General features: G+C 46.2%; 48 protein-coding genes, 1 other RNA gene and 1 pseudogene (2 of these 50 cut by a window edge). 14 read left to right on the top strand and 36 right to left on the bottom strand.

What is annotated here, in order from left to right; translation table 11 throughout:
* Both C7R93_RS11780 and C7R93_RS11775 read right to left on the bottom strand, forming a co-directional pair.
* On the bottom strand, positions 1–2,701 hold part of the coding region annotated (locus tag C7R93_RS11780; RefSeq protein WP_425266731.1) for an amino acid adenylation domain-containing protein (this coding region is incomplete at its 3' end). The annotated region extends 6,706 nt beyond the left edge of the window; 2,701 of 9,407 annotated nt are visible.
* 70 nt (positions 2,702–2,771) lie between these two features.
* The gene (locus tag C7R93_RS11775) at positions 2,772–9,599 is read right to left on the bottom strand and encodes a non-ribosomal peptide synthetase (protein WP_106838982.1); all 6,828 of its coding nucleotides are present in this window, start codon (positions 9,597–9,599) and stop codon (positions 2,772–2,774) included.
* Between the two features lie 534 nt (positions 9,600–10,133).
* On the opposite strand from C7R93_RS11775, the gene C7R93_RS11770 reads away from it, so the two are divergent.
* Together C7R93_RS11770 and C7R93_RS11765 are read left to right on the top strand one after the other, a co-directional pair.
* Entirely contained in the window at positions 10,134–11,069 is a 936-nt protein-coding gene (locus C7R93_RS11770; RefSeq protein ID WP_106838973.1) for an ABC transporter ATP-binding protein, read from the top strand.
* Position 11,070: 1 nt separating this feature from the next.
* Positions 11,071–11,835: an ABC transporter permease gene (locus C7R93_RS11765; protein ID WP_106838972.1), complete on the top strand. Its 765-nt coding sequence runs from the start codon at positions 11,071–11,073 to the stop codon at positions 11,833–11,835.
* Positions 11,836–11,919: 84 nt separating this feature from the next.
* Here C7R93_RS11765 and C7R93_RS11760 read toward each other — a convergent pair whose 3' ends face one another.
* From C7R93_RS11760 to rnpB, 12 genes are all read right to left on the bottom strand, one after another.
* A complete protein-coding gene (locus C7R93_RS11760; RefSeq protein ID WP_106838971.1) occupies positions 11,920–13,464 on the bottom strand; it encodes an aldo/keto reductase in 1,545 nt (514 codons plus the stop codon).
* Positions 13,461–14,243: a linear gramicidin aldoreductase LgrE gene (lgrE, locus tag C7R93_RS11755; protein WP_106838970.1), complete on the bottom strand. Its 783-nt coding sequence runs from the start codon at positions 14,241–14,243 to the stop codon at positions 13,461–13,463. The genes C7R93_RS11760 and lgrE overlap by 4 nt, the downstream gene beginning before the upstream one ends.
* Before the next feature lie 21 nt (positions 14,244–14,264).
* Positions 14,265–15,599, bottom strand: a complete 1,335-nt coding sequence (locus tag C7R93_RS11750) for an efflux RND transporter periplasmic adaptor subunit (protein WP_106838969.1) — start codon at positions 15,597–15,599, stop codon at positions 14,265–14,267.
* Positions 15,600–15,624: 25 nt separating this feature from the next.
* A complete protein-coding gene (locus C7R93_RS11745) occupies positions 15,625–18,744 on the bottom strand; it encodes an efflux RND transporter permease subunit (RefSeq protein WP_106838968.1) in 3,120 nt (1,039 codons plus the stop codon).
* 237 nt (positions 18,745–18,981) lie between these two features.
* Positions 18,982–19,737, bottom strand: a complete 756-nt coding sequence (locus tag C7R93_RS11740; RefSeq protein WP_106838967.1) for a CPBP family intramembrane glutamic endopeptidase — start codon at positions 19,735–19,737, stop codon at positions 18,982–18,984.
* 1 nt (position 19,738) lies between these two features.
* The gene (locus C7R93_RS11735) at positions 19,739–20,362 is read right to left on the bottom strand and encodes an SdpI family protein (protein WP_106838966.1); all 624 of its coding nucleotides are present in this window, start codon (positions 20,360–20,362) and stop codon (positions 19,739–19,741) included.
* Positions 20,363–20,378: 16 nt separating this feature from the next.
* Positions 20,379–20,636 (bottom strand): autorepressor SdpR family transcription factor, encoded by a 258-nt coding sequence (locus C7R93_RS11730; protein ID WP_146142423.1) that lies wholly within the window; start codon positions 20,634–20,636, stop codon positions 20,379–20,381.
* Between the two features lie 373 nt (positions 20,637–21,009).
* On the bottom strand, positions 21,010–23,055 hold the full coding sequence (locus tag C7R93_RS11725) for a molybdopterin-containing oxidoreductase family protein (protein ID WP_106838965.1): 2,046 nt from the start codon (positions 23,053–23,055) through the stop codon (positions 21,010–21,012).
* 298 nt (positions 23,056–23,353) lie between these two features.
* Entirely contained in the window at positions 23,354–23,839 is a 486-nt protein-coding gene (locus tag C7R93_RS11720; protein WP_106838964.1) for a MarR family transcriptional regulator, read from the bottom strand.
* A 92-nt stretch (positions 23,840–23,931) separates the two neighbouring features.
* Positions 23,932–25,443, bottom strand: coding sequence for a monooxygenase (locus tag C7R93_RS11715; protein WP_106838963.1), 1,512 nt, complete (start codon positions 25,441–25,443; stop codon positions 23,932–23,934).
* 146 nt (positions 25,444–25,589) lie between these two features.
* The gene (locus C7R93_RS11710) at positions 25,590–27,926 is read right to left on the bottom strand and encodes an S-layer homology domain-containing protein (RefSeq protein WP_106838962.1); all 2,337 of its coding nucleotides are present in this window, start codon (positions 27,924–27,926) and stop codon (positions 25,590–25,592) included.
* A gap of 278 nt (positions 27,927–28,204) precedes the next feature.
* An RNA gene (rnpB, locus tag C7R93_RS11705) (RNase P RNA component class B) lies at positions 28,205–28,593 on the bottom strand.
* A gap of 116 nt (positions 28,594–28,709) precedes the next feature.
* Here rnpB and C7R93_RS11700 point away from each other — a divergent pair.
* Both C7R93_RS11700 and C7R93_RS11695 read left to right on the top strand, forming a co-directional pair.
* A complete protein-coding gene (locus tag C7R93_RS11700; protein ID WP_106838961.1) occupies positions 28,710–29,018 on the top strand; it encodes a HesB/IscA family protein in 309 nt (102 codons plus the stop codon).
* Between the two features lie 13 nt (positions 29,019–29,031).
* Positions 29,032–29,565 (top strand): gamma carbonic anhydrase, encoded by a 534-nt coding sequence (locus C7R93_RS11695; protein ID WP_106838960.1) that lies wholly within the window; start codon positions 29,032–29,034, stop codon positions 29,563–29,565.
* An 87-nt stretch (positions 29,566–29,652) separates the two neighbouring features.
* On the opposite strand, the gene C7R93_RS11690 is transcribed toward C7R93_RS11695, so the two are convergent.
* On the bottom strand, positions 29,653–30,336 hold the full coding sequence (locus C7R93_RS11690) for a DUF1385 domain-containing protein (RefSeq protein WP_106838959.1): 684 nt from the start codon (positions 30,334–30,336) through the stop codon (positions 29,653–29,655).
* 78 nt (positions 30,337–30,414) lie between these two features.
* On the opposite strand from C7R93_RS11690, the gene yfkAB reads away from it, so the two are divergent.
* On the top strand, positions 30,415–31,530 hold the full coding sequence (yfkAB, locus tag C7R93_RS11685; protein ID WP_106838958.1) for a radical SAM/CxCxxxxC motif protein YfkAB: 1,116 nt from the start codon (positions 30,415–30,417) through the stop codon (positions 31,528–31,530).
* Between the two features lie 31 nt (positions 31,531–31,561).
* Positions 31,562–31,816, top strand: coding sequence for an alpha/beta-type small acid-soluble spore protein (locus tag C7R93_RS11680; RefSeq protein ID WP_007724320.1), 255 nt, complete (start codon positions 31,562–31,564; stop codon positions 31,814–31,816).
* A gap of 2 nt (positions 31,817–31,818) precedes the next feature.
* On the opposite strand, the gene C7R93_RS11675 is transcribed toward C7R93_RS11680, so the two are convergent.
* From C7R93_RS11675 to C7R93_RS11655, 5 genes are all read right to left on the bottom strand, one after another.
* A complete protein-coding gene (locus C7R93_RS11675; RefSeq protein ID WP_106838980.1) occupies positions 31,819–33,228 on the bottom strand; it encodes an MDR family MFS transporter in 1,410 nt (469 codons plus the stop codon).
* A gap of 189 nt (positions 33,229–33,417) precedes the next feature.
* A complete protein-coding gene (locus C7R93_RS11670; protein WP_007724315.1) occupies positions 33,418–33,606 on the bottom strand; it encodes a hypothetical protein in 189 nt (62 codons plus the stop codon).
* A 100-nt stretch (positions 33,607–33,706) separates the two neighbouring features.
* A complete protein-coding gene (locus C7R93_RS11665) occupies positions 33,707–34,048 on the bottom strand; it encodes a LysM peptidoglycan-binding domain-containing protein (protein WP_106838957.1) in 342 nt (113 codons plus the stop codon).
* A 150-nt stretch (positions 34,049–34,198) separates the two neighbouring features.
* Positions 34,199–35,419, bottom strand: coding sequence for a metal-dependent hydrolase family protein (locus C7R93_RS11660; RefSeq protein WP_106838956.1), 1,221 nt, complete (start codon positions 35,417–35,419; stop codon positions 34,199–34,201).
* A 166-nt stretch (positions 35,420–35,585) separates the two neighbouring features.
* Complete coding sequence (locus tag C7R93_RS11655) at positions 35,586–37,121, bottom strand: fumarate hydratase (RefSeq protein ID WP_106838955.1); 1,536 nt, start codon at positions 37,119–37,121, stop codon at positions 35,586–35,588.
* A 182-nt stretch (positions 37,122–37,303) separates the two neighbouring features.
* Here C7R93_RS11655 and C7R93_RS11650 point away from each other — a divergent pair, with 182 nt between their 5' ends.
* From C7R93_RS11650 to C7R93_RS11640, 3 genes are all read left to right on the top strand, one after another.
* A complete protein-coding gene (locus C7R93_RS11650; RefSeq protein WP_106838954.1) occupies positions 37,304–39,262 on the top strand; it encodes a beta-propeller domain-containing protein in 1,959 nt (652 codons plus the stop codon).
* Positions 39,263–39,342: 80 nt separating this feature from the next.
* Entirely contained in the window at positions 39,343–40,029 is a 687-nt protein-coding gene (locus C7R93_RS11645) for a tetratricopeptide repeat protein (protein ID WP_106838953.1), read from the top strand.
* A gap of 109 nt (positions 40,030–40,138) precedes the next feature.
* Positions 40,139–40,786 carry a SurA N-terminal domain-containing protein gene (locus tag C7R93_RS11640; protein ID WP_106838952.1) on the top strand — a complete coding sequence of 216 codons (648 nt, stop codon included), beginning with the start codon at positions 40,139–40,141 and terminating at the stop codon, positions 40,784–40,786.
* Between the two features lie 54 nt (positions 40,787–40,840).
* Here the strand turns inward: C7R93_RS11640 and C7R93_RS11635 are convergent, their stop codons facing one another.
* The 8 genes and pseudogenes from C7R93_RS11635 to C7R93_RS11600 form a co-directional block, all read right to left on the bottom strand.
* Positions 40,841–41,530 carry an MBL fold metallo-hydrolase gene (locus C7R93_RS11635; RefSeq protein ID WP_106838951.1) on the bottom strand — a complete coding sequence of 230 codons (690 nt, stop codon included), beginning with the start codon at positions 41,528–41,530 and terminating at the stop codon, positions 40,841–40,843.
* 99 nt (positions 41,531–41,629) lie between these two features.
* A complete protein-coding gene (locus C7R93_RS11630) occupies positions 41,630–42,418 on the bottom strand; it encodes an ABC transporter ATP-binding protein (RefSeq protein ID WP_106838950.1) in 789 nt (262 codons plus the stop codon).
* 93 nt (positions 42,419–42,511) lie between these two features.
* Entirely contained in the window at positions 42,512–42,949 is a 438-nt protein-coding gene (locus tag C7R93_RS11625) for a hypothetical protein (protein ID WP_106838949.1), read from the bottom strand.
* A complete protein-coding gene (locus C7R93_RS11620; protein ID WP_106838948.1) occupies positions 42,946–43,776 on the bottom strand; it encodes a DUF3100 domain-containing protein in 831 nt (276 codons plus the stop codon). The genes C7R93_RS11625 and C7R93_RS11620 overlap by 4 nt, the downstream gene beginning before the upstream one ends.
* Positions 43,777–43,803: 27 nt before the next feature.
* Positions 43,804–44,979: an amidohydrolase gene (locus C7R93_RS11615; protein WP_106838947.1), complete on the bottom strand. Its 1,176-nt coding sequence runs from the start codon at positions 44,977–44,979 to the stop codon at positions 43,804–43,806.
* Positions 44,980–45,255: 276 nt separating this feature from the next.
* Positions 45,256–45,717 (bottom strand): hypothetical protein, encoded by a 462-nt coding sequence (locus C7R93_RS11610; RefSeq protein ID WP_106838946.1) that lies wholly within the window; start codon positions 45,715–45,717, stop codon positions 45,256–45,258.
* Positions 45,718–45,876: 159 nt separating this feature from the next.
* Positions 45,877–46,287: pseudogene (locus C7R93_RS11605) on the bottom strand (amino acid permease); the annotation flags it as partial.
* 234 nt (positions 46,288–46,521) lie between these two features.
* Entirely contained in the window at positions 46,522–48,939 is a 2,418-nt protein-coding gene (locus C7R93_RS11600) for an EAL domain-containing protein (protein ID WP_106838945.1), read from the bottom strand.
* Positions 48,940–49,129: 190 nt separating this feature from the next.
* Here C7R93_RS11600 and uvsE point away from each other — a divergent pair, with 190 nt between their 5' ends.
* A complete protein-coding gene (uvsE, locus tag C7R93_RS11595; RefSeq protein WP_106838944.1) occupies positions 49,130–50,056 on the top strand; it encodes a UV DNA damage repair endonuclease UvsE in 927 nt (308 codons plus the stop codon).
* Here the strand turns inward: uvsE and C7R93_RS11590 are convergent.
* A complete protein-coding gene (locus tag C7R93_RS11590; protein WP_244191514.1) occupies positions 50,015–50,425 on the bottom strand; it encodes a hypothetical protein in 411 nt (136 codons plus the stop codon). The genes uvsE and C7R93_RS11590 overlap by 42 nt on opposite strands.
* Before the next feature lie 80 nt (positions 50,426–50,505).
* Here C7R93_RS11590 and C7R93_RS11585 point away from each other — a divergent pair, with 80 nt between their 5' ends.
* From C7R93_RS11585 to C7R93_RS11570, 4 genes are all read left to right on the top strand, one after another.
* The gene (locus C7R93_RS11585) at positions 50,506–50,964 is read left to right on the top strand and encodes a hypothetical protein (RefSeq protein WP_244191513.1); all 459 of its coding nucleotides are present in this window, start codon (positions 50,506–50,508) and stop codon (positions 50,962–50,964) included.
* Between the two features lie 6 nt (positions 50,965–50,970).
* Positions 50,971–51,156, top strand: coding sequence for a hypothetical protein (locus C7R93_RS11580; RefSeq protein WP_106838942.1), 186 nt, complete (start codon positions 50,971–50,973; stop codon positions 51,154–51,156).
* 334 nt (positions 51,157–51,490) lie between these two features.
* On the top strand, positions 51,491–53,005 hold the full coding sequence (hutH, locus tag C7R93_RS11575) for a histidine ammonia-lyase (protein ID WP_106838941.1): 1,515 nt from the start codon (positions 51,491–51,493) through the stop codon (positions 53,003–53,005).
* Positions 53,006–53,084: 79 nt separating this feature from the next.
* Positions 53,085–53,528: a thiol-disulfide oxidoreductase DCC family protein gene (locus tag C7R93_RS11570; protein WP_106838940.1), complete on the top strand. Its 444-nt coding sequence runs from the start codon at positions 53,085–53,087 to the stop codon at positions 53,526–53,528.
* 55 nt (positions 53,529–53,583) lie between these two features.
* Here C7R93_RS11570 and C7R93_RS11565 read toward each other — a convergent pair whose 3' ends face one another.
* The 7 genes from C7R93_RS11565 to C7R93_RS11535 all read right to left on the bottom strand — a co-directional run.
* A complete protein-coding gene (locus C7R93_RS11565) occupies positions 53,584–53,880 on the bottom strand; it encodes an RNA polymerase alpha subunit C-terminal domain-containing protein (RefSeq protein WP_106838939.1) in 297 nt (98 codons plus the stop codon).
* A gap of 14 nt (positions 53,881–53,894) precedes the next feature.
* Positions 53,895–54,815 (bottom strand): aldo/keto reductase, encoded by a 921-nt coding sequence (locus tag C7R93_RS11560; protein WP_106838938.1) that lies wholly within the window; start codon positions 54,813–54,815, stop codon positions 53,895–53,897.
* A 77-nt stretch (positions 54,816–54,892) separates the two neighbouring features.
* Positions 54,893–55,402: an acyl-CoA thioesterase gene (locus C7R93_RS11555; RefSeq protein WP_106838937.1), complete on the bottom strand. Its 510-nt coding sequence runs from the start codon at positions 55,400–55,402 to the stop codon at positions 54,893–54,895.
* A gap of 56 nt (positions 55,403–55,458) precedes the next feature.
* On the bottom strand, positions 55,459–56,223 hold the full coding sequence (locus C7R93_RS11550) for a DUF3109 family protein (RefSeq protein ID WP_106838936.1): 765 nt from the start codon (positions 56,221–56,223) through the stop codon (positions 55,459–55,461).
* Positions 56,220–56,540 carry a hypothetical protein gene (locus C7R93_RS11545; RefSeq protein WP_106838935.1) on the bottom strand — a complete coding sequence of 107 codons (321 nt, stop codon included), beginning with the start codon at positions 56,538–56,540 and terminating at the stop codon, positions 56,220–56,222. The genes C7R93_RS11550 and C7R93_RS11545 overlap by 4 nt, the downstream gene beginning before the upstream one ends.
* A 112-nt stretch (positions 56,541–56,652) precedes the next feature.
* Complete coding sequence (locus C7R93_RS11540; protein WP_007724250.1) at positions 56,653–56,937, bottom strand: 4a-hydroxytetrahydrobiopterin dehydratase; 285 nt, start codon at positions 56,935–56,937, stop codon at positions 56,653–56,655.
* Positions 56,938–57,012: 75 nt separating this feature from the next.
* Positions 57,013–57,671: the 3' portion of a class I SAM-dependent methyltransferase gene (locus tag C7R93_RS11535; RefSeq protein ID WP_106838934.1), read on the bottom strand. The gene runs 79 nt beyond the window's last position; only the last 659 of its 738 coding nucleotides appear in the window; its start codon lies beyond the right edge, outside the window; the stop codon is at positions 57,013–57,015.

Below are 57,671 nucleotides of genomic sequence, written 5' to 3'. Positions count from 1 at the left end.
GTGTACGTAATGAGGCAACAGTCCACATCTGATCGGCGATGATATAGGCGCATAGATACGCTTGATCGTTATGATTTGTGTGTGCCACTACCACTGCATCGCGAATCGATTCTTCTTCGATCAACCGGCTACGAATTTCGTTCAACTCAATCCGAAAGCCACGAATTTTCACTTGATGGTCGATGCGTCCGAGGTATTCGATGTTTCCATCCTTGCGATAACGAGCCAGGTCGCCTGTACGGTACATACGTTTGCCTGCTTCAAACGGATGGGGAACAAACTTTTCGTTCGTCAATTCTTCATTATTTAGATATCCTCTCGCCAATCCAGCTCCGGCAATGCATAATTCACCAGGAACACCGGTTGGCTGTAATTGTCCATATTGATTGACGATGTGCATTTGATAGTTGGCCAATGGCTTTCCAATGGGCACAGGATTTACTATCAAATCTACCGTGAGTGAGTAGCAGGAAGCATAAATGGTAGCTTCTGTCGGACCATAGATGTTCTCCACTTTCACTTCTGGCAATACTTTATATACTTTTGGCGCAAGATCATTCGGCATTGCTTCCCCGGCAGCCATGATGTATCGCAATCGGTTTCCCTCTTCTCGCCCCTCGAGATACTCGACAAAAGGAATGAGCATAGATGGAACAAAATTGACATGCGTTACGTCATAATTAACAATCGTATCCCAAATTTGGGAAGGCTCTTTCTCCGCGCCAGGTTCGAGAATCACCAGTCTGCCGTTGCCTGAAATCCAACCGAAGATTTCTGCGACAGATACGTCGAAGGTATAGGTCGTTTTTAACAAATACGCATCTTTTTCTTGTAGCGGATATTTCTCTTGCAGTGCGAAGATTTGATTCAATAGACTCGCATGTTCGATCATGACGCCTTTCGGTTTGCCTGTCGAACCCGATGTGTAGATGACGTATGCAAGATTACTAGTTTGGGCTACATTTGCAAGATTACCCGGTACTCCCTGATAAAGCTCATCCGCCTCTAGATCAAAGATCCGATCAGCAAAATCAATTGTCTTTACATATCGTTTTTGGGTAAGAAGTAGCACACTGCCGCTATCCTGTAAAATGTATTCGATGCGTTCCTTCGGATGAGCCGGGTCGATTGGTAAATAGGCTCCGCCTGCTTTAAAAATCGCAAGAATGGCAATGATCATCTCCGCTGAGCGTTCTGTGAGCAAGCTGACAATACTTTCAGGTCCGACCCCTTTTGCACGTAAAAATGTAGCAAGTTGATTTGCCTTTTCGTTTAGCTCATGATAAGTAAGCTTTTGCTCTCCCATGACCAGCGCAATGAGATGTGGTTGTTTCTCTGCACGCTCTTCAAAAATCTGGTGAATCAGATAATCAACAGGATAATTGCGAGATGTATCATTAAAAGTATGGAGCTGAAGGTGCTTCTCTTCGGAATTTACCACTTCTAGATTTTTCAGAAGGATATCCGGTGTGTTTGTCACTTGCGTCATGATAGTTGTGAGTTGTTGATTGAGGTGTTGGAGTTGATCTTCCGTAAATACGGATGCATTGTATAAATACGTAACAGTGAGGGTATCGTCTGAGGTGACCATTATGTTCAGGTCGTAGTTGGTTTGTTCAAAAGCATGTAGATTTATGAGAGTGAATTCTTGGTTATATTGGTTCAGACGGGTCAAAAGCTCTGCGCCCATCGGATAGTTTTGGAACAGAATAATATGATCGATCAGTTGTTGATTTTTCTGAATGTCTGCGAGGGAAAGATACTGATATTTTTCCAGCGAGATCGACTCTTCTTGTACTTGTTTCACCAGATCAGAAAACGTTTGATTGTCTCTCATCTGAACACGGACTGGTACGGTATTGATGAAAAGTCCAACCATCTGCTCGACGTTCGGGATATCGCTTGGACGGCCAGAGACAACCGATCCGAATACAACGTCATCAATATTGCTTTGGCGCTGCAACATGAGACCCCAGATTGTACGAAAGAGATTGTTTACCGTTACTTGCGATTGTCTTGCGATTTTATTCAAGTGGCTCGTCATTGTCTGACCAATCGTGAAGACCAGCTCTGCTTGATTGTATTTGATTCCGGTACCCTGCTTTTGAATAAATGTGCTCGGCTCATAGCCACTTAAATATCGTGACCAGTTGACTTTTGCCTCTTCTGCATCCTGTTCCTCTAACCAGCTTATATAGTTGCTGTACGGATAAACTTGGCCGAGATTTACTGATCGCTCGTCTTTTACTTGCTGATAGATTTGGAAAAAGTCATGTAACACAATCGGAATGCACCAGCCGTCGAGCAAAATGTGATGGTGACTCCAGATCAGTGTATATGCATCAGAAGAGGTTTGGACAAGAGTGAGGCGAATGAGCACATCTTTTGCCAAATCAAAGTTTTTCTGACGTTCTCTTTTAGCAAAGTCCTCCAAAAAGGCGGCTTGCTCGTCTTCAGAGAGGTGTGTGATATTTATCACCTGAACGTTTGTCTTTCTTTCCCTGAGTACAATTTGTCGCGGCTTTTGAACCTTCTCAAGGATAAAGACAGTTCGGAGAATATCGTGTCGCTCGATCAGCGCGTTTAAGCTTCGTTCGAGAATAGCTGGATCGATGAGTCCTCTAATGGTAAAGCGCAATTGTTCAAAATAGGACTCTGTTCCTTCGTCCAGGAGGGAATGAAATAACATTCCCTCTTGCATTGGAGATAACGGATATATATTGGCGATCTTTTTACTTGACACGTCTACTCTCCTCCTGAGCTACATTTACTTACAAGTCGCCTATCAAGTCCATAATGTCATCGAGTTCTTCCAGAGAGAGCTTCTTGTCCACAAAATCACTCGGTGTTAACTCAGAATCTTTCTTTTGTATACAATGTTCAATAATAGCGTTCAAATGAAGTTGATAGAGTCCCATGAGCTTGTCTATCGTCGTTTTGTGATACTCATGGCGATTGTAATTCATATAGATAACCAGCTCTCCGTCGATAATCTTGGCATAGATATCTAACGGGTGCATGCGTTCGGCATGAGGTCCTAGCACTCTACCCTCTGGTAGATTCGATGGCGTGAACAGATCATTGTCCAGATCAGCATCGTACTGTCCCAGATAATTGAACACAACCTCGGGCTGGAGTGTGAAATGGATGTCTCGTTTGTGCTCGGTCTCTGTGAGATGCTTTAAGATGGAATACCCGATTCCTTTATGAGGAATAGCACGCATCATTTCTTTGACCAGCTTGATCTGCTCCACCAATTGGCCCGACTTAGTAGCAGGCAGGACGACTGGGAAAAGTGAAGTGAACCAACCTACCGTACGGGAGACATTCAAGCCTTTGACAATCTCTTCACGTCCATGTCCTTCCAAAAAGACTCTAATATCCTTTGCCCCTGTCCATTCCTGCATCGCCATTCCCAAGGCAGTCAACAGGATCTCTTGCGTTTCCGTTTGGTAGGCGTGATTTGCATGGCGCAGTAATTTTTCAGTCTCAATTTTGGAGAAATAAACTGACGCTGTTATCGTCTCCATTTCGGTCTGGTTCATGGTCTCCTGATCCTTTGGCAATGGACGGGTCGGAATGGATTCGACTTTTTTCCAATAAGCTAGTTCGTTTACAAGCTTCTTGCTATTGGCTACGTTTTTTAGCTCTTTCGCCCATTTTTGATAAGAATGTGTTTTTTCCTGTAAAGCAATTGGATTACCTGAGGCTACTTGTTGATAGGCGATTCGGAAGTCTTCCAGAATGATGCGCCAGGAAACACCGTCAACAACCAGATGATGAATCGCAAAAAGCAGATGGTCACCTACTCTTGTCTTGAAGAGCGCTACTTGAACCAGCGGTCCCTCCTGTAAATTCATACTGGCTTGCAGGCGGTTTGCTTCTTCTTCCACTTTGGTTTGAGCGTCCAGCTCTTCTGTAAAATCAAACACATGGAATACGAACAGATTACCATCGTCGCCCCGATTAAACTGGACAAATCCCTCATCCGATTCGGTAAAACTCATGCGCAGGGCATCATGATGAAGCACGAGCGCATTTAGAGACTCCATCAGTCGTTCACTTTGGAAGCCCTCTTGACTGAAAATCATCATTGCTTGATTCCAGTGATGTCTGCTTGAAGTAATCCGTTTAAAGAAGTAGTGCTGGATTGGTGTAAGTAAGACAGGCCCTGTTACCAGTCCCTGATCGATAGTGATACTCTCGGAAATGACAAACGGTGCAATTCGTTCGATCGTCGGATATTTAAACAAATGATTGACTGCCATCATGAGATTCATCCGTTGCAGACGAGACGCGATCTGCAAACCCTTGATCGAATCTCCACCAAGCTCGAAAAAGCTGTCTTCAATCCCTACCCTCTCGATACCGAGCACTTCTCCCCAAATTCCGGCCAGAATCTCTTCCATTTCAGAGCGCGGTGCTACGTATTCCACTTCGCTTCTCACACTTCCATCCGGTTCGGGCAGAGCCTTGCGATCCAGCTTACCGTTGGATGTAAGCGGAAACTCCTTCATGAGAACGAAGTGGGCAGGTATCATATATTCTGGCAATTCACGGCGAAGCAGGTCGCGCAATTGACTGATTGTCCATTCCTTCACGGAAAGCAGATAGGCGCACAAGTATGCCTGATTGTTCTGGTCGGTTCGGGCCATAACCACCGCATCATAAATGGACTCTTCCTGAATCAGTTTGCTACGAATTTCATCCAACTCGATGCGGTATCCGCGAATTTTTACCTGATGGTCCATCCGTCCGAGATACTCGATATTGCCATCCTCACGATAGCGTGCCAGGTCGCCTGTGCGATAGATACGCTTACCAGCCTCTAATGGATGGGCAACAAATTTTTCCGCTGTCAGCTCTTCGTTATTCAAATATCCTCTCGCCAAGCTGATTCCGGCAATACATAGTTCGCCCGGAACCCCTATTGGCTGCAATCGTCCGTACTGATTGACGATATGCATTCGATAGTTGGGCAGTGGCTTTCCGATGGGGACAGGATTCTCCAGTGAGTCTTTTGCGAGCGAATAGCGGGAAGTATATATTGTCGCTTCTGTTGGCCCGTAGATGTTTTCCAATTTCACCTCCGGCAGTACTCCATATACTTTTGGCACGAGATCATCCGGCATCGCTTCCCCACAAGCAAGGATGTACCGCAATCGGTTGGCTTCGTTTCGCCCCTCCAGATATTCGACGAACGGAATCAACATGGATGGTACGAAATTGATGTGGGTTATCCCTTCTTGGACTACCGCTTGCCATATTTCTTTGGGATTCTTTTCCGCCTCTGGCTCGAGAATCACCAATCTGCCATTCCCAGGAATCCATCCGAATATTTCCGCTACAGAAATATCAAAAATGTAGGTCGTCTTCAGCAGGAAAGCATCTTCACACATAAGCGGGTATTCATCCTGCATGGCATGGAGCACATTGAGCAGCCCACGGTGTTCAATCATCACGCCTTTTGGCTTCCCGGTTGAGCCCGATGTGTACATGACATAAACGAGGTCATCCGGCTTGTTAACCAGCGGTAGATTGCTCGTATTTGGGGAAAAGCTACTCTCGCTGTTCAAATCAATAACATCCGCTGTAAAGCTTGCTTTTTCAACGAAATGGGACTGTGCTACCACTATCTTGGCGCCGCTATCCGTGAATATGTAGGACATTCGGTCAGCTGGACTATTCGGATCGATCGGCAGATAGGCTCCACCTGCTTTCAACACGGCGAAAATGGCCACTATCATCTCGAAGGATCGTTCCGATATAAGCATCACCAGATCGTCTGGTTTCACCCCTTTTGTACGGAGGGTATGTGCCAGTTGATTGGCTCGTTCGTTCAACTCTCGATACGTCATGCACTGTTCGCGGAGTACCAATGCGATCTTATCAGGTGTAGCAGTAGCCCATTCTTCTAACAACAGCATGATCAATTTGCTGGGGTATGCTTTGAATGTATCGTTTACCCCTAGAAACAAATCGAGGCGTTGCGCTTGGGTCATGAGTTCAAACGCTTTAACTTGCTCCTCCAAACCGTGAGCAGCTTGCAAAAGGAGATGTTCAAACTGCGCAATCATACGATGAATCATGCTTTCATCAAACAACTGTGTGTTGTATTCAAAAACAATGTGCAGCTCGTTCTCCCGCTCCACCGTTTCTAGTGTCAGGTCGAACTTGCTAATCCTGTTGTTGATATGACGCATGTCGTTTTCCAACTCTGTCTCCGGTGAGCTTTGCATCATGAACATCACATCAAACAGGGGATGACGATTCCCGTCGCGTTTTGCACCAGAGCCTTCAAGAATTTTATCGAAGGGAACATACTGGTTTTGCAAAGCAGACAAAAGCTCTTGCTTAACCTGTTGCAGGTTATGTAAAAAGCTTTCTTCATGGTCAATCGAGAGTAGAAGTGGCAAGGTATTAACGAACATCCCAAGTATCTCTCGCGTATCTGGATGCTGTCTTCCATCTGTTACGGTACCTAGTATGACTTGCTTGCTGTCGTTATTCATTTTGGATAGCCAGACAGATACGATGGTGAGCATCAGCATATAGAGGGTTACATCATGTTTTGTTGCCGTGGTCTTGAGCTTTCTAGTGAGTTCTTTGTTTGCGCGATACGTGATAGTCGCTCCATTAAATGTCAGTTGCGGCGGACGTTTTCGTGTAGGAAGTTGGACAACGGGAAGCTCGCCCTCTAGAAGGGTTTTCCAGTAAACAGCTTGCTGTTTGTATTCGTCACTTGAATGCCAGTCATTTTGCCATCGCGCAAACGATTTGTAGGTATTCTTTAAAGGGAGAAGCTGCTGTCCTTCGAGTAAAGTCTGTAATTCCCGTAACAAACTCGACTTGGATAAGCCATCCATGAGGATGTGATGGGAGTCGAGCCAGAGAACCTGTTTGTCAGGAGTTTCAATTATTCCAGCCCGGAGCAATGGCGCTTTTGCCAAATCGAATGGTTTGATGTGCTCTGCAAGTAGGCTGTGTACCACCTCATCTGCACCCGTTTGACGGACCAATGATAGTTCGGACCATGGAACAATTCGTTTTACGATTTCGTCATGATGCATGTGATACGTGCTTCGTAATCCTTCGTGGCGCATCACCAGCTGCTGCAAGGCCATCTGGATATGCTCCACATCGACGGATTTAGGAAAGTCAACCGTGAATGTCACATTGTATGCGATCGACTCGACATCCTGCTGCTGGATGATGTACATTCGTTTCTCCACCGCGGATGTTTCATATTCCTGTTGTACGATCAGCTCCTGCAATGGTTGTATGCTCGTCTGCTCTTGCTCTGTGAATAAACGTTTCAATTGGCGAATCGTTGGATGCTTAAAAAGCTGGTCATATCTCAAATCGAATCCGATATTCTTGAACTGGGAAATGAGCTGCATGGCCTTGATCGAGTCCCCACCGCATTCAAGAAAATGGTCGTCGATTCCCACCTGCAAATTTCCTAGCACGTTGCTCCACACCTGTGCCAATTGTTGTTCAAGCTCATCAGTGGGCGCGACATAAAATTCCCTCAGCAGCTCCTCATCTTCCTGTACATCTGGCAATGCCCGCTTGTCTACCTTTCCATTCGTGGTGAGCGGTAGAGTCTCCATGTGAACGAAGTGCGTCGGGATCATGTAATCAGGAAGATCATTTCCGAGCCATTCCCTCAGCTCGTGAAAAGGGATTTCATCAGGAGCAACATAATAGCCAACTAAGTATTTGCGGCCATCCTCCCGTTCTTTGGCGATAACCGTTGCCATTTCGACCCTTGGATGATTCATGAGGAATGGTTCAATTTCTCCTGGCTCAATCCGATATCCGCGAATTTTTACCAAATTGTCGAGGCGGCCCAAAAACTCGATGTTCCCGTCAGGCAACCAGCGTGCTCTGTCTCCCGTGCGGTACATGCGCTCGCCCGTCTGTGGATGAATGATGTATTTCTCAGCGGTCAAATCTGGTCGGTTCACATATCCTCGTCCCAACCCTTCACCGAGGATAAATACCTCGCCTGCTACCCCAATCGGTTGTAATGCCAGCTTTTCGTCCAAAATGAAGATGTAGGTATGAGCGATAGGCTTGCCAATCGGAATGCTCTGGTATTGCTTGTCCACCTCAAAAATAGTAGCAACAATCGTGCACTCTGTCGGTCCATACAAGTTGTAAAGCTTGTAAGCACCCCGCCGATCAACCTTTTTTAGCACATCTCCGCCTGTGAGCATCGCTCGAAATGAACGATTATCCATCTGCATGAACTGTTCAGCTGCTCCTGTCGGAAAAAAGCTGATCGTAATGCCTTCTTGGTTACAATAATCATTCAAGGCAATCAGATCATACTTCAGTGCAGAAGGCACGATGTTTAATGATGCGCCCGTGAGCAGGTATGAAAATATATCCAATGCAGACCCATCAAATGAAAAACTGGAATAGACAATGGCTTTGTCTTCAGGGCTCACTTCAAAGTACTGGCGATGCCATTCGCAAAAATTTACCAAGTTGCGATGCTCGATCATCACGCCTTTGGCCAAACCTGTCGATCCCGATGTATACATGACATAGACGAGATCTGTAGATCGATTGACATGCGGTAGATTTTCTTTTCTGTCGCTGAAGCTACCGGGGTCACACACGTCGATCACTTCTACTTCGCAGATACTTTTGGCCTTCTCTATAAGCGGAGTCTGTGTCAATAAAACGAGGGCGCCACTGTCGTTTAGCATATAAGCAATTCGTTCATCCGGATAATCCAGATCGATTGGGAGATATGCTCCTCCGGCCTTTAGAACGGCGAGAATACTCACCAGCATTTCCATTGATCTATCCATCATGAGCGCCACTTGATCGTCAGGCTTAACTCCTTTGGCACGAAGGTTATGGGCTAACTGATTGGCTCGCTCGTTAAGCTGTTTGTATGTCAGGGACTGGTCTTGGAATACAGCTGCTAGACTGTCCGGTGACACTTCGACTTGTCGTTCAAACAACTGATGGTAGGTTTTATCGCCAGGCATCTCTACTTGTGTTCGTTCTCCACAAAAACGCTTTAATGCCAGCAGCTCTTTTACGGTGGTCATATTCAGGTTTTTGTAGAAATCCCGGTCCTTTTTGTAGTGAATCGTTCCACCAGATGGTTGTGGAGATGGTGTGATACGCCCACTTACAATATTCTCCCACTCTCGGATGAACAGATCTTCAATCACCTGATTCGCTTTGTTGTAACAATCGATCAGTGTATCTTCGTCATCAAAAGCAATCTCTTCCTGAACAAGGATATTGCCTGTATCTATGTTCTCGTCTATGAGGTGTAGCGTAACCCCTTTTGGTGTTTCATCCCAAATACTCCAGAAAACAGGGTCTCTCCCCTTGTTCCAGGGCAAGAGGGATGTATGTAGATTGATAATGCGCCCTTTGAAACGGGAAACGATTTCCTTACCCAGAATATAGCCGTACGCGTAACTGACTATATAGTCAATTTGTTTAAAATATTCTGCTTGTTCCTCCCATTTTTTTTCGCACACGATGACTTCGTGGTTCCTTGATTCCAAGTACTGCACAATTTTGTTTTCTTTGCTCATGAATGTTGTTAGGAATAATATTCTCAAAAAAACATCACCAGCATTTCTCATAATTTCGTTGACAAAAAGTTGACTTAGATTGAAAATCGTTTTATATGGAATTTGTGCCACTTTTTTACTTTTTGTTACATGATTTTACATATAACTCAAAAATATGGTTTTATGCAAGTAGTTGTATGTAAATTTTTAAATTTTTTTGTGCCCAACAATAGAGTAATGAATGCCAAAAGGCAATACTCTGCTGGTTTTTGAGGGGTGAAAAAGGAGGGAAGTATAGTACTGGTAAAAATTGACAGTCCTTGACAATTCCATTTTTCAATGCTGCACTTCGTTCAACATGACATATCGCTCTGTTTCCTCTGTGTATTGGGGAAAGGAAAGTTATGCCTTCATCTCAGTATTTCACCTTCACCAGACAAAGAATCCCTTCTCAATCTCCAGTTGTTTCTGCCCATTTTTATAATAAAGCCTTTCAATATTCTGAATTAGATAAAAAGTTAGTATATGGGAGCTGCACACTCAATCCGAGTCACAAAAAAGTCTACAAAAGGAGATTTTTTTATGGAACCTGCAATCGTAATTAAGGATCTCAAAAAATCGTTCGGAGACAAAAAAGTTCTCGATGGCATTTCCCTCACGATTCCCAAAGGTACAATTTTTGGTCTACTTGGACCTAATGGTGCTGGAAAAACAACTTCCCTACGAATCCTGTCCTGCCTCATTGAGCCTACGTCAGGAGAAGTCACCATCCTCGGTCATCAAATCAGCAAGAATAAAGAAGAGATTCGCAAAAAAATTGGTTGTGTAACAGAATCTCCCGGGGTGTATGACAAGCTTTCTTTGATGGACAACCTGGAGTTCTTCGCCTCCTGCTACCAGATTCCCAAAGCCAAGCGCGCTTCACGCATCGAGTATTTGCTTCGCCAGTTCGATTTGTGGGAGAGAAGAAACGATCCTGCCGGCAGATTGTCAAAAGGAATGAAACAAAAACTTTCGATTGTTTGCGCGATTTTACACGACCCAGAAGTGCTTTTCTTAGACGAGGTCACAGCCAATCTCGATCCTGTCAGCACCCGGAAGCTGAAAGATCTGATTCGCGATTGGGCTGCATCTGGAAAAACGATCATCTTTTGTTCACATGTCCTGGCAGAAATTGATGAGTTATGTCATGAATTCGCCATCATTAAGGGTGAGGTGATTCGTTTAACTACCCCACAGAAGTTCCGTGAAGAGTGGACCACCTACAATGTGCTTCTTGACGTAGGATCGGATTCTCAAAAGTCGGAACAGATTATTAAAGCCTCCGAGGAAGTTGAGGAATATAAGCGCACCGAAGATCAGTTCCACCTGAGGGTAGCCAATCCGAAGACCTCGAACCCACAGCTGATCAAAAAGCTGGTCGCTGCGGATATTACCGTCAATTACATAACACCCATCTCCGTGTCACTGGAGGACTCCTATCTCAGCTTGTTGAATCAAGAAAAGGAGGCGATCTAAGATGCCGGGATTTGTTATTCTCCGGGAATGGAAAGAGCTGTTCGCTACCCGCTCCGTATTGATTACGAATCTTGCTGCGCCATTCGTTATATTGGTTGTCGCTCTGATCACAACTGTATTTGCCCAAAACGGTAAGATGGAGTTCGTCCTTAACCTGATGAAATTGACCAATCCCCTCCTTAACATGGCAGGTGCAGATGGTCATATTGCCATTGCCCGCTTCTATTTCCTTTTGTTCCTGATCGTACCGGCGATGATCCCCTTAACATTTGCCACGACGAGCATCATCATGGAAAAAATGACAGGAACATTGGAAAGCGTACTGGTCACCCCGATTTCCACCAAGGAGTTTTTGTTTGGTAAGGTCCTAGCTTACTCCTTGCCTTCCATCGCTCTGACCTGGGTTGTTCAGCTAATCTTTCTAGGGTTCATCTTTACAACCTTTGACAATGCTAGCGAGTATTTTTCCATCGTATTTATTCTCGCGATGATCCTGCTGGTCCCATTTATTTCGATCATCAGCGTATCCTTGAGCGTCATTGTTTCCTCAAAAGTTGACAACGTTGCAGCAGCCCAACAATTTGGTGCCATACTGGTTCTGCCGATCATCGGACTTGCTGTCAGTCAGGTCATCTTCCTCTCCATGATGAGCAATCCGGTAATCTATCTGGGATTGGTCACGATTTTTGCGGTGGTTGCCCTGATCTTGTTCCAGATTAGTATTAAGCTCTTTGATCGCGAGCATATCATCAGCAAGTGGAAATAACCGAAAATATTAAAAATAACCACCTTATGAAATCGTTGTTGTCACACGATTTCATAAGGTGGTTTTACTATTTGGGTATTGTTTTTAGCCAATAACCTCTTTAAGGGTTTGGCTCATTGCGTGCCAGTCTTCTTCTTGCATGATCGTATCCAAAGGTCTCTTCAATTCCATTAGTACATCATCTACATAATGCTCACGTCTCATCCCCACGAGGACGCTGTGTACCTCTGGAGTGGCGCGCATCGTTCTAATCGCTGCTTGGCTGAGGTTATCTGTTGTCATTAAATGCGGTTTCACCCTCGTCAGCTCTTTCGAGATATCCAGTGAACGCTGGTAGTCTTTGGGGACGTAGTAGCTCTGCAAAGCTTCAGCTGTGTCCATGAGAGTTACCTTGTAGGTATCCAGCCATTGCTGCGTCTGGTCGTCTAAGCCCCCATGTTTTTTAATCGTATTGCGAATATCTTCGATGATCGGCTCAAACAAGAAGCTTCTCACATTTTGCACATTTGTGGAAGAGTATAGCTTTTTCCAGTATTTGCGGAGTGTAGCTCCAGATGATATTTTTTTCTTCAGCTCTTTCACATCTTCTTTCTCCATTTTAAGTAATGGCAAGACGCGATAGACGATCTGATCCTCTACATCATCTACACGATTGAGACAATCCTTGATTCGACGAGTGGCTTCTTTTTCGTCAATGACCGTGCTCAGATCTAGTTGGATGTTCGTCAGGCGGAAGATTTTTTCCTTCGCTGTCACATCTAACGTCCGGTTCGTCATTACACCAAGTCCTTTTTCCTTGGCAAATAACAAGGCACTCTGGCCTTGCGCATGGCTTTTTTCCAGCATGGCACCGGATTCGTACATGTTCATTGGAAACTGGATGACGCGGAAATGGTGATTCGGCGTAATCTTTTCTGCAATCTCCCAGAGAGTATCCAGCGCAACAAAATCAAATTCCTTGACATTGCTGACAATCGAATTGGCACTGATTCCATAGCATTGAATCCGACCTGATTCTACTTCTTTCTCCAGATGTCGAAAAGCCTTCTCAATTCGCTCTAATAGTTCAACATACGCTTCCTGTTGTTTGATCTTTTTCATTTTTGCCCATAGCAAATACCACTCTGGATTGTGTAGCATGTAGCAATCAATCGTGTCCACCTGCAAGCGCTGTAGGCTGCGTGTCAGCTGGTCTTGAAGGTATTCTGGGTGGATACATATCGACATTCCATCATGTACCGTCGTAAAGTCTTGATACGGTTTGCCTTCCGCTGTCCTCTTCATCGTCTCGTCGGAATCCTCGCCTTGGACGATACCAGCCTTGGACACGATTACAAGCTCTTCCCGCTTTATTTTTTCTTCACTTATCAGCTGCTTCAGCACATGACCGATGACTTTCTCAGCGCTACCATTTGTATACATACTACTCGTGTCAATCAGGTTAATTCCTTCGAGCAGTGCCTTACGGAGTGCCTGGTGGTACTGCTCATCCTGTTCATCAATCCGGTACGTTCCGAATCCAACCTGACTGATCCACACATCGAAGCTACCAAATTGCTTATAGAAAAGATGGGTATTGGCCTGTGCTAGGCGCTGTGTCCCCTCTCGTGTCGCTTTTCCTGTCATCATCCTATCCCCCTGTACCCGGCAAGATAATTTTGAAGAGTTGACCCGACAATAGTAAGGACTTGGTCCTGTTGAGAATGGACGAAAAAGTGGTCCCCTTCCAGCATGTACGTTTGAAAAGAAGCGTTCGTGTGATCTCTCCAGGCTTCGAGATGTGTTCCAGTAAAATCCGGGTCTTGCCAACCGCCAATGGCCGTCAGTCCGAAATCCAGCGGTTCTTCGTCTTGATAGCGATACGTCTCGCATATCGTGAAATCGGCCCGAAGCGTAGGGAGAAGCATGTTCAGAATCTCCTTGTCCTCAAAAACTTCCTTTGGCGTGCCATTCAACATTTGTACGCCCTCCAGAAACTCTTGATCTGGGAGATGATGGATGGCTTCACCCGGATCTGGCAGATGCGGGGCATGGTATCCGGATGCAAACATGTGCTGCGGCTTGAGGTTGTAATGTTTGCGTAAATATCTAGCCAGCTCAAAGCTGACCAGCGTTCCCATGCTATGTCCAAAAAAGGCAAACGGTCGATTCAGATAGGGAAGTAGCGCTTCTGCCAGATCACGAATCAATACAGACAAATCCGTGTAGCAAGGCTCTAAAAAGCGATTACTTCTGCCTGGTAGCTGCACAGGACAAACGCCAATCTGAACGGGCAGCTTTTTTTGCCAATCCCGATAAATACCAGCATGACCACCAGCATAGTGAAAGCAAAATAATAGCACTTCTGCCTCCGGCGTCATTTTTGCAGAGAGTAGCCATCGGTTCTGGGAAACGTACATCTTTTGCATAGGTATCCTCCTCGATATTACTTAGGGAACAATGCGAATTTTTGCACCATCTTTTAATTGTGCTTGTCCTTTGATAACTACCTTGTCTCCTGGATTCACTCCGGAGCCGATAAGCGTCTTCTCCGTTCCTTTCGAAGCGATCGAGATTTCTTTCTCAGCTACTCTTTCTCCATTCACGACGTACGCTACCGTTTTCCCATTTCGCTCAAGAATGGCATCTGTCGGTATGAGAATACCTGCTTGTCCTTTGGTTGAAGACACTTCCGCCTTCATTCCGGGAAGTAGCGTACCTTTTGGATTTGGCACTTCTATTTCCACGGGGAAAAGCTTCGATTGGTCAGAAGCCTTTAGTCCCACGTAGGCAATACTGCCTTTGACCTTGATATTTTGAGATGGAACCTGCAAATCTAGTTGTGTTCCTTTTTGGAAGCTTGCCAACGCTTTTTCTGACACATTCACCTTCACGATCATCGGGTCAAGGTTAATTACCGTTGCAATAGGCTTTTGCGGGTTGATCGTATCGCCTTCTTGGACTTGGATATCGGTGACAATGCCGTCTACTGTTGATTTGATAAGTGTGTTTTCCAACGCATTTCTGGAAATATCCACTTCAACCTGTCCTTGTTTCACATTTGCTTGCGTGACTCGTCCATTTTTATCGGCTGTATTCACTTGCGTCCGAGCATTAATTAAAGCGATTTGCGCCTGATCCAGCTGGCTTTGATACTGGTTTTTTGCTTGCAGATATGCGTTTTCTGCATTCTCAAGCTCACTTTTGGACATAGCTTTCTCTTCAAACAGCTTTTTAGCGCGGTCGTAATTTGCTTGCGCCAGCGTCAATCCTTGTGCAATCGTACGCTGGGCATTCGCATAAGTTTGCTCCGCCTGCTTCAGTTGACTGCTTGCCAATTCGCTAGACGTCCCCATTTTGTTGGAATGCTCTAGATTTGCGTTGGCGACTGCTAATGCCGCCTCAGCATGACGCAGTTTCAATTGCGCTTCGGTTTGATCCAGCTTTCCGATGACTTGCCCTTTTTTTACTGTGTCCCCTTTTTTCACTAGGATTTGCGAGACGGTCCCGGTAGTTTTGCCGTAAATACTCACATCCGTGTTAGCGAATACCTCCGCCAGCAACTTGTCGGATTCTTTGAGTTCTCCATCTATTGCTTCCTCTACTCGAACATCCACGGAATTCTCCACTTTAATGGTTTCAACCTCAGGACTGGACTGGCCTTCGATTTGTGTTCTTCCTTCATTAGAATTGGTCTTTTCTGCGGATTGTGAATTGCATCCCGAGATGATCGTCAAGCTTATAAGACATGCCACACCTGAGTTGATTAGCTTCGTTTTCTTCATTTTGTGTATACTTCCTCCCTCTGCCTTACCCGGACTTTTTCATATCGCGTAAACTTCTCAGCACGGAAATAAACATATCATCGCTTGGCTCCATCTCCGCTTCTTTGGTATCAGGGGCAAAAAACTCTTTTTTGATCCGATACAGTAATTCATACCCGATAGGAACCACGATTAGGGTCAGGATCGTCGAAGTAACGAGTCCACCAATGACCACAATCGCCAAGCTTTTGGTCATCAAGGCTCCTTCAGAAAAGCCGAGGAAAAGCGGCAAGAGCGCGCTGACTGTCGCAACTGCCGTCATAATAATGGGGCGTAGTCGGGTAATCCCAGCTTCGACAACTGCCTCACGCATAGAAGTCCCTTCCAATCTTCGATGCTGGATATTGTCCACATACACGATTGCATTGGTAACAACGATTCCGACCAGCATCAAAAAGCCGATAAGTGCCGTTATATCGAGAACGGTATCCGAAATGAACAGGCCAAATAATCCGCCGATCGCAGCAAGTGGCAGGGACAGTAGAATCGCGAGCGGAGCCGTAGCATTGCCAAACGTGATGAGCATGACAATGTAGACGATAAAAATCGCTGCACCAATGGCTAAGAGCATATCTTTAAAGCTTTTTTCCATGTCGCTTGAGACACCTTCAGATGACAATGTAACTCCAGCAGGCAATTTTTCCGCTTGCAACATCGCAAACAGGAAATTACTCGCTCCTCCTTTGTTATCGCTCGTGATATCTGCTGTAATTTGTACGAATTGTTTTTCGTCCTTGCGCATGATTTGTGATTGAACTTTTTCTTGGTCAATCTCGGCAAAGTCCACCAAACGCACTTGTTGCTTGCTTGGCGTTTGAATGTAGATATTGTGCAGTTCCTCAAGCGATTTCGCATGGTTTTCACCAAGTCCAAAGAAAAGACTATAGTCTTTGTCGTCGACTTTGATCTTGCCAATTTGGGTATCCGAGACTAGGAGGTTGACCTCTTGAGCCACCTGTACAGGGGAAACTCCCAGTTCCGAGGCTTTGTCTCTATCCACTTTGATGACAACTTCATTTTTGAAATCGTTCAAATTGTCCTTCACGTTGGTCAACAGAGGACTTTCTTTCAAATTTGATTTGACAATTTCGCTTGCCTCTTTCAACCGATCCAGATCTGGCCCGTACAGGATCACCTTGAACTTGTTGGTCTCGCTGCTACCAGGTTTAGTCAAGGCCATTTCAGATCCTAGTGGAACCATTGGTTTGACGATTCCCTCAAATTTCTTGATAGTTTGGTCCAGATTCACATTTGGCCCTATTTTGATTAGTAAGAGGGCTTGGTTCGATTGGCGTATTTCCGCTTCATTTTCAGAGCCAAGATTGATTTCTATGTACTCTACTTCAGGCTGCTCCATCAATTTACTTTCAACCTGGGCAACCGTTTGATCGAGAACATCTAGTTGTGTACCTTTTGGCATCGTTACTTGCGCGAATATGTACTTCGCTTCCGGATCAGGAAACAATCCGTATTTCATATGCGGGAGAAGCGCTAGACTTGCGATAAATAGAACGAGTGACAGAAATCCGATAGCGGGCTTGCGGTTGAGTGACCAGTGAAGTAACTTCCTGTACGTGTCAGACCCTTTCCCATGTTCAAATTCCCTGATATTGTGGTCTTTTAGGATCATCAGCTTGGCTAACAGTGGAACTATCGTCACGGCTACTAATAGGGAGGCAAACAATGAGCAGACGACGGTTAGTGCAAATGGACGGAATACTTCTCCGATCATCCCTCCAACAAACACAATGGGTAAAAATACGGCAGTTGTCGTAAAAGTCGATGAGGTAATTGCATGTAGCATTTCGTGGGTGGCAATTTGAATCAAGTTTTCCTTGCGTTCTTTGTTCAATTGCAAGTGGCGGAAAATATTCTCGATGACGACGATACTGTCATCCACAACTCGTCCTACAGCCACTGCCATCCCGAACAGTGTGATCATATTGAGAGTTATACCCATCCAGGACATGAGGATCAGACTTACTAGGATGGATGTTGGGATAGAGACTAGGACGATGAGGGTTGCCTTTACATGACGCAAAAACAGCATGATGACTACAGATGCCATAATAGCTCCGAGCAAGCCTTCCTTGAGCATGCCGTTAATCGAATTCTTGATATCAACAGAAGTGTCATAAATCGTGGTAAAGGCTAAGTCCGGGTACTCTTCTTTTAAAAGAGATAGTTTTTCATTGATGGCATCACCGGTCTCTACCGCATTGGCGTCACGTGTTTTGTAAATATTGATGTTAATTCCATTCTTGCCGTTAAAGCGGCTGATCGAATTAATGACCTGGTCAAAATTGACTTCTGCGATCTCGCCAAGCCTGACGTAGGTAAGCCCATTTTTCGGGTCACTTGGGAGGAATATTTTGGTGTTACGAATATCTTCCACATTGAGGTAACGGCTCACCACGCGAATGGTGCGCTCTTCCCCATCCTCGGTGATCGCACCGATTGGCAGAGCTACGTGATTGTCAAGTAAAAGCTGTTTCAACTGCAACGGAGAGATTCCGTAGTAGTTTAGCGCATCTATATTGGGCAGGATTTTCATTTCTTTGAATTGTCCGCCTATTGTTGATACTTTATCAACATTTTCAATACCTTCTAACTCTTTGATCACGGTTTCTTTCACATCGTTGTCAAAGTGATCGAGTCCACTTTCCTTATCCTGTCCTGTCACAAACAGATAATAGACGGGTTGATTACTGAAGCCCTGAATCATCACTTGCGGTCTACCTACTTTGTTAGGAAGCGCGATACTGGAGATTTTTCTTTCCAGCTCGTCCCTGACAGCTTGTACATCTGAACCAGTCTCCAAGTAGACCTGTAGCGTGGAACTATTGTTGCTTGAGTATGACTCCACTGCCTTAACGCCTGTTACATGCCCAATTTCACGTTCCAATGGCTTCGTTACATCATCGAGAACATCTTCTGGTGATGCATCCGGATAAGTAGTATTGACTAGAAGCACAGGGAAAGTGACATCCGGCATGTTCTCTACCTTGAGAGACATGGCGGCAATGATTCCACTGACTACGACAAGCAGGCTCATAATAATAATAGCTGTTGAGTTTCTGAGAGAAAAATTCGTTAGAAAACGCAAGGCATGCCCCCCTTATTCCTAATAAATTCCATTCTCTATATTACGCCTCAATTTTTTAGTATTCAATAAATTTCCATAAAAATTAAAATTTGTTTTTCATTTCGTTTTTTTACAAAACAAAAAAAAGACCAAAAACTACCTTACGACAGGGTTTTTGATCTACTTACTCGAAACACCTCTCAAATTGTCGAACAATTGTATGTTTGTTGATGCTTACGTGAAGATTGCGAAGCGTTCTTATTTAATGAAACCATGAAGGATGATATCCCCTATCGCGTGAGCAATCATTGCGTACTCCAGCCCGCGCTTCCAGTAGAGGTAACCGAATAATATTCCTGCCACCCCGTTAAGGGCGATCGTTCGAATGAACAACAGCGGGGTAATCTCACCAAAATAGACAGCTGCCGCTGGGAGATGACCAAGCCCGAATATAAGGGCTGCCCCAATGATGCCTGCCCAGTACATCCAGGGCTTAGGGGAGGATTTACGTCCGAATAGCTTGCCCAAAATCCATACGATCATTGTCATCATGAACAAACGAACCATGACTTCCTCATATACTCCACCTTGAATGGCTGTCAGCATACCTGCCCAAACCGACACTTCTAAGTCTTGGGCCTTTTCCGCCAAGATTGGTAGCAATGGTTGGAAAACGGCGAGTTCCAGTAGGAGGAGAAGAGCTGTTGCTGCAAATCCAAAGATGACTGCTTGAATGATTCCCTTTTTGTTGAAGGATTCTCCACCCGTTTTATATAACCACTTCCGAAGGACAGGGGCATCCAGTCCAACCTTGCCTGCGAAGGTCAATCCAATCCACGAAAACAGAAATGCCATGATGCTTCCCTGCACGACGAAAATTGCCATTGCAACCGGTATCGGGAGAGGAATCATGGATAATGCATCCCCGCTAATTGCCAGCATATAGGGAATAGCTGAGATAAAACCGATAGCGCTCACCAATGATAACAGAATTGCTATTTTCAAGTTTTTCATTCTACTTGCCCCTTCCTGTTTTTTTGTAATAGTAGTGGCTGCTTCCGATAGAAATCAGAATTGTCACCAATGTAATGATCAATAGCAGGATATAATGAATGGTTGTTGGTAAAAATGAGGTGAGCATGATGAGGATTCCTCCGATGAAGAACACACGGGAACTCAATAAGTGGGTATTTTTCCAGACCTCTTCACTAGCGAGTGTCCATGGCGTGCGTATCCCAATCAGATAGTTATGTCGAAAACGAGGCATAAAATTCCCTATCGTTACAAAGAGAATTCCTAAAATAAGCGTGACAAAAATCCCAATATTTAACATATACCCATATCCATATGCGATTATCACGCCATGGATGACGAGAAGTACGATCATTAATGTATTCAAGATTGTATCGTGACTGCTTTGGAACTTTTGGTAATACTGTTTTTGACTGCGAACAGCCACGAAAATAAACAGCATCACAACCGGAATAAAGGATACACCCACAAGCTTAGGCGCAAAACCATTCGGTTCGCCATTTGGTCCCCAATGAATTACCATCTGATCTGGCATGGAGGGATAACAAATTACGCCCAAGACAACACTGATGAAAAAAAACAACATAGACAAATTGGATTTATTCATGTGATTACCTCACTTTCTAATGGAATTGGATAACCCATTTTAATAAGTCTTGAAAAACGGTCGTATTAAGTGAGTAGTAGATGTTTTGCCCTTTTCGTTCGTCGTAAACCATTTGTGCCTGTTTCAATAAACTGAGGTGGTGGGAGATGCTGGGCTTGGTCATTTGAAAATGGTCGGCTATTTCTCCAGCCGTCATGTCTTTCTCCCTCAACAGGTCCAGAATCTTTCTTCTTGTGGGATCAGAGAGTGCCTTAAATGCGTAATTCATTGACATAATCAATCGATCCTACTTTCATCCGTCATTTTTAGATATTTAGGAATTTATCTAAATATCGGGTAGAGAAATACCTTGTGCCAGCTCGTAAGACACCACTGGATGGAGGGAGTTTTAGGATATTCGTGTAGTTTAGGATTTCTAAAGGTGCGTTATGTTGCTTCGTGAATCGCTCATTCATATACTAATTCTACCAAAAATACAAAACACATCCAACGGTTTTTTTCGTGTTGATGAAAGTTTATGGAAAACACAACGTAAGGAGTAGAAAGATTCGGATTCGCTCCTGGTGATTGATATAACACTTCATATCCTTTCGGGTAATAAAAGTAATCAGCGAGTGTCCCGCTACAATCGAGACACTCGCTGATTATTATCGTATGACCTTTTCCACATCGACACGTCCGGAAAAAAAGGTAGCTCCTCCGCCCATGTCCGCGATGCGATCCGGGGTCAGCGCATTTACATAATGCTTTGAGTGAGGAGCATCAGCCCATAAGCCTTGACTGACCACCACTCCCGGTAAAACATTCTCTCCTATCGATACAACCAGCTCGCATTCTCCCCGCTCGTTCCATATGCGGACCGTATCTCCGTCACTTATTCCTGATGCAGACGCATCTGCCACATTCATATGCAAACGCGGTATTTTCTCCATTTTCTTATGCTTCTCATTATTTGAGAATGTGGAGTTCAAATAATTGTGATTTGGCCCGGGGACAAACATATACGGAAAATTACCATCCGGAACCAACGGCGTATATGTTGGTAACGGAGGAAGTCCTTTTTCCGCCATCCCTTGGGAATATAGCTCAATTTTTCCACTGCGGGTAGGCAGCGGTCTCGAAAAGAAGGATTCTGTCTTCGCTGCTTTGGCATATTTTTTTTCTACCAGAGTCTCAATCGTGATTCCTTCCAAATGCGGGTTGCCGTGTCCCTCCAACGCCTGCCTGATCATCTCTTCATCGCTATCTCGAAAACCTGGCTCATCGTACCCCATTGCAGCAGCCAGCAAGCGAAACACTTCTGTGTTGGATTTACTCTCCCCATACGGGGGTATAACTGGCTGTTGCAATTGAATGTAATGATGCCAATACGACGTGTAAAAATCCGTATTTTCATAAGAAGACGTCGCTGGCAAAACGATGTCGGCATAGAGAGCCGTCTCCGTCAAAAACAAGTCATGCACGACCGTGAACAAGTCCTCTCTCGCCAAGCCTTGTCGCACTTTGTTTCCTTCCGGTGCAACAATGGCTGGATTGCTCGTATAGACGAAGAGCGATTTCACCGGCGGCTTTGTATCGAGCAACGCTTTTCCAAGTTCATTCATGTTGATGACTCTCGTCTGTTTATTTACCAGCAAATCTGGTCGCTGCACGGCAAGCTTGTTGTGTTCTAGGAAACCTTTATTTCCTTTATTGGCCCCACCACCTTTGACGAGCCACTGCCCTGTAAGGGCCGGAAGACAAGCAATCGTCCTTACACACATGCCCCCATTGTCGTGATGCTGAATGCCGTTTCCAATTCGAATAAAGGAGGGGGAAGTCGTGCCATACATTCTCGCCAATTTGTAAATATCTTCGACAGGGACACCCGTTATCGCTGATACGGTAGCAGGATCATACGTCCGTACATGCTCCCTGAGCTCTTCATAACCTACCGTATATTTTCCCATAAAGGCTGAATCTACCAAGTTTTCTGCAAAAAGCACATGCATGATACCCAAGGCCAAAGCGGTGTCTGTTCCGGGTAAAATCGGGATAAACCAATCAGCCCATCGACCCGTCTGATTTTTATGGACATCAATCACGACGATCTTCGCCCCGTTTTTTCGAGCCTGTTCCGCAAACACCACTTGATGCATGTTCGTGCTAACGGTATTAATCCCCCACATGATGAACAGCTTGGAATGGATGGTGTCTTCCGGATCTGTTCCAAAGGCTCCGCCCATCGTGTAGCTGTAACCTACAGCCCCTGCACTGTTGCATATCGTACGGTCAAGTTGACTGGCCCCCATCCGATGGAAAAAACGGCGATCCATTCCTTCCACATTAATCCGCCCCATGTTTCCGTAAAAGCTGTAAGGCAGGATGCTCTCGGGACCGTCTGAGTCGATCAAGGCACGCCAGCGTTCTGTAATAGTGGCGATGGCTTCCTCCCAGCTGATTCGGACAAACTCTCCGCTCCCCTTTTTGCCAATGCGCATTAACGGGTGCGTGAGTCGCTTGGGATCGTAGATGCGTTCTGTCATGTTGCGGACTTTGTTGCAAATATTCCCCTTCGTCACTGGATGGTTCGGATCTCCCTCAATTTTGATGATTTTCCCCTTTTTTTTATGAAGGAGCAAACCGCACTGATCCGGGCAATCAAGCGAACAGACTGCTGGAAAAACACCGTTTTCCTGAGTGGTATAAGTCATGGAGGTTCCCTCTTTCTCCTAGCAGTAACTAGCTTTTATACGCTATTATAATCGATTTAAAAAAGAAGACACTACCCCTGAGCGAATGAGTAGTTAATGATATTTATTTTTATATAGTCGTCTCATTACGATATAGCGGGGCATTCGCGAGTACAATAAGTAGCAACATAGTTCCTCTAGCCAGATCTAAAGAAACGGCACGTTTTTTTCGATCTGCCGGTTTCATATGAGATGAAGCAGACATCCGATGAAATAAGAGGGCCCCATCAGTGTGATAGCGCCCCCTTTGTCTACGATTTTAGAAATCCCAATCCAGCAAGTCCTCCAGCAGTTCGCGGGAAAATGCTAATTGCTCCGGTGTGTATTTATCCAGAAAACCCATAAATCGCTGTTCAATGCCCTGATGCATCTGATGATGAATCTTATACAGCTTTTGTCCCTTTGCGGTTAGCCGATAGTACACTTCCTTCTTATTATCAACCAGCTGTTGTCTTTTAATTAAATCAAGCTTCCATAATTTTTTGCTGATTCGCGTTATGGACCCTTTCGTTAAGTTAACTTTTTCCGAAATCGTGGTAACGTTGATGGGACCATGATCCCCGATACAGGCAATGAAATGAATTTCGGATAGTGTAAGGTTTAGCTTCATTCCCATCTCGGATTCCAGCTTCTGCATCTCTTCCGCCATTCGCGTAGTCAATTTGCTTTCTCGCAACTCTTGCTGCGTGACTAGCTGTATGTAAAGCTGTATGATCCGCTGCTTGGAAAGCTCTGTGTTTTGCATATCAAGTCTCCTAGATAACCATCTCCTCTCCATTATATACTGATTGTTTCGAGAAAAACAATTTCATTTTGTTTTGCACAAAACAATATTATTCAAACATGTCCGCACCAATGGATGATTCCTTTCCGAATGGCTTCCATCGGGTTAGACTCCGATTGGGAAATAGCCCAAGCGACATATCCATCCGGTCGAATCAACGCTGTATGCACGTCATGCCAATCAGGAGCTCCTTTAGCAAGCGAAGCGCGAACGACATGGACATGTTTGTATTTGGACCAATCTATTACATCGTACAATCGTTCATCCGAGCCCAAATGGAGCAAGAGGAAGGAACCAGAATGAAAAAGCTCGTATGCATTTTGGCACACATCATTCTCCAGGCGTAAATGCAACTCTGTAAAACGTCGACCGTTCAATACATGCGGCTCCATCTCCCTATCCGGTTCATACTGGACATTGAACGCAGAGATTTGGGTAGCGAGCCGATAATTGGCCTCGGGTATTTGCAGCAGGTTGGACAGCATGTTCCTCAAAGCTATGACGGATGGGGAGAATTCCGAACTACCGAACAACAGCGATTGCACCTGTGTATTCGTTAGCAATGCGGTATTGATGGGGAAACGCTCTGTATGATAGCTGTCCAACAGCCAATCCGGTGCCCAGCCTTTTAATTGGGCTGCCAGCTTCCACCCCAGGTTGATTGCCTCTTGCAGGCCAACGTTCATCCCCTGTCCACCAGCTGGAAAATGAATATGTGCCGCATCTCCCGCCAGGAAAATCCGTCCCTCCCGATAACGCTGAGCTTGCAAGGTCGCATTGCCAAAACGAGTCATCCAAAACGGGTCGGAAATCCCCAAATCGTCTCCAAGAATACGCAGTAAACTAGCGCGCAATTCCTCCAATGAAACTGGTTCTTCCTTTGGCACTGCCATTCGCTCCGGATCGATCAGCACCACCCGATGCATCCCTTTTGGCAAGGGTACAATCATGACCAAACCTTGCTCATTAAAGTAGGAAGGAACCCCCGATTCCGGCGGATTTTTCAAAACAACATCCCCTTGCATAGCCGTAAAAGTCGAATTCTTACCGATAAATGGAATGCCTGCCTGCTTGCGGACAATGCTGGCAGCGCCATCTGCACCGACCACATAGAGTGCCGTCAGCACAGCGTTTCCATTCGGCCCTACAGCCACAACCTCAACCCCGTGCTGATCTTGGTGTACGGCCACTACCTCCTCTTCCCTGCGTATTTCCACCCCTAGACTTTTTGCCCACTCCTCTACTACCTTCTCCGTTTCATGTTGGGGAATAATCAGTGTGTAGTTGGAGGAAGAATCTAAGACAGAAAAATCCAAGCGTGTATCAAGTGCTGCAAAATGCCCTGTCGTAATCGGCTTTCCTCTATCAAGTAATTTCGCTTTCAACCCGCGCATATCCAGGATTTCCAGTGTGCGTGGATGTAGCGTGAGCGCCCGTGAATAAGGGGTTGTTTCCATTAAGCGCTCAAGCACGCACACCCTCACTCTGGCCAATGCCAGCTCTGCAGCCAGCATCATGCCAACTGGTCCACCGCCAACAATAATCACTTCATAATCGACCTGCATTGAACCATTCCTCCTCATTTTTGTTTTGTGCGAAACAATAATAATATAACACATACTCTCTCTAATGAAAATGATTTTCAATTGAATACAAACTGAAAAGGCGACCCCTTCTCGAATCGAGCATGGGATCGCCTTTTTCTATTTGCTTATCGTTTTGCTACGACAATGACATAGACAAGACCTTGATCATTTGTCCACAAATCCACTTTGTCCTTGGAGGAAAGATCACTTTCTTTCAAATCATTACCGTTGTAGTATTTGATCTTCGCGTCTTCCGTCATCTTCAAGCTCGTCGATACGTCATCGAAGAATACGTATTTATCTTTGTTCACACGGGATTCAATTCCGACGAAACGCACGTTTTCCTTCGCAAGTTTTCCACTAACGGATGCGGCAATAACATCGCCGTCACGATCAAGGGTCAATGTCACGTACTCAAATTGATCGACGTCTTCAATCGCGTCCTCATCCGTTACATCGTACGTCTTGCCATTAATCTCTACTTTCGCGGAAGTCACCTTACCGTCATCGTTACGAACCTCAACAGAGTCAACTACACCGCTTACTTTCTTAGGCGCACCTGTGATGGCTTTTACTTTGCCAGCGTTGTTGAGTGTCAGTGTGTATTCTTTGTCGTTGGATGCTGCATCGCTGTCAATCGTGACGCCGGACAAGAGCTCATACACTTTACCGTTCACGGTGATTTTGGAACCGGATTTTTTGGTCACGTATCCTTTTACGGTTTGCTTTTCCAAAGTCAGCTCCACAATGTCATTCGTGCCGACGTTGTATTTCCACGTAAGGATACGGTGGTCATTAAACTGATCTGTTTTAATCGTTGTTGGTGATACGGAGCTGCCATCGACAGTCAGCTTCGCGTTAGTCAAGATGTCGTAGGTTTTGCCATCGATTTTCACAGTTGCCAGCTTTCCTGCTGCATACGCAGTTGTGTCTGAGACCAGCTTGTTCGTAGCTGCACCTACACCCTGCTCTACTTTCACCAGATTTCCATTCTTGTCGAACGTGAGGACAGCAATTTGACCGCTCGTCAACTCATCCAGCTCATCTACTTCGTCTTCATCTACGAACAACTCGGTATCTTCATGCACCTCGTAATTCACGCTTCCAACGCGAATCAGGTTTTTGTTTGTATCCACAGTGATCGTATCCGTGAAGCTCAGCTTCGTATAAACAAGCTCGGATACTTTACCGTCCACATCGAGTGTCAGCTCGACCAAGTCATCTTTTTCGATATCAGAGAACGAAGCACTTGTTGCTTTCGCCTCAGGATGAGCCTTTCCTTTGATCGTTGCTTTGGAATCCAGAACATAGGTCGTGCCGTCTACCCTTAGCTCTTTCTTCGAGTTGGAGCCGCTCACAGAAGATACTTTTTCTACAATTCCTTTTGTCGTGTTATCGCTAATCGTGATGGACTTGATCTTGCCATTGTCGCCAACGACTGCCACGAACTTTTGTCCGATGTGAGAACGGCTTACATTTACGCCATCTTCTACTTCCAAAACAACTTCTCTTCCATTGACGATGGCCTTGAATTTCTTCTCATCGCCTACAGCTGTTGTAAAATTAAGGCCAGTCTTCACGATCCCTTCGACGATTTCAGAGTCAGAAGTAACAACGGTGAGGAAAGCCACTCGGCCGTTTTTCGTGATGTATTCTACCTGAGCGCCAACGACCAGATTGCCGTATATTTGCGCGGAATCAGCCATTTCGATTTCTTTGTTTTGTCCGACTAGTTTCAGCTTTTTGCCAGACTTGTCATACGAAGCGACTGCGCCCTTTACTACTGGCAGCTTTTGAATGGTTCCTTTTGCATTGCCATCTTTGTCATAGTAAGCGCCGTTTGCGTAAACAGGCGTTTCCATGAACTTATCTGTATACTTTGCCACAATATCACGCGGAGCTGCTGCTGTCGGTGTTTCTTTTGCATCGTAGATACCTGCTCTGTCAGCTTCCAGCAAGTACGGGATGTACCACTCGCTTGAAGCTGATGGACGAACGTCGATCTTCAAGCCTTGAACGTATACGGTCAGTGCTTCCGCAATTTTTACATTGTTGTTAGGTTTGAAGGTTCCATCCGGATAGCCCTTGATGATGCCCTGCGATACAGCCAGATTGATATAACCTGTTGCCCAGTGATCTGCTGGCAGGTCTTTAAAGGCTGTCTTTCCTTGCAAGAGTTTCGCTTGCGCATCTGTGTACCCGAGTGCCAGCACCGCAACTTTGGCGAACTCCGCTCTCGTCACTTCTTTATTCGGCTTGAACGTGCCATCGGTATACCCTTTTAACACACCAGCATAATTCAATGTCAGAATCGCGTCTTTATTCCCGTTTCCTCCGATGTCGGAGAATGGCAGTGCCGTTGCAGCCAATCCGGTACCCGGCAACGCAAGCGATCCAGCCAGAACAGCTGTCGCCAATAATTTTTTGAAATCCTTACTTGCTCGATTCTTTGCTTTTTGCAAAATAAACCCCTCCATCAATGTAACAGTTTTATCAGTTCATTTCTCCAACAGACACTCCCATTTGAAGAAATGATGGAATAGCCCACAGTAGAACTGTTTTCTTCGGCCGAATGCTCTTTTTAGACGACAACCTTTTCAAAAAAGTTTCAAAGAATATTTAAGGTAAATGATTCCACTGGTCTTCAAACCTTGATTTGTAGAGGGTTCACGATATTTCGCAGAACGTAAAAAAACCACCTGAGATCTCAGGTGGTTTTACGTTTCATTCCAGCAGGAAATGCTATAAGCCAGGTTCTGTCTCTCCCGTGCTTCAAGCGGGGCAATCCCTCGCACTAAGAGCGGTAGCCATCTATCTATGGCATCCGAAGATACCATCCGTCCTTTCCGTTTGATTCCTTCAGGACGGTTCCCCTACCTAATTTGGGTTTCTCGCTCGCAGGGTTTACCGCGTTCCATCTTTTCTGTCGCCAGAAAAGCTACGTTTCTGTGGCACTTTCAGCGTACTCGGGCCTCAGAGAGAGCCCTTTCCACGCCGTCAGCGAGACTCACGCCTCACTGCCCTGGCTTGCACCAGGTACGAACACTCCAGGCATCTCAGCCTGGGCGAGCCTGGACTTTCCTCTACCGCCAATCGCCGAAACGATTGCGGCAGCGACTACCCACATTTCCTGCACATCAGAATCAGTAACATTTACTCTACCACATGCCTCATACATGGTCAACAAGCAGGATTTGGAAGGTCTATTTGTAGTACAATAGAAATGGCTACGAGGAGGTATGACTATGATAACCATTACTCCAACTGCGGCAGCGCGTCTTGCACAAATGATCGGGGAAGAATCGGATGCTGAACAGCTCGGTATCAGACTCGTCCCAACTACGACGGGATGTGGCAGCTATACATATAGCATCGCCATCACAGAAGCGGAAAACCAGGATCTCGACCAAGAAATAAGTGGGATTCGGTTCTTTTATCAAACGCATGAGATAGACAAGCTTTCCGGGACGGTCATCGACTGTGATCCTGCTACTGGCCGCTTTTCTATTTTCCACCCGCGCCCGATGCAAACACATTGCTCGCTTACTCATTGATTAGGAGGTTACTATGCTGCTGCTATCATTTGAAAACATCAAACCAAAGATTCACCCTACTGTTTTCCTCGCAAAAGGCTCTGTCGTTTCAGGCGATGTCGAAATCGGTGAGGATTCTTCTATTTGGTACAACACAGTGATCCGTGGGGACATCGCTCCGACTGTCATTGGAAAACGCGTCAGCGTGCAAGACAACAGCACCCTGCATCAAAGCCCGAACAACCCGTTAATCCTCGAAGACGAGGTGACCGTTGGACATAACGCTGTTTTACATAGCTGCATTGTACGTCGCGGCGCATTGATCGGAATGGGCGCGATTGTTTTGGATCGTGCGGAGATCGGGGAAGATGCGATGGTTGCAGCGGGTGCACTTGTTCCTCCAGGCATGAAGGTGCCACCTCGCTCACTTGTTGTCGGCAATCCAGCAAAAGTAAAACGCGAACTCAACGAGGCAGACTTGAAAGAATTCGTACGCATTCGCCAATCGTATGTGGATAAAGGAAAGATGTATCGACAACTGGAAGATAGCCCGCTGGAACGGGAGTAGGAAAAGGAAAAGGAAAAGGATCGAGTTGACCCCCCTGTGCATGGAACAAAAAAAGCGGCGTATCCCTAGTGGAAACACCGCTTTTTCTTACGAAGCATTCTGCAATCGATCTACCTCGCGAATGTGCTCAAAAAGCATATACGAGCGAATCGCTGTCTCTAAATGAATCCGATCCGGTTCTTTGGTCGTACTGTATTTTTGAAAGAAAGCCGACAGCTTGTAAAGAAAACCAAAGTATTTCCGCACGTAGCGATCCCCGAGCATGCCAACAAGCAGTCCTGCTACCCCGCAAGCGACGCTCCACTCTAAGGGTAAAAAGAATACGGACAAGATGAACCCCGTAAAAAACCATACAACCAGATTCGTTGAGCATCCGTCATTCACGATATTTGCTCGTTGAATCTCTTTTAGTGCTGCTAAGGACGTCTTACCCCCATAGCTAAACACCTTATGCTCCGCACCGTGAAATTTTTTCATCATTTTCGGAAAAACGAAGTGAAAGCCTGCAATGTATACAGCTACCCACATCGGATCAATAACAGCCCAGTCAGGTTTCACGATCGCTGCTAGTACATAACACGCAAGCAGGAGGTGAAACAATTGATAGTACCACGGAAAGGAGAAAAATATCCGATACCAGAGCTTCCCTATTGTTTTCAATGTAATTTTTTCCGCCCACATATGAATTACGCCGTCTTTCACTTCCGCGCAAGCCAGCACGTTGCGATCATGAAAAAGCACACCGCGTCCAAAAGACATCCCCATAATCATCTCGTTAGCTATTCTCCTTCCGCCCTAATGTCGTTATAATAGGTTGAGTTGTACGCAGAATGAAGGAGGTTTCCACAATTGATCCGCATGGTTCCAACTACACCATTAACACCTTTACACGATCCATGGGAGCCGTTGTTCAATGCGACACCCCCCGCCTATAAACTTACCAGCGTCGAGTTTACTGTAACGAATCTGTGCAATCTCCGCTGTGAGCATTGCGCGGTTGGTGATACATTGCGATACAAAGACGATCCCGCTCTCCCTGTCGATCTCATACTCCGTCGTCTCGATGAAGCAAAAGATCTGCTTACTATCAGTATAACAGGCGGAGAACCGATGTACAGCGAGCGCACCGTGAAAACTGTGATCGGGCCTATTCTACAATATGCAGCAGAACGAGGACTGCGGACACAAATCAACTCCAACATGTCTATGCCGTTTTCTCGGTATGAGTTGATCCTGCCTTACATTGACGTCATGCATATTTCGTGGAACTGGTCTACTCCCGAAGAATTTCATGATATTGTTTACGCAAAAGCAAGGCAGCCGGTTTCAATAAAAAGAGCGGAAGCACAGTTTCACGAGATGATGGAAAATGCACGCAAGCTCTCGGAAGCAGGTGTATTTGTCTCAGCCGAAACGATGTTGAATCATCGCACATGGACAAAGCTCGATACCCTCCACCGCCAGATTCAAGAGATGGGCAGCAAGCGGCATGAGGTGCACCCGATGTACGCGAGTGATTTTGCCCGTGATCTGAATGTGCTTTCACTCGATGAGCTTCGTCAAGCCATTCATCGGATGCTCGATGTACGCAATGAAGATTTGTGGATGCTATTCGGGACGCTTCCGTTTTTTGCTTGTAGTAATGAGGCAGCAGACAGGGAGTTGATCAGCAGACTGCGGTCCGCGAAAAATGTGACGACTCGCAATGATCCAGATGGTCGAAATCGTCTTAACATCAACATTTTTACGGGCGATGTCATCGTGACCGATTTCGGAGATGTAGAGCCATTGGGCAATATTCAAACCGATCAGCTCCAGTCGATGTTTGAAAAATGGCAAGAACACACGCTGAATCAAAAAATCAATTGCTTCTGCCCTGCTGCTGCATGTGCCGGACCTAACCTGCTCGTTGCTAATACTTACTATCAGGAGACTGATTTCACTCTGCGCAAAGCAATCGTCTAAATGGGCACACTAGGGCGTGAGGTGATCTACCATGAGCAGACGCAAACGCCCTCTCGTTCCCGAGGCGCGAAAAGGACTGGACGCCCTAAAAGCGCAGGTTGCCCACGTTGCTGATCCCGCGCAGGCCAAATTCGAGGTCGCGGAAGAAATTCATGTTCCGTTGCAGCCCGGCTACAATGGACAGCTAACCTCTCACGATGCCGGTCGAATCGGAGGACGCTTGGGCGGCAGTATGGTCAGAGAGATGGTTCGGATGGCGATGGAAGGCATGAATAAAAAACCGTGATCCTATGCTTTGGGAACCCCGCTATTTGATGAATGCGAATGGCGGGGTTCTTTGTCGAGCATTCGCACATTGCCGAGTAGAACACTGGCTATCAAGCTGATTCCAATCAGAATCAATCCAGTGACAAAGACGCCGTGCAAAGCTTCACTAAACACCAAGCCTGCCCGCATCTGCCATTCCACGATGGTTCCAAACAAACTGATTCCAATCGTTCCCCCAATGGAACGAAATAATTGCGATGTCGACATGGCAACGCCCCGATCTTGCGGTTTTACAGCGCTTTGTGCTGCGGTACCGAGTGCCGGATAGATGGCCCCCATGCCTAGACCTGTGACAATCATGTAGATGACGAGCTGTGTGTTGGTTGTTTCTACATCAATCGTGCTCATTAGGAAAAAGCCTGTCGCCATGATAAGTAAGCTGGGGATTAGAACCGCACGAAAGGAAGCTTTTGCCATCCATCTTCCCCCAATCGTCGAAGAAATCGCTGCGGACAGCATGAGTGGCACTAAAAGAAAACCAGCCTCTGATGGACTCGCACCGCCCACCCCTTGGACGAACAAAGGGGTGTATGCGATTGCCCCGAACAAAGCCGCACTCACAAAGAATCCTACGAGATTGCCATATCCAATGGCTGGGATGCGAAATAAAGAAAGTGGAAGCAAAGGTTCCTTAGCTTTGGTTTCAACCCAGATGAACAAGCCGAGAAGTAGGATACCCGCTCCCCCTAATCCGATCTTGTATTCTCTCCCCTCCATGACAAAGGACAGCAGGATGAGAATGATAGCTGCGCTCAAGCAAATCGCCCCATACCAGTCGATGACAGGCTTTTTATCATAATGCCGCTGATCACTCCAGGCTAGGGCAATGATCAAAAAGGCAGCGATACCGATGGGAAGGTTAATAAAGAAGATCCATCCCCATGGCAGAAGCTCCACGAGGATTCCTCCCAACGAGGGACCGAGTATACTCGTCATGGCAAAGACAGCTCCGAAAAGGCCTTGAAATTTGCCTCTCTTCTCGGGTGGATACAGTTCACCAACAATGATGAATGCAACCGGCATTAATGCCCCAGCGCCCAAGCCTTGAACTCCTCTCGCTACAATAAGACTTGTCATGGAATTAGCCAAACCGCACAGAAGAGATCCCACGAGAAACAGAAACAAACCAATCAAATACATTTTTCTCGGTCCAAACAAGTCAGCCATTTTCCCATAGATGGGCATGCTCGTGGTCGATGCGAGCATATAAATGGCGAACACCCAGCTGTAAAAAGATAGACCTCCCAGCTCTTTGGCGATTGTCGGCATGGCTGTTGATACAATCGTCTGATCCAGCGATGACAAGACTAGCCCCATCAGCACTCCACCCGTAACCAAACCTACGTGACGCTTTTCCTTTTCCATCTCCATCACTCCCTTATTGAAGTCAGTTGATAACAGCTCCAAAAATATAAGGGAATTTTCAAAAAAAGAATAGACTTTTTCTTCCAAATGATTTATTCTGATGATAGAGTCTGCCCCTAAGAGCCATCAATAAATCAAAATAAAAACCGCATCCATTACGGACGCGGTTTTTTGTTATGCCATTCCTCTCCCCATTCATCTGAGCTTGTCGAGCTTTTTGGCACTTGCCTTTCGAGGTCCAAGCATCGCCTTTCCTATGTCGCCCACTTTGTTGACAGAGTCAAAAACTTGGTCGATGACATCCACCAGTTCCCGAATCTGCACCACTTTTCCATAGACGCCCATGAAATGGTGTCGAACGTTTTTTCCATTTAACCCTAGCATGGCCGCACCTCCTCTTAATCCTCTCGTATCAGTTTATGCAGGATCGGGCGAAGAGGAAATTACGAAGTGAGGAAAATTATTTGGTCCTCTATCCAGCTGCTTAGCGTGGACGAGGCGTACCGGGCGGACGTGGGCGCGGAGGCGGTGTCGGCGTAATGGCCCTCTCCAGGCGAGTGACACGGTTCTCTAATCGATCAACTCGGTTATCCAGTCTGCGAAAATCTTCCCGAAGCGCATCCACTCGCCTTTCCACACGCTCCAAGCGACGCTCGACATCTCCACCAGGAGCTGGTGTCGGGGTAATCGGGATGTACAAATTTTGACCGACGTAAATGTAGTAAGGATATGCGATATTATTCACGCGGATCAATTCCTGAACGGATACACCAAAACGAGCCGCAATGCTGTTCAGCGTATCTCCGGCACGGACTACATAGTTCACGAATCTCACTCCTTTTATCTGTGATCATTCGTTATTAACCTATGCCCGCCTTGATACACGCGCAATAAACGAATACCCATTTTGGCAAAGAATAGTCAAACACCCAGTACAAACGCCGTTACAAACCTGAATCAGCAAGGCTCAGCCCCATCAACACTTTGAAAAGACAGTCACACTCTCAAGAAACACTTCTTCCACTTGCTTCAAAGACTCTATTTCTTGTAAAGGATCACCGTTTACCACAAGCAGATCAGCGAGATACCCTGGCGCTAACGTACCGATCCTGCTTCCTTGGTCCAGCACCTCAGCAGCGTTTTGGGTAGCAGCCTGGATCGCTCGAATTGGCTCCATTCCCAGCTCCACCATCAGCTTGATCTCTTCTGCCACAGGCGTAATCGGATAGCCATCCAATACGATATCCGTACCCGTAGCGATTTTTACACCTGTATTCATCAATCGTGCGAAGTTCTCGCGGTACGCCTTTTCCGATTCGATGAAAAAGGCTCCCTGCTCGATAAGCCCTTCGCTCAATATGCCTTGATTCGCTTGTTGCTGCTCATGCCAAATATGCTTGTAATAATCAGCAATCTGGAAGAAGGTAATCATGGTCGGTACCCATACCAGTCCTTTTTTCTTCATCTGCTCTGCCTGTTCGACTGTCATATGCGTCGCGTGCTCGATCGTATCAAATCCCGCATCAATTGCCATCTGGATCGCCGGTTGGAGGGATGCATGCACACAGCATTTCCGTGCCAAGCGATGAGATTCATCTACGGCCGCATCCAGTTCCTCTTGTGTGAACTCCGGCGTTGGTGTACGATGGCTCGTCATGAGCTTGATCCAGTCTGCTCCCGCTCTCACTTGTTCACGCACGGCTGTCCGCACTTCCCACGGGCCATTGGCTTCTCGCAGGGCACCATCCAATTGCCAGCCGTGGCCCCCGGTCATAATAATCCCTTGGTTTACCTGAAAAAGACGAGGGGAAACAATGAACTTGTTCTTGGCTGCCAGCTTCAGCGTATTGCACAATCCATCCGGTGCGGCTACATCGCGGATCGTCGTGACCCCCAGGGAAAGCGCCTCTTTCAAGTTCGCTGTCGCAAGTAGAGCCACAAGTCCATCGTTGTTGCGATACTCAGCCGAGTCTGGTTTGCTCCACCAATACCCGATGTGAACATGCAAATCGATCAAGCCTGGCAAAATGGAGCATCCGCTGTACCGCTTTACCTCTCCTTCCGAAAAGGAATGCGCAAGCTCCGATTCTGTCCCTACTGCTACAATCTTTCCTTGCCTATCAATCCCAACTGCACCTTGTTCGATTACACGTTCTCCATCTCCGATAATGACGCGATCAGCAATCAACCATTTCATTCCTGTCCCCCCTGTCAAAAATGAAAATCCATCTGCCCGCAATCCTGGTTAGTCCCTCGAAAGTTCATCATGCATCCAACTATTTCCTTCTCATCTTCCGCCTAGTTTGAAAAAAAAAACCTCCGGCAGCACATGAAGTGCGTCAGAGGCTTTCGTGTTACATTCCTTATTTAAATACAGGTGCCGCAAACTGAGCTAATTTCTCTGCGGAAGACTTTTCCACATCCGCGTGCAAGCTGTTGCCATGGGAATCCATGGTGACGATTGCAGCGAAGCCTTTTACGCGCAGGTGCCACATCGCTTCTGGAATACCGAATTCCATGAAGTCAACACCTTCTACTTTTTCCAAGCATTCTGCATAATACTGGGCCGCTCCACCAATCGCATTCAAGTACACAGCGCCATGCTCGTTCAATGCTTTCAGGGTTTTCGCACCCATTCCACCTTTTCCGATAACAGCACGGATTCCGAATTTCTTGATGATTTCGCCTTGGTACGGCTCCTCACGAATGGAAGTAGTCGGGCCAGCCGCTTTTACATGCCACTCGCCTTCTTGATCCTTCAGCATAACCGGACCGCAATGGTAGATGATGCCACCATTCAGGTCCACTGGACAGTCATGATCCATTAGGTAGCTGTGCAGGGCGTCGCGTCCTGTGTGCATTTCGCCATTGATGATGACCACATCGCCCACTCGCAGGCTGCGGATTTGTTCTTCAGAGATTGGCGCTTCCAGAACAACCTCCCGACGCTTTTCACCCGCATCGTCCGTAGCTGCTACAGGGGTCAAGTCCATGGCAACTTCTTCATCTTTATACAGATAACGGAGAATTTCACCAGTCTCCGGATTCAGGCGAACACCTTGACGACGGAATGCCCAGCAGTTGTAGGCAACGGATACGAAAAAGCTTGCTGGCAGGCGGTTTTCCACGCCGATTTTACAGCCGAGCAGAGTCGAGTTACCACCGAAGCCCATGGTTCCGATTCCGAGCTGGTTCGCAGTTTCCATGATGTAGTCTTCCAAAGCAGCCAGATCAGCATTTTGATTGACATCCTCTACTTTGCGGAACAGTTGATGCTTCGCCAGTGCATAACCGGATGTGCGATCGCCACCGATTCCTACACCGATGAAGCCGGCACTACAGCCTTGTCCTTGCGCTTGGTATACAGCGTGCAGAATGCACTTGCGAATGCCATCCAAGTTACGACCCACTTTGCCTAGGCCTTCGAGCTCACAGGGCAGGGAGTATTGGATGTTCTTGTTCTCACAGCCGCCACCTTTGAGGATCAGCTTGATTTCGATTTCATCCTCTTCCCATTGCTCGAAGTGAATGACAGGCGTACCTGGTCCGAGGTTGTCCCCTGTGTTTTCACCCGTCAAGGAATCTACAGAGTTGGAACGCAGCTTACCTGTTTTAGTTGCTTCTGCAATCATTTCCTTGATTGCTTGTTTAATGATCAGCTGGTTGACCCCAACCGGAGTTTTCACTTCGAATGTAGGCATCCCTGTATCTTGACAGATCGGAGAAACATTTTCTTCTGCCATGACGACGTTTTGCGCGATCGTAGACAAAGACAGCGCTGCACGTGTGCCAAGATCCTCTTTCACTTTAGCTGCATTGACGGCACGACGCACGTCTGGTGGTAGATTCGTAGAAGTATCCGTGATCAGTTCCAGAATGCTTTGCTTCAAGTTTTCCATCTATGACGCCCCTTTTGACGTAGTGGTGTAAATGGTAGCATAAACCGCCTATTATTATAGCACACGCTCCCCCACCTGTCCGTAGATTGCTGCCCAAAGAGTGTGTGAAACATTCCGTAAAAATGCATCGTCTTATTACCGACAACAAATTTTGGCAAGAAGCAGATATGAGGGGGATCAAAATGAAAAGAACATTTGCCGGGCTTCTCGCCTCCGTGATGGTGGTAACCGCTATACCCTTCCTGTTGACGACAGGTACAGTCGCGGAGCCAACCGTTCAAGCCGCATCAACAGAAGATTTGCCCGTAGTCGGTTCCTATGCGGAGCTAAAAAAGCTCATCCAATCATCAAACCAGGACAGCTATTACTACGCCACCATGGAAACGTCTACCGCTTTGCCAGTAGCCGCGCCTAGCACTGTCAACAAAGTAGCTGACACTTCCGGAGGCGCTGTTCGCGGTGATTTTTCCACAACCAACACACAAGTGCAGGGCGTTGATGAAGCAGATATCGTAAAATCAGACGGGACTTATCTTTATCAATCCACACAAAATGAAGTGCGCATCATCAAAGCGTATCCAGCCACCGAGATGAAGGTCGCAAGCCGCATCAGCTATGACAATGGAAAATTCGTACCGCAAGAAATGTACGTAGACGATCGTAGACTCATCGTTATCGGGCAAGCGGATGAGACCATCTCTTATCCTCCCGGCCATGCTTCCAAAAGAGGCATTCCCCGTTACCAAGGCATGCAGTCAGTGAAAACCATGATCTACGATATTACGGACAAAAAACAACCTCGGCTCATTCGCCAACTGGAGCTAGAAGGCCAGTACATGTCGTCCCGCAAAATCGGCGCGAGCTTGTACGTGACAGCCAACCATTACATGGATACTTATCGTATTATGCAGGAGAAAACAGAAGTGCCGGGCCCAACGTATAAAGACAGCGTCCATCATAACCAATACCAAACCATTCCCTACAGCGAGATTCGTTACTTCCCGGATCACTTTCGGCCAGAGTATTTGATCGTCGCTGGCGTGAATCTGGATGATTCGAAACAAGAGATGTCACTGAATACGTATCTTGGTGCTGGGGAGAACATCTATGCATCCACTAAAAATCTGTATGTAGCCGTCACCCAGAACAATGTACAGCCGGTAGCCGTTAAGCAAAAAGCATCGTCTACTTCTTTGATTGCACCTCCTATGGAGTCAGATACAACCATTTACCGCTTTGCCATGAACAAGGGAGACATTCGATATACGGGAAAAGGGTCTGTGCCTGGACGCATTCTGAACCAGTTTTCCATGGATGAAAACGACGGTTATTTCCGAATCGCCACGACTAGCGGGAACATGTGGCGAGACGATGAGCATACGTCGAAAAACAACTTGTATGTACTGAACAACAAACTCGAGGTATTTGGCAAGCTAGAAGGCATCGCTCCAGGAGAACGTATTTACTCTGTCCGTTTCATGGGAGATCGCGCCTACATGGTCACCTTCAAAAAAGTCGATCCGCTATTCGTACTCGATCTGAAGAAGCCTTCTGCTCCAAGCGTACTAGGTGCCCTCAAAATTCCAGGTTACAGCGACTATTTACACCCGTATGATGAGAATCATATCATCGGTTTTGGCAAAGAAGCAGAAGCAGATAAAGACATGGCCTACTACCAAGGGATGAAAATTGCCCTCTTTGACGTCAGTGATGTAACGAAACCGAAAGAAAAGTTCAAGACTGTTATTGGGGACAGAGGAACAGACTCTGAGCTGTTGCACAATCACAAGGCTCTGCTTTTTTCCAAAGAAAAAAATCTGCTTGCCTTTCCTGTAACAGTCCACGAACGAACGGCTGAACAAAAAGCCAAAAACGATATGCGCCAGTACGGCCAGTTTACTTTCCAGGGTGCCTATGTATATCAGCTCGATCTGCTAAAAGGCTTTCAACTGACAGAGCAGATTACCCATCTGTCGAAGGAAGATATCGCGAAAGCTGGCGAAGGCTGGTACGACAGCTCCAGTAACATCAAACGGATACTCACTATCGGCGACACCCTCTATACCGTTTCCGACGATTACGTCAAAACACAGCAGCTCTCTACCTCCAAAAAAGAGAATATCTTGCCATTGACGAAATAGCGGTAATGCTCTGTCATGCGGACAGGTTCTGTGCTAAGATGGGGTAATAGATGCAGCGTAAATAGAGAGGGTGTCACTACGTGGAGTATTTGAGTTTTAATTTGACATCAACGCTGGCAGGGATTGCGGCTGTGCTGTTGGTTATGTTTCTTCGCTTGCACTGGCCCTTCCGCTTTCAGTACATGGCCAATCTTTTCAAACGCCGTTTGGATGTTCGATTGCGCTGGCTGGAGGCTTCCTATCGGAAGAACCGTTCCCGTGCTGTGGCTATGCTGGATAAATCAACACATGAGATCATGCTTGGCAATTATGAAATGGCCGAAAAATATATCGTTCAAGGAATCAGCGTCTGTAAAGAACGCCCAACGTTATTTAATCAAGCGATGATTCACTACTTGTTTTACAACCTGGCGATCGTTTACTATTCATCTGAACGATACAACGAATCATTAGAAGTGGCTTTTCGTATTTACCAGCGTGATCAGGGAATGACTGATTCCTTAGCTCTAATTGCCTGCTCGCACGCCCGACTGGGTGAAGTAGAGAGTGCGATAGAAGCTTACCAGTTGATCGCAAGCAAACGATCGGCAAAAGACTGGAAGCTCTTCTGCTTGGCAGAGATTGAAGCTGCCAAAGGAAATTACGAGCGAGCCCTTTCCCATCTCAAGCAATTGATGGACAAATCCGCAAGTCTATTGCATCTGAATCACTCCGTACTGGAAAAACGCTTGGAAGAGTGGAAAAAGGCCTCTACACAAGCCAGCTAATCGATTGATGACCGCACATTGCTTTATGTGTGCGGTTTTTATTTTCCGGTATCCGAAACGCTGCACTATACACAGTCGTATATCTATCAAGAAAGAGAGGTTGTTATTAATGAAAAAATTTAATGTATCTATTCTCGCTACCTCAGCACTCGTACTAAGTCTCGCCGTGGTAGGCTGTAGTTCTGGAAAAGAATCTGCTTTCTCTGCGAATAACCCTGTTGCCAAAATTGGTGATGTGACGATCACTCAGGAACAAATGTACGATAAATTGAAAAAAGATGCTGGTAAGCGTGTCATGGCTGATATCATCACCTTGGAGCTGTACAAGCAGGAAGGCGCTGCACAAGGAGTCACTGTAACTGATCAAGAACTCGATGCGCGTGTGAACCCAATCAAAGAAAAAATGGGATCACCAGAGAGATTCCAACAGTATTTGGATGATAAGCAAATGACTGAGCAAGAGCTCCGTGAAGGCGTGCGTGCTGTCATGCTGCGGGACAAGCTGTTCGAGAAGGCTAATCCGATCACCGAAGAACAAATTAAGGAATACTATGATAAAAACCAAGATAAGTTCGAGGGAACACTCGAAGAAGTTCGCCCGCAAGTGGTTGAAAAAGTAAAAGACAGACACAAACGCAAAAATATAGATAAATGGATCGATGATTTGTATAAAAAGCATAACGTCCAAATCATGGATAAAGATTTAGAAAGAGAAAAAGAAGTGGAAGAAGAAGAAACAACAACTTCCAGCAAGTAAAGCAAAAAGACTTGTGTAAGCCGACAATCCGCGGCACACAAGTCTTTTTTTACGTTACGGACGGGCAATGGCAATCAACCCTTGCAAAAACGCCTTAATTTCGCCTTGAAGAATGGGGCCATGCCCCGTGGCTAAATACTCAATGGGCCAATCCAGCAAAATCTCCAAACCCTCCGTAAACTCCACCGCTCGCTCTGGTTCACGAGCTACCCACTGCTTTAATTGTTCCAGATAAGCCGTCCGACAGGTATCTTCTCCGCCAACGATTTGGCCGAGCTCTGTGTTTTCAAAACACAAATGATCGCCAACAAAGCATATTTTCGACTGGGGATCAAAGAAGGCAACGGAACCTTCTGTATGGAAAGAAAGCTGTCGGAAACGCAGTGAAGGCAGATCTCCCCCACTACCTGTAAACGTATGACCGAATAGCGTCTGTGAAAAATCGTCCAGTTCGTAATAATCGTCGAGGTGTATCCAATTGTTTCGAGAAGGGAACATATCGGCATTTCCAATATGGTCAGCATGTCGATGAGTAAAGTAGATATATTCCGTTCGCTCTGGCTTGGCCCCGATCTCTTCCAACGCCTGTTGAAAAAATGAGCGTTGCTTGCGCTGGTGAGAATCAATCAATACAAAGGCATTCCCTTGTTTGATCACATAGCTGTTCACGTAGCTATTCCACGCTTCCTCATAGGTGATGATCGCCCAGGTGGAGTCTGTGATTGGTGCAATCACATTGTTCATGCCTCCATCTCTCCTCTCCTCCCAGATACCATTTCTTACTGCTATTATACACAATCATACACAACCGTGCTGATTCGTAACCAAACTTATCCTACTCGATCAAACGATCGCCTCTTCCCCTAGGCTTACCCAAGACCTTCCTTGCGAGCGTTGAATGTGAACAGGTACACCGAAAAAGCTAGTCAGACGCTCAGCCGTTAGGACCTCATCTGTTTTTCCAGCTTGGTCTACTTCCCCCGCTTTCAGCAGCAAGGTATGCGTGAAGCAAGGCAAAATTTCTTCAATGTGATGCGTGACATAAATGAGAGTGGGCCCGTTCGGCTGCTTGGCGATTTGTTCAATCATTGCCAACAACTGTTCTCTTGAAAGCAAGTCCAGTCCGGTACAAGGCTCGTCTAGGATGAGCAGTCGAGGGGAGGCCATCAATGCACGAGCAATCAGTATTTTTTGTCTCTCCCCTTGCGATAAAGCGGCAAAACGTCTGTTTTTTAATGCACGGCATCCAAATGTATCGAGTAAATCCGACGCTTTCTCTACGTCCGCCTGCTCCGGAACGGAATACAAGCCGATAGTTGCCTCTCGTCCACTCAAGACGACACGGAGTGCTGTTTCATGCTCGTGAAGCTGAGCCATCAGCGCCGTGCTTACCCAGCCGATCGATTTACGCACCTCGCGCAAGTCGACTGTTCCGTAAAGATTGCCTAATACACTGACCTCCCCCTTTGTCGGCCACACATAGCCACAAATGATATTCAACAGACTGGTTTTACCAGAGCCGTTTAAACCAACTAAACACCAATGCTCCTTGTCTTGCACTTGCCAGACAATGTCTCGCAGAATAGTGGTATCATCTCTTTGCCAGGTAACCTTTTTCACATCAATGATCATGCTCTCTCCACTCCTGACTCTCACAGTTGTATGTGAAAAGAACCTCCATGGCATATGGAAGCACACGGAGGCCCTAACACAAAAACAGTTTCGTTAAAATTTGCCTTGAAACTTGAATACAATCTCCGCAAACAACGTAGCGAATAGGAACGTACCAGTAAAGACAACAAGCGATACGACTACGATACGCCAGCTAAGCTGTTTGAATAGATGAACGTCTTTTCCAAGTGACAGACCTGCATAGGCGAGAATCGGCGTAGCCAATGCGAGCAGATTGATTTTGGCAATCGATGCAGCCGTATATTCGTTCCCTGGAAAAAACGGGGATGTCGCAAGCATCGCAAACAAGGAAATCCATACAATGACGGGAGATTTGAACGGAAGAATGCGAGTGAAGCCCATTCCGATCAATGTAATGACCGCCAAGAGCAAAATACCTGGCAAAGATTCCATGATTGGTACTTTGTAACCGATCCAGTTACCGATGAGAGCAATAAAACCGATGATGAAAATCGTTAATATTTGATTCATGCGCTTTTTCTCCCCCCTTCTGCTGCAGAAGAAGCGCTTTTGCGGCCAATGATAGGCTCAAGCCATGCGTACAGCTTTTGTGTGACCGGCAAGGAGAAGAAGATGCATACGTACGTTCCAACGATACTCATCATCAAATTAGCCGCTCCAGAATAAAAGGCAATGTCTTTTTGCGCTTCTGGGAAAATGACAGCCAATGAGCCTGTTGCTGCTGCCATCATACTACCAGATCCAACTGCGGCTCCCATCGCCAGAGAAATCGGGTGGAACAACCCGCTGCTTCCTAAAATACTTGCAAGAATCGACATATAAATAGCACCAAACAAGGTTCCGCAAATATATACGCCCAGCGCGCCGCGAGCTTCGGCAGAGTTTGCTCCAAACTTTTCTACGATAATCGCCAAGTTTGGCTCACGGTCGAGAGAATAAGTAGCCCCAATTGCTTCACGCTTGAGACCAAGCCACAATGCGACTGGCAAACCAAATGCGATTGTCCCTACAATGTGTCCCATCTCTTGAACAATCAAAGATACACCAGAGCCAAGTAGCTTAGGCAGCTCAGGACCGATATTGGCTCCCAGCTTTGCAATAAAGATCAAAAACGAAACACCCAAAATATTTGCTGCCACGTTCATTTCTTTTTCGCTCAAAAATTTAAACTTTGGCCAGCTGATTGCCCCACCTAAAACGAGCGCGTATAGCATCGGAAACAGAGCGATAACCCCGATGCCAATGCTGATTTTCTTTGTCCCGATAAATTCTGTCAATGCGACGAGAACAAGTACGATAAAATGCAGCTTGTACTCATTGACGCGTGCCTCTGCCATGCAACATCCCCCTCATTCTGTCTCACTCTACTCCATGACGACTTTTTGAGCTGCCCGAACAAACAATTCCACGCCGCGAACCAATGCATCTTCATCAAAATCAAAGCGTGGATGATGATGCGGATACGTAAAGCCTTTTTCCGGATTGCCAGCGCCTAATTGAATAAAACAGCCTGGAGCTTTTTTCAAATACTCCGAGAAATCTTCACCCGGCATTAAAGGATCGATGTAAATAATCTCTTCTTCTCCCCAACGCTCGCGAATCGTATCCTCCATCAGCTTCGTCACCTGCTTGTCGTTGACAACCGATGTGTAGCCATGTGAGAACGTCAATTCATAACTTGCGCCATGCGCTTCCGTAATTCCTTTGACAATTCGTTCCATCCACATCGGAATATTTTTGCGAATCTCCGCATCAAAGCAGCGTGTGGAGCCCGTCAGTGTCATCGAATCCGGAATGATGTTGTAAGCTGTCCCTGCATTCAGCATCGTCACCGAAATAACGACCTTGTCCAAAGCACTGACATTGCGGGATACAATTTGTTGTAGGCCAGTAATAACCTGTGCCCCAATGACGATCGGGTCGACGGTTGCTTCCGGTTGAGAGGAGTGCCCGCCTTTTCCTTGAATCTTGATATCAAAGCGATCTGTCGATGAAGTAAGCGCCCCGTAAAGTACACCAAATTTCCCGACAGGCATGTACGATGCCAAATGAATGCCGATAATCGAATCCAGTCCGTCTGCTGCACCAGCTCTCACGATTTCAACAGCGCCACCCGGAGGCAGCTCCTCGGCATGCTGGAAGAAGAAACGAACTTCACCTTTGATTTGATCCTTGTACTGGGACAAAATTTTAGCGGCTCCCAGCAGCATCGCGGTATGACCGTCATGTCCACACGCGTGCATCACGCCAGATTTTCCTGATGCGTATGGCACTTCATTTTCTTCATGGATAGGGAGAGCGTCAATGTCAGCGCGAATGCCGAGAACTTTTCCTGGCTGTGATCCGATCAGTCGAGCGACCACACTCGTTTTGGTTGGCCGCGAAAGCTCTAAATTCCCGAAAGATTCCAACGTTTCGTAAATAAATTGAGATGTCTTTTCCTCTTCAAACGACAATTCCGGATGCTGATGGAGATAGCGTCGCCATGAGACTACCTGCTCAGCTACTTCGTCCGCCCATTTTTTCGTTTCCAGACTCACACAATCACTCCTTTTTTTGCTTTCTTACTCAAAATTTTCCGAGTCAGTTAAGTTTAACTAAAAAAAATATCGTTTTGTGAATTCTATCACGGAACGATGAAAATGACAAACGTCCATTCCACAGGGACAAAGCTGTCGAATCTACATCTAAAGCTGTCTATTTATTTGTTATTTTAGAATTTTCCACCGATAATGTCCATGTAAAATATACTAGTTGGAACAATAAAAACATTTGCTCTGCTAGATGGGGAGCTTTTCTACTGAAAAGCCCTTGCTCTATTCTACATTTACTGCAAAAACGACAAAGCGATTCGAAAATTGCCCCAGCCACATTTCTCCATTCCCTACCATCACACCTTGATCATTGACAAACGTATCCGTTACCTTTTGCTGTAAAAACGCTTCCTTTACCTTGTCGGTCATGATTCGATCATACTCTTCCAGAAATTGCTGTTCATCTTTGATGAAGCTACTTTTTCCGTCTTTGTTCACACGAAGTGGATATCTCATATGCTTGGCTACTTCTGTCTTATCATTTTTTTTGACCGCTTCTTGAAGTTTGCCAAAAAAAGCTTCGAATGCGCCTGCATTTGTAATACCCGAGACTTCATACCGATTTGAGGAATTTCCTTTACGCACATATCCGTCATACCCACTCACCTGTGGAACCAAGCCAGTCGTTGATTGAGCCATCAGCATGATTCCCATAACAAGCATCACGCATGTCATCCTATTCATTGCGTTCCTCCCATCTATATTTCTATTTCCTTCCTACTGATAGCTTTTCGTCCTCTGCCATTCGTTATGCAAAACTGCCCTCTACGAAAAAAAAGCCCTTATGCCAATACTGACATAAGGGAGACTCTTCACCTTCCATGAAACGAAACTTCCCTTCCATTAGGAGTCTCGAAATTTCGCTTCCTGACGCTTAATGTCTTCCTCCGAATTGCCCAGCGCTGCTTGCGGGCCCTTGAAATGCTTCCGGTAATAAGCCAAATCCATGATCAGTAGCACCAAAAACATGGCAATCAAGGCATACCCAGCTGTTTGATTGGGTGGAATCACCATCATGATCGAGATGAAGACGATCCAAATCAGACTCAACACATTGATTAATTTACTCCAGTTCCCCAAATGCCAGGGACCATAATGCTTCCGCTGAAATAGTCCTCGCGATTCCGCACGGAGCTTGAGATAAAGAGGAATACCATAAGCGACATATAGACCAACGACACTTACCGCTGTAAGAAATGCCAAGGTGGTATATGACGTGTCAGGATTAATGCTTTTCACAATATAATCGAGTATTTGCTGTTCTTTTTCCTGCCGCATTTGTTATCCCTCCCTTCCCTTTTCTGATTGGGAACCGATAAAGCTCTCATGCGCGCTTTCATCAAATTGCCGGACGCTTTCGTTTGCCCGATATTCCATGACAAGGCAGCAGGAATAGTAAATTTTACGTGCCAATTTGATAGCTATACCACCTCATTTGGCCGGCAGATGCAAAACAAAAGAGCAACTCATGAGAGCTGCTCCTCTTGCTTAACTAGCACCTTTTTGGGCTTGCAAATAAAACGCTACGTCTTCACTCGGCAACGGTCTGCTGAATAAATAGCCTTGAACTTCTTCACACAGATGCTCCTGCAAAAACGCAAGCTCCTCTTTTGTCTCTACCCCTTCCGCAATTACATGCAATTGCAAATGATGGGCCATGGAAATAATCGTCGACACGATTGCCTGATTGGAAGGCTGATCGAGCATATCGCGCACAAACGAGCGATCTATTTTCAAACGATTCAACGGAAATTCTTTCAAATAGTAGAGAGAACTGTAGCCCGTTCCAAAATCATCAATCGCAACGTGCACCCCTAATTGCTTCAGTTCCTTAAGTGCCTGTGTGGCGCGTTGGACGTCGATCATGCTGCTTTCTGTGATTTCCAGCTCCAAGTACTCCGGTGCTAATCCTGTCTGTTCCAAGATCTCAGCGACCATCTGGGTAAAATCTTGTTTGAGAAATTGCCGTGCAGAAAGATTAACGGCTACCCGAAGCGGCATGAGTCCCTGTTCTTGCCACTGCTTGTTTTGCTTGCAAGCCGTTCGCAGCACCCACTCACCAATCGGTACGATCAGTCCGGTCTCTTCTGCTACTGAGATGAATTGGTCTGGCAAAAGTAGTCCTCGTTGAGGATGATCCCAACGAATCAACGCTTCTACGCCAACGATTGCGCCTGATTTGGCACTTACCTGTGGCTGGTAGTGCAATAAAAATTCTTGCCTGACCAAAGCGCGATTCAATTCATTTTGAATAGTCATTTTGTCATTAACGGCTTGCTCCAGATTCGGTACATACAGGTGGAAACTGTTTTTCCCTTTGTCTTTGGCTGCATACATCGCCGCATCTGCATTTCGCATCAAGACACTTCTTTCTTGCCCATCCTCTGGATATTGAGAAATCCCGATACTCGTTGTTATGTACAGCTCGTGCCCATGGATAAAAAATGCCTGTTCAATCCTTTGGTTGATTTCAATCGCCATGGATGATACTTCTGTTTCTGAGACATCCGTAAGAATCACCATGAATTCGTCTCCGCCGAGCCTGCTCACCGTTCCTTTTTCACCCACACAATCCTGCAAACGCAAGGAGGCTTCCTGAAGTAACAGGTCACCAAAATCATGCCCCAAGGAATCATTTACCAGCTTGAAATGGTCGAGATCAAGAAACAACACGTATACTTGCTGGTCCGTTTTTTGTGCCTTCATGATCACCTGATCCAGTTGCTGTTCGACAAAACGGCGATTCGGCAAACCAGTCAACGAATCGTGAAAAGCGAGATAATTGATTTTTGCCTCGTATTCTTTCTTATTAGTAATATCTCTTACAATCATAAACACACCCGTAATCTGCTGATCGACAAATACCGGTGTATGGGTCATATTCAGATGTAGCTGACGACCCTCGCACGTGGTCAAGGTAATCTCGTAGTTGCGCGCTTCACCTTTTACCGCATTTGTAAAATGTGTCGATATGAGCTCGACATCTGTAGAAGCACACATCGTCATTAATTTTTCTAGTGGCAAGCTCTGCTCCTTTGTCAATCGCATCGCCGCAGGATTCATGACGCTTTGGCTACCATCGATGGAGTAAAAGATCACCCCGTCGTAATTGTGCTCAAATAGCGATTTATAGCGTTCATCACTTTCAAGCACGCGCAAGGTCTTCCCTGCGAATTGCTTGTCCACGTATACAGAAGCCAAGGTCACGAGTAGAATCAACACGATGACAATGCCAATCATAGTAGCGATCAGCCCCGAATCATCGTGTGGGATCACGGTGATTGTCATATGTTCGTGAGCGACGAATGTGGTGGCGTACATGCCGGTGTAATGCATTCCAGTAATGGCTGCCCCCATCAACACCCCTGCAAAAATTTTTCGCCAGAGACCTTTTACAGGGTCCACCGTACGCAGTTGAAACGTAAGAATCAACGCAACCATCGAAACCAGGATCGCAACGAAAATGGATACGGTAAACCATAGCCAATTGTACATAATAATGGCGTTCATCATCATCGCTGCCATCCCTGTATAATGCATTCCGGCGATACCAGACCCAATGACAACCGATCCGATTACTACCCTCGTTTTGGACATGGACTGCTCGCTCACGATCCATAATGTAAGCGCTGATGATAAAACGGCCAAAACAATGGAAAAAAATACAATCAGATTATCATACTGGACAGCAATCGGCAGATGCAAGGCAAGCATGGCAACAAAATGCATGGCCCAAATACCCAGCCCCATGGAGACGGCTCCAGCACATAACCAAAACACACGTCCCCTGCCTTTTGCATAATGGAGACGTGCGCCTAGATCTAATGCTGTGTATGACGCCATTGCTGAAATAAAATAGGAGAGAAAAACCAGAGTCATACTATAGGATTGGTCAAGACTATTCATTACATTCTCCTTAAAAAACCTCTACCGAAGTCTACTCACGAGGAACGACCACGCTTTCACGGAAAAATTGTAGGCGTGCCTGTGACATTCTCCCATCTTATCCGTTTTATAATTCCCTGACAAGAAGCCGACGACGTTCCCGTTTTGGAGATACTACAAAGGAATGCTGCTGCAAAGGAGGGAGATTTCCTTGATCCGTATGGGCTATGCCTGCATCAGTGTAAAGACGAAAAACAATCCAAACAAAAAAACGACGGTTGCTCAAGTAAATAAATTAGACCCACAAGCCCGGTTAAAAAAACTGCGTCAAGTTATGCAGGTAAACTTTTTCAATTTAATGGATTTGCTTGCTTATAATGTTGAAAACAACATCTTTTTGTATCGACTTCCTTCCGAATTTGTTCCGCTGGCTACTCATCCAGTAGCATCTGAATGGGATTGGGCAAAAGAATTCGCATGGGACTTTCAGAAGGCAGGGGATTATATCCGCAATCATGGCATTCGTTTGACAGCTCATCCTGGACATTACAGTATTTTGAACAGTGACAAGCCTTCTGTCCTGGAATCGACGATCGCCGATTTTTCCTACCATGCAAAAGTGTTTGATTTACTGGGGCTCGACGACAATTCCGTCCTGGTTACGCATGTTGGAGGTGTATACGAAGACAAAGCCACTTCCCTCGATCGTTTTGCATCCAACTTCGAACAGCTTCCTGAAAACGTCAAACGTCGTTTAGTCATAGAAAACGATGACATGTCTTTTACCATGCGAGAGGTGTTGGAGCTGTGCGAACGAATCGGTGTGCCGATGGTGCTTGATATTCACCACCACAACTGCCATTCTGACGGCGAAGATTGGACGGAATACCTTCCACGGATTATTCAAACCTGGGGAGAGCGCACACCAAAGATGCATATGTCCTCGCCTAAGTCAGCAAATGACTTTCGCGCTCATGCGGACAATATTGACCCAGAGACGTTCCTTACATTTGTCAGTGCTCTTGCGGATTACAACGTGGACATCATATTAGAATGCAAAAACAAAGATGATGCCCTACTGACTTTAAGACGCGAGTTAAAGAAAAAAGGAGTCGCTGTTGAAGCATTTGCGAATTGAGTATGGAAAAGGACGCCGCTTAATTAGCTGGCGTCCTTCCTCGTGCGCGTCAAAATGAACATCCGCAGTCACACCCACGCCCTCGTCTATAACCCCGTCTATGTCTGCAACTGTATCCGGAGGAGGAGCTACTGCCACCCGAAGATGATGAGCCTCGACCAAAGGAACTGCTACCGTCATTCCATAATTGGCAACGGTCATGATAATGATGCATTCTCCGCTCATGATGCTTGTAATGTCTGCGGTATTCCATGTATTTGCGGCGATTTTCACGATGTTCATCGCATTTGTGGCGGAAATACTGCATCCGGTCCATATGGAACTGGAATTTAAATAGGTACAGCTCCAGATCCCTTCCAATGTTCTCATTCGGTCTCATATTCGGCCTGACATTTGGCCGGATATTTGGTCTGATATTCGGTCGGATATTTGGCCTCAGATTTGGCATCATGTTTGGACTTTCATTTGGCCGCACATTCGGTCTGACATTCGGCCTTACATTCGGTCTAACATTTGGCCTCATGTTTGGACTTTCGTTTGGCCTTACATTCGGTCCAACATTTGGCATCATGTTTGGACTTTCGTTTGGCCTTACGTTCGGTCTGACATTCGGTTTCATGTTTGGACTCTCATTCGGGCGCACGTTTGGTCTGACATTGGGTCTTACATTTGGTCTCAAGTTCGGGCTCTCATTTGGTCTGACATTCGGTGAAGTGTTCGGCATTGGATTTGCTGGCATCCGGTTCGGCGGCATTGGCATTGGCATTGGATTGGACGGTTTGAGATTTGGTGGCATTGGATTCGCTGGCATCCGATTAGGCGGCATCACGTTTGGCACGTTCGGGTTAGCCAGATTCGGAGCAGGCATGATCGGTTTTTGCGGCATCGGGCGCGCAGGAATGGAGTGATTCGGATTGATCGGACTTTCCCACCTTGGCTTTTCAGGAGAAGGCTTCGCAGGTGAAGGCATCGATGGAGAAGGTAATGGCATCGCTGAAGAAGGCGGTTTCGGCATTTCTTTAGGACGCCTTGGGAGTGCGGTAGGCATAGGCGGCATCTTACGTCGCTTTTCCACGGAATCTACACGTCCTTTCGGATGAAATAACACAGTACATGGTATGACATTTATCCAACTCGAGAGACGACTCTCGCCCAGTTTAAAAAAATGGACTAAGCCCGTTTTTTACTCTCTAGGGAAGCCGCCGTGACAAGATCATCTTGACTGCACGTAGACATTTGATACAATGGTAGCAATAAATAAAATAATCAGACAGTTGCACATGGACGAAAGTGAGGAAGAACGTATGCCGCCACAAATGCAGGCTTACACGTTTTCATCCAATCACATACACACTCTCGAGCGAGGGTTTAGGATTTGATATCCTAAACCCTCGCTCTTTTCGTTCTCTGCTCTGCTAAAGGAGGAAATTACAGATGAATCAGCAAGCAAACGCTGTAAAAGTAGATGGGGACCAACTGCATATCGAAGATGTTGTTTCCATTGCAAGAAGTGCCACTCACATTCAATTGACCGAGGATGCACTGAATCGTGTTCGTGTTTCACGTGCCATGGTGGAGAGAATGGTATCGCAGCAGGAGGTTGTATACGGAATCACCACTGGCTTCGGAAAATTCTCCGATGTCATGATCCACGATGAGGACGTAAGCAAGCTTCAAGAAAATTTGATTATGAGTCATGCGTGCGGGATGGGGGACCCTTATGCTGTTGAAGTTGTCCGTGCGATGATGGCCTTGCGCATCAATGCGCTGGCAAAGGGATATTCGGGTATTCGGGAAGAAACATTGCTTCAGCTTGTAGAACTATGCAATCGTGGGGTTCATCCCATTATTCCTCAACAAGGTTCCCTTGGTGCAAGCGGCGACCTAGCCCCTCTCGCTCATATGGTACTGGTCATGCTCGGCAAAGGTGAAGCGCTCGTCAATGGCAAGCGGCTAACTGGCAAAGAAGCACTGAGCGAAGTGGGCCTGTCCCCTATTCGACTAGAGGCAAAAGAAGGTCTGGCTCTGATTAACGGCACACAAGCGATGACTGCCCAGCTTTGCCTCGCCTTGTATGATTCGCGAATCCTGTTAGAAAGCGCCGAATTGATTGCAGCGATGACGATTGAAGCACTACGTGGCATTCCAAAAGCTTTTGATCCCCAACTCCATCTCGTCCGCCCGCATCCAGGACAGCAGGAATCAGCGAAGCGCTTGCTCCAGCATTTATCCGGCAGCAAACGAACGACTGGGCAGGGTGAGCTACGTGTACAAGATCCATACAGCCTTCGTTGCCTCCCACAAGTGCACGGTGCAACTCGTGATACGCTGGAGTATGTATGGACCACAGTTACTCGTGAATGCAATAGCGTCACCGATAACCCTATCCTTTTTACAGAAACAGGCGACGTCATCTCCGGGGGAAATTTCCATGGTCAACCGATGGCATTCGCAGCTGATTTCTTGGCAATTGCGATAGCAGAGCTGGCAAACATTTCCGAAAGACGCACAGAGCGTCTCGTCAATCCACAGTTAAGTGGTCTTCCCGGATTCTTAACCGAAAATGGCGGACTCCATTCTGGATTTATGATTACGCAATATGTAGCCGCTTCCATTGTTTCTGAAAACAAAGTGCTCTGCCATCCAGCATCGGTCGATTCGATTCCGTCATCTGCCAATCAGGAGGACCATGTCAGCATGGGAACGACTTCTGCTCGCAAGCTTCGCACGATTGTATCGAATGTCACCAAGGTGCTTGCCATTGAATATTTGGCCGCAGCACAAGCTATCGAATTTGGTTCGGGAGATCTCGGGACAGGTACAGCGAGAGCCTATGAGCAATTGCGCCGGGTGATTCCCCGCCTGCATGAAGACCGCGAAATGCATCCTGATCTCGTGAAGGCAGAAGAGCTGATCCAGCAAGGGACACTCGCATTTGTGACGGAATGATCGTTCGCGTATAGGAACCATTCTCTTTCTCTGCTATGATGGAGTTAAGGATAAGCATCTAGACCAAACCACTTGAAGTATGGAGGGCTGTCTCATGAAAGCAGGCAGAGAACTGGACCATCCTGAGTACCTGTTGCTTTTTGATGGGGTTTGTCATCTGTGCCACGGTGCTGTGCAGTTTATTTTGAAGCGTGATCCGCATGGGCACATTCATTTTGCTTCCTTGCAGTCGCAGAGAGCACAGGAAATTTTGTCTCATTTCGACTATCAGGAAAAAGACATGTCATCCGTGGTTTTTATCGCTAACGGACAGCTATATACAAAATCTGATGCGATCTTGCACGTCGGCCGCAAGCTTCAAGGTGGATGGCCTCTGTTGTCTAGCGTAGCTCGGCTCATCCCTAGACCTGTCCGCGATCCGATTTATGATTGGGTGGCGAGAAATCGCTATCGGTGGATGGGCAAAGCAGAACAATGCATGCTCCCTACTCCGCAGATCAGATCCCGCTTTTTGGATGAATAGAAAAAGGAGAAGCCGCTATCATGTCGCGGCTCCTCCTTTTTTTTGCTGTGCGTAATCATCCGTTCTTGAATGACAATCCCTTTTCCTTCAATGCAGTCCGAAGTTTCGGCAAAGATGCTGGCCCCATCCCATGAAATTTCAGGATCTCTTTTTCGCTGTAGCTTGCGAGCTGTTCTAAAGAAGTGATTCCATTGTGTTCCAGTGCCCTTCGTGCTGGTGCCGAGAGCAGAGAAAGAAATCCTGTGTCCGGTTTGCGTTCTTGCTCACAGATTGGACAAGTCGGACAATCACTGCTTTTCATGTATTGATGACCATTCGCACAAGTTCTTACCGTTTTTTTGGAAGTTGTCATAACGTGCATCCTTTTTATTTCGACGTCGCTTGAGGATGCTCATCGCTCACATAGTCAGCCGCTTTGGCATTTGCCTCTACTTGTGCTGGGCTCTTACTACCGGGGATCACCGTCGTGACAGCCGGATGCTTGAGGCACCACGCCAATGCCCATTGCGCCATATCCATTCTTGCTGGGACTTCATTTTTCTTGATTTCTTCTACTTGGAGCAACAGCTTGTTGACATGCTCCTGATCGTGTCGATGCCGCACATCGTTTCCACCGAATACAGAACCCGGCTTATACTTTCCGCTCAAATAACCACTCGCCAATGGAACACGAGCTAACACACCCAGGTCTTGCTGCTGGCAGGAAGTAAAAACACCTTCTTCCGGCTTTTGATCCAGACGATTGTACACCACTTGGATTGCCTTTGCATTCACCGAAGTAGCGGCAGTTGTTTGATGCATGTTGTCATTTTTGGCAATCGAGAGGCCCAGATGACGGATCGTTCCTGCCTGCACCTGTTTTTCGAGGTACGTCCACAAGTCATCATTGTCAAAAGCCTCGTCTGGTCCAGAGTGGAATTGATACAAATCTATATAGTCGGTCTGCAAGGCGTGCAGTGATTTTTCCAATTGCTGCTGAACTTCACTTGCTCCATAATGATTAGTTCGAGAAAATTTGTCATGAAAATGATGCCCGAATTTCGTCGCCACGATCCAGTCTTCCCGGCGGTTTTTTTTCAAATATCCTCCGATAAGCTGTTCGGACAGATGATCTCCGTAGCATTCCGCTGTATCAATCAAGTTGATGCCGAGATCTTTTGCTTTGTCGAGAATCTGGTCAACCGCCTCTTGGGAGAAATCCATTCCCCACTCCCCACCAAATTGCCAGGTACCTACACCGATTACGGATACGTTCAGATCGGTTTTTCCTAATCTGCGGTACTTCATTGCCCGATTCCTCCTCATCATGAATAAAACAAGAATTCCCTGAACGAATGTTCGCTCAGGGTGAAGACTAAAAAAAATTATATGCTTTTCTCGATGTTCAATAGGCTCACAAACTCTTGCAGATTCCCTTTTCGTTCCTTGCGCATTTTCTTGCGCTCATTCGCAGTTGCCATCAATCTCTCTTCTTCCTCTGTCTCTGGGGCAATAGCTGGTACCTCAGTCGGATTCCCTTCCTCATCCAGCGCAACAAAGGTAAGAAAAGATGTCGCGGTCAAAATGCGCTTGCCGGTCTGGAGATTTTCCGAGATGACTTTTACGAAAACCTCCATGGACGTTCTGCCTGTTGACGAAACAAACGCTTCTAGGCAGATCGAATGTCCCATTTTGACGGGAGCAAGAAAATCAATCGAGTCAATCGATGCTGTCACAACAGGGCGACGCGAATGCCGCATCGCAGCGATTGCAGCTACCTCATCTATATAAGCCATCATCGTACCACCAAAAATAGTCCCATGGTAATTCGTATCAGATGGCTGAACCAGTGATGCCTGAATTGTACGAGATTCTTGAGTTGTCTTGACGTTCATCGCTGTTGCTCCTTTATCAATCTACTTGATGCATACATCATCATATCACAAGGCATTCAACGTTCCAATTGGTAGCTACTCTTCAGTATGCCTTCCATTCTATCTGCCTCTTCTTGCAAAATGTAACGTAACAAAGGAAGATTCCACTCATAGGCTGGGCGATAGCCGTCTAAAGCAAACAGCTTGTCATCTATATGCGTGGCAAGCTTTCGACGCTCTAGACTGGCACAGTAAAACTGCTCCAAATAATCTGTACCCCATCTGGAAAAGGAGGATGTTTCTTTGGTAACCGCCGTTAACAGAATCCCCTCCCCTGTATCAATCAAATCGATCGGATACAGTTGACAGCTAAATGGCTTGAGAGGCTCAACTTCACGCCCCGCCTGCTCGGCATAAGCATGGATCGCACAGCCATAACGCCCATTGTTTTCTTGATAAAAAAGACAATTGCCATGCCGCATGCGAATGGTTCCTGGAGTCTCATTACGATCCCAAACCCCATGAAGAAGCCAATGATTGCGTTCAGACTCTTCCAGGAGTCCAGCAGAGATAGAGGGGATCTCCCCCTCCATGATCGGAATCTGCCATTCTTCTACGGCGTAAGGTTGTCCACCCTCGCAGCAGGTCTCGCGATGAACTGCCCCACAATTCCAACAGTCCAAGTGAAACAAGGCATTGAGTGCTGGTACATCAACCAAATATTGTCCCGCTCTCACCAAGGAATGCTTGTTTTTCTTTATATATTTTTCGCAGTGGTACACCTCTTTATCAGACATGGGATCAGGCGTACCTACATAACGAAAAGCTCGCTTCGTTTTCATTTTTGCAAAACAATCTCCGCTTCTGTTCCAAAAATACGCAAATGGCCTTCCTCATAGCTAGCCAAATCCACTTCATCACCCGGAATCTCCATCAGGATTTCCATTTCTTCGCCGTCTTCTGCCGTAAACACGAGCAGGAGATCTTTTTCTTCAAATTCATTGTCTGTCAGCTTGATTTCAAGGAGCTGAGCTTGAAACTGTGTAACCTCTTCCTCTTCTTCACTCTCTGTATCCCATTGGGTAAAAGTCACGGAAACCTTTTGATTTTTATACGCTGCCAACAGTTGAATCAATTGCTCGTGTTGCTGAATGTCCATCTTGTAATCCCTCCGAATTGGTTCATACAGCCCATCATAACAAAGTAGCTCTTAAAAAGCCAAAAAGAAATACCGCTTCGCCTGAGGGAAGCGGCTATTTCTCTTCTGCCTGTTAGCTTACTTTGCTAATCGTCTGAGCTAACGCAAAATCTTTGCCGGTTAAACCTTTTGCCTCGCGGGTTGCTAACGTAAAGGTGACCGTTCCACCTGCCAGATGAATTTCCACGTGCTGATTGTCATGCTCAAGCATCTCTGCCACACGGTTTACGAAGCTAATCGCAGTGGAAAAGTCACGACAGTGGTACGTACGTGATAGTGCCATTCGGTCTTCTACTAGCTTCCAGCCTGGTACCTTACTCAAATACAATTTGACCTGTTCCAAAGACAGCTTGCTCATTTTAGCAATGCCCCCTTTACCCGATGAATGGTTGTTACACCATCATATTCACGAGACGTACAGGTTATCCGCACCCTATTGCTTCACTGCATAAAAAATCATTCGAGGTGATTCTTGCGCGACATATTCCTCAAACTGATAATTTCCAAATACTTGAATTTGTTCAAATCCAGCCTCTGTAAGCATCGCTATCATTTGCTCAACTGAAAACAAGCGAACCTGCTCCATATACTCACGCGGTTCATTCGACGACTCGTCAGAAATCAGTATCCGCTTTTTGACAAATCCATCCTGGATCCAGCGTTCTTCCTGAATCACCATTCCACTGACTTCCTTCGTAGAGTGCGGCACGAGATTATCCATAACGTACGCTGCATTTAAGAAATCGATAACCACTTCACCGTTTGTTTTGAGCGCTTTCGCCATGTTACGAATAACGTTCGCATTTTCTTCATCTGTGGAGAAATACCCAAAGCTGGTAAACAAATTCACCACGATATCAAATTCTTCGAGAAACGGAATGTCGCGCATGTCACAACGGGCAAAACTTAGCTGTGGATAGGTGTTTTGTTCCTCGGCCAACTGTAAGAGAACAGGCGACAAATCCACACCAACTACTTCATACCCCCGGCGAGCCAGCGCACGCGAATGACGCCCGCTCCCGCAGCAAAGATCAAGTACGCGTCCTGTGTCCTTTACCGGCAATCTTTCCAACAGATTAGCGATCTCTCCAT

The organism is Brevibacillus fortis (genome assembly GCF_003013395.1).
Taxonomy (GTDB): Bacteria; Bacillota; Bacilli; order Brevibacillales; family Brevibacillaceae; genus Brevibacillus; species Brevibacillus fortis.
Note: the sequence above shows the minus strand (reverse complement) of the source record. Positions and strands in the feature narration are given on the sequence as shown.

What these genes read in the sequence shown, in the direction of transcription:
- C7R93_RS11770 (WP_106838973.1), top strand. Translation starts at nt 10,134, where the DNA reads ATGGAACCTGCAATCGTAATTAAGGATCTCAAAAAATCGTTCGGAGAC.
- C7R93_RS11765 (WP_106838972.1), top strand. Translation starts at nt 11,071, where the DNA reads ATGCCGGGATTTGTTATTCTCCGGGAATGGAAAGAGCTGTTCGCTACC.
- C7R93_RS11760 (WP_106838971.1), bottom strand. Translation starts at nt 13,464, where the DNA reads ATGATGACAGGAAAAGCGACACGAGAGGGGACACAGCGCCTAGCACAG.
- lgrE (WP_106838970.1), bottom strand. Translation starts at nt 14,243, where the DNA reads ATGCAAAAGATGTACGTTTCCCAGAACCGATGGCTACTCTCTGCAAAA.
- C7R93_RS11750 (WP_106838969.1), bottom strand. Translation starts at nt 15,599, where the DNA reads ATGAAGAAAACGAAGCTAATCAACTCAGGTGTGGCATGTCTTATAAGC.
- C7R93_RS11740 (WP_106838967.1), bottom strand. Translation starts at nt 19,737, where the DNA reads ATGAAAAACTTGAAAATAGCAATTCTGTTATCATTGGTGAGCGCTATC.
- C7R93_RS11735 (WP_106838966.1), bottom strand. Translation starts at nt 20,362, where the DNA reads ATGAATAAATCCAATTTGTCTATGTTGTTTTTTTTCATCAGTGTTGTC.
- C7R93_RS11730 (WP_146142423.1), bottom strand. Translation starts at nt 20,636, where the DNA reads ATGTCAATGAATTACGCATTTAAGGCACTCTCTGATCCCACAAGAAGA.
- C7R93_RS11725 (WP_106838965.1), bottom strand. Translation starts at nt 23,055, where the DNA reads ATGACTTATACCACTCAGGAAAACGGTGTTTTTCCAGCAGTCTGTTCG.
- C7R93_RS11720 (WP_106838964.1), bottom strand. Translation starts at nt 23,839, where the DNA reads ATGCAAAACACAGAGCTTTCCAAGCAGCGGATCATACAGCTTTACATA.
- C7R93_RS11715 (WP_106838963.1), bottom strand. Translation starts at nt 25,443, where the DNA reads ATGCAGGTCGATTATGAAGTGATTATTGTTGGCGGTGGACCAGTTGGC.
- C7R93_RS11700 (WP_106838961.1), top strand. Translation starts at nt 28,710, where the DNA reads ATGATAACCATTACTCCAACTGCGGCAGCGCGTCTTGCACAAATGATC.
- C7R93_RS11695 (WP_106838960.1), top strand. Translation starts at nt 29,032, where the DNA reads ATGCTGCTGCTATCATTTGAAAACATCAAACCAAAGATTCACCCTACT.
- C7R93_RS11690 (WP_106838959.1), bottom strand. Translation starts at nt 30,336, where the DNA reads ATGATTATGGGGATGTCTTTTGGACGCGGTGTGCTTTTTCATGATCGC.
- C7R93_RS11680 (WP_007724320.1), top strand. Translation starts at nt 31,562, where the DNA reads ATGAGCAGACGCAAACGCCCTCTCGTTCCCGAGGCGCGAAAAGGACTG.
- C7R93_RS11675 (WP_106838980.1), bottom strand. Translation starts at nt 33,228, where the DNA reads ATGGAGATGGAAAAGGAAAAGCGTCACGTAGGTTTGGTTACGGGTGGA.
- C7R93_RS11670 (WP_007724315.1), bottom strand. Translation starts at nt 33,606, where the DNA reads ATGCTAGGGTTAAATGGAAAAAACGTTCGACACCATTTCATGGGCGTC.
- C7R93_RS11660 (WP_106838956.1), bottom strand. Translation starts at nt 35,419, where the DNA reads ATGAAATGGTTGATTGCTGATCGCGTCATTATCGGAGATGGAGAACGT.
- C7R93_RS11655 (WP_106838955.1), bottom strand. Translation starts at nt 37,121, where the DNA reads ATGGAAAACTTGAAGCAAAGCATTCTGGAACTGATCACGGATACTTCT.
- C7R93_RS11650 (WP_106838954.1), top strand. Translation starts at nt 37,304, where the DNA reads ATGAAAAGAACATTTGCCGGGCTTCTCGCCTCCGTGATGGTGGTAACC.
- C7R93_RS11640 (WP_106838952.1), top strand. Translation starts at nt 40,139, where the DNA reads ATGAAAAAATTTAATGTATCTATTCTCGCTACCTCAGCACTCGTACTA.
- C7R93_RS11635 (WP_106838951.1), bottom strand. Translation starts at nt 41,530, where the DNA reads ATGAACAATGTGATTGCACCAATCACAGACTCCACCTGGGCGATCATC.
- C7R93_RS11630 (WP_106838950.1), bottom strand. Translation starts at nt 42,418, where the DNA reads ATGATCATTGATGTGAAAAAGGTTACCTGGCAAAGAGATGATACCACT.
- C7R93_RS11625 (WP_106838949.1), bottom strand. Translation starts at nt 42,949, where the DNA reads ATGAATCAAATATTAACGATTTTCATCATCGGTTTTATTGCTCTCATC.
- C7R93_RS11620 (WP_106838948.1), bottom strand. Translation starts at nt 43,776, where the DNA reads ATGGCAGAGGCACGCGTCAATGAGTACAAGCTGCATTTTATCGTACTT.
- C7R93_RS11610 (WP_106838946.1), bottom strand. Translation starts at nt 45,717, where the DNA reads ATGAATAGGATGACATGCGTGATGCTTGTTATGGGAATCATGCTGATG.
- C7R93_RS11600 (WP_106838945.1), bottom strand. Translation starts at nt 48,939, where the DNA reads ATGAATAGTCTTGACCAATCCTATAGTATGACTCTGGTTTTTCTCTCC.
- C7R93_RS11590 (WP_244191514.1), bottom strand. Translation starts at nt 50,425, where the DNA reads ATGAGAACATTGGAAGGGATCTGGAGCTGTACCTATTTAAATTCCAGT.
- C7R93_RS11585 (WP_244191513.1), top strand. Translation starts at nt 50,506, where the DNA reads ATGTTTGGACTTTCATTTGGCCGCACATTCGGTCTGACATTCGGCCTT.
- hutH (WP_106838941.1), top strand. Translation starts at nt 51,491, where the DNA reads ATGAATCAGCAAGCAAACGCTGTAAAAGTAGATGGGGACCAACTGCAT.
- C7R93_RS11570 (WP_106838940.1), top strand. Translation starts at nt 53,085, where the DNA reads ATGGAGGGCTGTCTCATGAAAGCAGGCAGAGAACTGGACCATCCTGAG.
- C7R93_RS11565 (WP_106838939.1), bottom strand. Translation starts at nt 53,880, where the DNA reads ATGACAACTTCCAAAAAAACGGTAAGAACTTGTGCGAATGGTCATCAA.
- C7R93_RS11560 (WP_106838938.1), bottom strand. Translation starts at nt 54,815, where the DNA reads ATGAAGTACCGCAGATTAGGAAAAACCGATCTGAACGTATCCGTAATC.
- C7R93_RS11555 (WP_106838937.1), bottom strand. Translation starts at nt 55,402, where the DNA reads ATGAACGTCAAGACAACTCAAGAATCTCGTACAATTCAGGCATCACTG.
- C7R93_RS11550 (WP_106838936.1), bottom strand. Translation starts at nt 56,223, where the DNA reads ATGAAAACGAAGCGAGCTTTTCGTTATGTAGGTACGCCTGATCCCATG.
- C7R93_RS11545 (WP_106838935.1), bottom strand. Translation starts at nt 56,540, where the DNA reads ATGGACATTCAGCAACACGAGCAATTGATTCAACTGTTGGCAGCGTAT.
- C7R93_RS11540 (WP_007724250.1), bottom strand. Translation starts at nt 56,937, where the DNA reads ATGAGCAAGCTGTCTTTGGAACAGGTCAAATTGTATTTGAGTAAGGTA.